We start from the raw sequence: 57,671 nt of genomic DNA on the forward strand, positions 1-57,671 counted from the left end.
GAGTGGGGAGTTTCCCTGTCCGCGGGGAGATTTAGTGTCCGCCAGCGGGCGACTGATCGTGTCCGCCACCGGGGAGTTCAAGAAGTCCGTTGACACGCGTGCTGACGAGCTTCGAGGCAGATTTGAGCCTGTACCGGCTGGAGGAGAACGCCCTGAGTCAGCACGCCGCCGAACTCCACCGGCGCACCAGCGGCTACTTCAAAGCCCTCACCTACGTCATCTCCACCGCCGCCGTCCTCGCAATCCAAAGCGGCAGCGAGAACATCACCATGAAGGAGATCGACGCCGCGACAGCACAGCTCGGCTGAGCCGCACGGCGACGCTCCTGCAGACGCTGAGGGCCTGCCACCGGTCGGGTACCACTGCCGCTTGGCTTTTGCGGTACGAGTAGGTTTCCGGCTGGTCACCGCCATGAGCCGCCTGGCGGTTCTTGGCGGCCACCGCTTTGTGGGGGTATCGATACCGCGCTGGCCGGAGGGGTTGAGACAATCTCGCTCTGTCCCCCATCTTTGTGAGGCTGCTGCGTGTTTCCCCAGTTCCACCGGCGCAAGGGCGGTGCTGCCGAACTCGGTGCGGCGGCGCCGGGCGAGCGTGGCCCCTTCGGCGTCTTTCCCGGCGCGGACGAGAAGGACGTCGAGGAGACGTACAGGCCTGCTCTGGACCGGTGGCTGAGAGGCGCCAGCGAAAAGCATCCCGTGCGCATGTGGCTTGCCCGGCCGGACGCGCCGATCTTCCCGGTGAACCTTGATGTTCTGGAGGGAATGCTGGACGCTCTGGACTCGGCTGATGGCGGTGACGCCAGGTGGGCAGCGAAGCGCCGGGAGTTCGCCAGCCTCATGTCCATGGGACAGTTCCTGGAGATGCGGAGTGAGTTCGCCGTCGCATGTGCTCTGGCGTCCGCCGGTATCGGGTATGACCTGGGGAAACCAGGCGAGCCCAATCCCGACTTCCTCATCTTGCCGACCAAGGGCGGCGCCAGTCCGGTCGCGGGCGTGGAGGTGACGTCCGCGTCTCCTCCAGGGATCAACGAGCTGTCCGAGCGCATTGAGGAAGAGCTCCAGCCGCACAGCGGCCTTGGCGTCCATATGGTCTTCAGCCACTACCCCAGCAGGCTGAGGCCCGCAGTCGCGGATGAGGTGATCGCCGCAGTCCATGACCAGGCATCGACCGTGGCTGCCAGCGGAAGCCCGGAACCGGTGGTGATTAATGTCGGTGACGTCGTGATCAACGCCGGACCGCTGACCGTCACTGTTCACGTACGGGAGAGCGAGGAGTGGCTGGGGTGGGAAGTCGCAGGCGCTGAACTCACCGGCCCTATGTCCTCCGCCCTCTACGCCGCGGTCGCAGCCGGGCGCAACCCGGCCAAGGCCGCGCAGGGAAGGTCCCTCGACGGCGTGCCCGTACTCCTGTTGGTCGACCTCTCCCGCTACGGAGCGGCGTGGATGCGGTCCGACTGGGTCTGGGCGGGTTCTCTGGCCGCCTCTGAGGAGGTGACGGCCGACTACCCATTTGCCGGCATCGGTGTCTTCCAGCAGAGGCTGGAGAGTCCTGCCGTTATTGGTGTGGGTGTCGGGCTCTCACCACATCTCGGTCCTGAGTCCCGACAGGCGGCTGAGGAACTGTGCGACGCTCTGGGCTGGGCCTGCTCCTGACCGCCCCGAGCCTGGCGGCTGCGTTGCTACACCCGTGAGGCATGCCCCGGGTGCACACGGCTCAGTCAGGTCCCAGGACGATGAGAGCACCGACTACCTGCAAAACCGCAACCACGTGGGAGGGACCTATGAGCAGTCGTGGTGACATGCATTTCCCGGTCATCATCAACGGGCTCGACTACCTGCACAGCTCGGTCAGTTCGCTGGCGGACGAGCCGGAGGGCCGCGCATTGAAGTACACCGTGCTGCACCTGCAGTTCGCGGCCGAGACTCTGTTCAAGGCACGTCTGGAGCAGCACGATCCGGCCCTCGTGTGGGTGAAGCCGGAGAAGTTCGACGAACGGCTGCACCGTCAAGGCGACTTCAAGAGCGTCGGGACGAAGGATGCGCTTGAACGACTACGTGACAGAGCGAAGATCGCGGACCCGATCGACCCGGACCATGCGGCCTTGAAGGCCTTGGTCGATCTGCGTAACCGTCTCACCCACTTCGGGGCCACCGACACCGCCGTTGCCGTGGAGGCGCGAGCCATCCCTGTCCTTGACCTGCTGCTGACGTTCATCAACGAGGAGCTGCTGCCCCACGACAACAGCGATGCGGCCGCAGAGGCCTGGGAGCTGATGGAGAGCATCAGACCGCTCGTCGGCCGGATCCACGGGCTGGTGAACCACCGCCTGGGCCCTCTGGGCGAGAAACTCGGGCCCGCCGGCGGTCATACGCTGCGGTGCCTGTCCTGCGGCCACTTCGCGGCGCTCGTGACCGGCGACGATGAGCGTCCTGTGGGATGCCTGCTGTGCGGGAAGGCTTATGACGACATTCCGGACGCAGTCGAGGCTTATGGCGTCGGGAGCTTCTACGAAGCCATCACACAAGGCGGGGAGCCGCCGGCTTACGAGTGCTCCGAATGCTCCACTGGGCAGGCATGCGTCGTGCCAGTACCGACAGCCGATGAGCCTGACGGGCAGGTGCTGATATGCCTGTGGGGCGTGCACCCCGTCGAGGGAGTGTGCGGCGACTGTCAGCGTGGGGCTGATTTTGCACTCGACATCGGATTGTGCAGCGACTGCACCGGCAACGCCTACGCACGGTTCTGAGGGGCACCGGGGCGGTTCTGGCTACAAGGCAGTTCGTCGAATCGGGCCTATCAGCCAGTTTCGGCCCCGACGGTCCCGCTGACAAGGCGGACATCTCACGGCCGCCCCTCGGCGTCATCGCGTTGCAAAGACCTCGCAGTCCCGCCCTCCTGGCTCGAAGTCCCGCCCACGGCGTCGCATCGCACCCTCTCCAGCCGCCATACAGGGCTGCGGTACACCGTCGGACCGACTTCGGCGCTCACCGTCACACCGGCTCCGACCAGGGGAAATCGATCCGCACGCCTCCGCAGCACAAAGAAAATCCCGTACTGATCACTACATTCCGAGGCAGCTACTAAACCAGTACTTCAGAGCCCATCAACACTTCTCGTAGGCCATCCCAGAAGTACCTGAATCAGTCCCGAAACGATCACTAGAACACCAGCTCAGACAACCCACCAATCTAGTGATCGTCGGCAGATTCATCACACGGCGGGCGGCGACACCGTCGGCGGTGCAGACGACAAGGTCGCTTTCCTGGAGCAGCGGTCTGATGCGGTCGGCGTCGTCGATGACATCGAGGACCAGAGGGACGACTGTGGTGTCGGGGCGCAGGGAGGCGAGTTCTTCGGCGAGGGCGGTGGCTTTGGGGCGGCCGACGTGACGGCGGCCGGTGGTGTGGCGTACGAGGTTGTGCCAGGAAAGGCGGTCGGGGTCGACCAGGGTGAGGTGTCCGATGCCGTAGCCGGCGAGAGCGTGCGCGGCGGCGGATCCGATGCTGCCGGTGCCGACGAGCATGACGCGTGTGGTGTGAAGGTCCCGGACGGGCCAGTGGTCCTGGAGTTGACCGATGCCGGTGATCGGCGGCTCGACGAGGGAACCGCGCGGGTACGCGCCGTCGCGTCCGATGCGCCAGGCGACGATGTCGGACACCTCGTGCTCGGGAAAGGATTCCTTCGCATCCGGTGCGTAGGTCAGGGCGATGTACGGATTGACGCCGGGGTTCTTGTAGCCGCCGGTGAGGTGCTCCTGGAACACCGACAGGGGTATGCCCGTGCCGAGTCTGCCGCTCAGCTGGCGCCAGTAGAGATGGAGCACGGGAGCCACGCGGTACCAGCAGCCGGACAGGCTGACATCGCCGCCGGCTGCGAGCAGGGTCGGGCCCGGTGAGGCGTCGACGGGGAGGATCACGCCGTCGGAAGCGGAGATGCCTCGGATGACGGCCAGGTCCTCGTGGTTGCCGCGCAGGGTCATCAGACCCCAGGGGCCTGCCTGGCGGATGGTGGCTGCGGCGCGATGGGGAACGAGGATCAGCACGAGGGCTCACTCCCGGGGTCTTGATGATCCCGTGCCGTGTCAGGCGGAGTCGCCGGGCTGCTGGGCGTGGGCTTCTTGACGGGCGGGTGGGTGAGGAAGTGGTCGAAGCGGTCGTCCTCGACAATGCCGCGGTCGGACATCTGTGTGATGGCCTCGTGCTTCATCAGCGCGTACTCCACTTTCCATGCCGCGGCCTTCAGGAGCAGATCGACCACGGACTCCCGGCCGGTCCACAACGAGTCGGCGCGCAGGAGACACAGGGTGCGGTCGCCGTTGACATGCCAGCGTGACTGCGTCCACTCGGCCGGCTCGGGAACCGGGTCGAGAGGGAAGATGTGCGGCGGCACCATGGGATAGGCCTGCCGGTAGACCATCAGGACGTGGAGCCCCGTGGTTCCTGTCCAGTCCGTGAGGTGTGCGGGCTGGGGCCGGTCGAACGGCCACAGCGGCAGGATGCCGTGCCAGCTCCCGGCGCCTTCCGCGTCGTAGACGAGGTCGGGGAAGGCGCCGGTGATCTCGCGCTGGTCCCGTTCGAAACGGCGTGGCTCGGCGGCCCACCATGTGAGGGGGGCCGGCTGCGCCGCGGACCTGTGAGGATCGGTGGTGGCCGTCATCCCTGAGGTGCGTCCTTGATCGGCCGGGGGGTGATGAGGGCGGGCGCACCGGTGATCAGGGCCGGTGCTCCGACGGGGTTTGCGGGCTTCGGCGGGGCGGGGAAGGAGTTGCCCAGGATCTCCTGCCACAGGCGCAGGGCCTGGTCGGTGTGACCGGCCGCGGCCGCGGCGCAGGCCCGGTCGGCAAGCTCGGCGGCTTCGGCGAGCGCGATCTGCAGACCATCGTAGTCAAGGTCGGGCTGGATCTCACCGCACAGGCCTGCCGGGTCCCTCACGCCCTCGTTGACGCGTGCTGCCGCGGCGGTGAAGAAGGTGCGCAGTCCGTTGGGGCGGTTACCGGACGTGGGCATGCAGTCGAGAGCGAGGACCTCGATGACAAGCGACTTGATCCGTCCTGTGACCGCGGCGTCGTGACGCCACTGCTTCAGGACGCGGACCAGGGGGCGGAAGTGCTCCCAGTCTCGCTGGCCGTCGGCCACGAGGTTGATCAGGTGCTCGGGGTCGGCGGGCACCCAGGTCTGGGTGAGCTTCTCGGGGATGAGGAGAGTGTCGTCGGCCTGCCGCAGGGCCGGCATCACGTCGACGGTGAACGCGTTCTCGTCGTCGGGGTCGTCCAGGAAGCACTTGACCGCGTGGTTCCTCGGCAGTGCCAGCCGGACTTCGTTGCCGTGGCTGCCGTTGGTCTTGCCCAGCAGCCGGTTGACCTGGCTGCGGGCGTGGTCCAGGGCATGCTCGGAGCTGAGGCCGGCGCTGCCCCAGTCGGGGTGCTGGGAAGCGTCGTAGACGGCGATGATGTCGACGTCGTTGATGGGCTTGAGCTGGGTACTGCGGCGCAGCGAGCCCGAGCCGAACGCCTCGGTGACATCGGGCTCGCTGATCAGCGCCCTTTTGAACAGATCACGCCGGTCCCGGGCGAGCCTGGTCTGGCCCACGTCCTCGTTGACGCTTCTCTGGAAGTCATCGAACGCCTCGTCGATCCGCACGATGCCTCCTCGATCTCGCGTGTCCAGCCCTGGTTCCACACCGAATTCGGCCGCCTGGTGGGGCAGGCTTCGTCCGTGTCCGGGAGGCATCGGGCAGCTGCCAGCCAGCGTAGACACCGCCACTGACAACGCCCCCTGAGAAGGGGTAAACCACCCCCGTCAACAGGCAGCGAGGAACCTGAAGCCGGTGGGGAGCGGTACCGAAACCTGCGGAGATCACAACGCGATACGATCCCTGTGGCCCCAAACTCACCGCTCCCGCAAGAGCGTCTCAATGAGATTGAAGCGGAGCCTCAGACTTTCAAGCTTCGCAGGTCAGAGCCTTGGAAGCCGCCATAGAGCGGCCATCAACGATCAAGATCAGCTTCTCAGTCAGTGAAGGCCTGCAGGCCAGCGAATTGAAAGCTCGGCCCAAACTTCAACCCGACTGAGACGACATAACCGGGCAGTTGCGGGTGCTGGGCAAGGAGAAGAACGCGCCCGGCTCGGGAAGGATGTGGCGCGCGACGGTGCCCGCCGAACAGCGTGCGCTGATCACCAGCACCATCGAGAGCGCCGAGGAACAGCTGCTCCAGTTGCGCGGGGTGCAGACTGGACCGACCGCCGACATCGCCCAACAGCTTCTGCGCAACCTCCGCCACAGCGCCGCCCTGATCGACAACGCCTGGAAGCGGACCGCCCTGGCCGCGGTGAACGCCGGGATGCCCCTGGAAGAAGTCGCCCAATGTCTCCCGACGCCTTGATGACCATGCTCGCGGCCGGCTAGGAAGACGGCGGCTGAGAATCGTGTTCGTAGCGGGCGCGTTGGCTGTTGGCCGATAACAACACTCGTCGGTGGCAGAAATACTGAAAACGCGGGCGCGCGGCCGGGCAGGAGTTGGCTGGCGCGAGTGATCAGCGCAGCAGAAACCCGGCCCGGAGGCCGGCCAGAGCGGGCCGCACCGTGCGGAAGCGGCTTCGAGGCGGTCTTCCTCGACCCTCTCGGGCAGATGGTCCAGCAGCGATGGGCGGACGCGACCCTGGCAGTGGCCTTCGAGGACCTGCCGCCCGTCTCCGCGTTCCCGGCGATCCCGGGGCGGCGGTGGGGACCGGGCCTGTGGTGGTCGGCCACGACCGGACGGCACGTGGCGGCCGGGTCGAACGCGATGCGCCTGCAGCTGATGGTCCTGGACCGCGCCCCGGAGGTGACCGCCCTGGCGGGCCGGCCGGTGCGGCTGCTGTGGCGCAACCACCGCGGACAGGTCCGCTCCTGGGTTCCGCAGCTGTTCGCCCGCTATACCGACGGCACCGCCCTGCTCGCCGACTGCCCCAGCCACCCCGACTCCGGCGGCGAACGCGCCCTGAACGCCGCGGAGGCAGTAGCGGAAGCCTGCGCGCACCTCGGCTGGACCTACCGGCGCCTCGCCCCGCTCGACGACATCCTCGCCGCCAATCTGAAATGGCTGGCCGGGTACCGTCACCCCCGCAACGCCGGCCGCCCCGGCCTCATGCGCGCCGTCCTCGACGCATTCGCCCAGCCCCGGCCCCTGCTCCAAGGCGCACAAGCGGCCGGCGACCCGATCGAGGTTCTCCCTGCCCTCTTCCATGCCCTGTGGCGCAGACAGCTGACAACCGACCTGGACCGCCCCCTGCACAAGCAGGTCCTGGTCGGCCCGGCCCAGAGCCGAAACAGCCTGGACAGGACGGGAGGCCGCAGGTGAGCGCCCGGCGCAACGCCCGGCCGGCGCTCAGGGTCGGGGCTCACGTCCGCTTCCGCGGCGTGAAGTGGCAGGTGGTCGCCCTGGCCGGGCAGGACATCCACCTCATCGGCCCGGACGGGGGCGGTCAAGCGGTGCTCGCCGGGCACCTGTTCGCCGACCCCGGTTTCACGTCATCGGGGCCGACGTGCCCCAGGCGGCCCCGCAGTGGGGGCTGTTCGAGACCGCCCCCGCCGCGGCGCGCGAGAAGGCACTGGCCTGGCAGCGGCACGTCAGGGAAGTCGAATGCGGCCTTGCCGGCGGGCTGGGCAGTGACGGGCTAGTGCGGCCGCAGTACGACCCCGCCCAGCACACGCTGGCCCAGCGGGAGCAGGCCAAGGCTATGGAGCTGACCGCGCTCGGCTTCGGCCGCGTCTCACGCACCACGGTCCAGCGCATGCGCCTCGCCTACCGCAAACACGGCCTGTGGGGGCTCCTGGACCACCGCAGCACTCGCGCCGCGAGCCCGACCGGGCGGGCCGACGAACGGGTCGTCGCCGCCGTCCGCAAGGCGCTGCGTCGGCGGCGCGGCCGCTCCAAGGGCACCATCAACGGCCTGTTCCCCCTGATCAACAACATCCTGGAAGACCGGCACGGCCCCGGCACGGTGCCCACGCCGTCCCAGGCCACGCTGTACCGGCTCGTCACTTCTCTCGCCCGTCCCGGCGAACTGCCCACCGGGCCTGTCCGGGCCATTCCCGCCAGCTTCGACGGACGGGCCTTGTCCCGCAGCAGGTCGTGGACCTGCTCGGTCGTCCCGTCCGTCTCCCACTTCGCGTAGTAGTCGCACACCGTCTTGTACGGCGGGAAGCCGTGCGGCAGGTACTCCCACGTGATGCCGGTGGGGTTGACGTACAGGATCGCGTTGACGATCTCCCGCAGACCGTGTACCCAGGCCACCGTGCCAGGACCCGTCCGCCCGGCCCGCCAGACGGCGAAGACCGGCTCGAGCAAGGCTCAGCGGGCATCGGACACATCACTTCGGTACGGACAAACGCTCAGCCGCACACCCAGCAACGACCACCAACGCGGCCTCGATGGAGGAGCGGCGCCCGGCCGCGATGACGAGGGCCGTCCGTCCGGGCGGGGAGCGCACCCAGACGGACGGCGGATGAGCGGGTTCCGGTGCCTTGGCTGCCGGTCAGGTGATGGCGAACCCGGGGTAGCCGCTGGTGGCGACCTCGTCGCACTTCTGCCGGTAGGCCCCCACACCACCGGTGTAGGAGAGGAAACGTCGTGGCTTGCCGGACACGTTGGATCCGGTGTACCAGCTGTCGGTGCCGGGGAGCAGTGTTGCGGCGACGGTCTGCTCGTGATGCTCGACCCAGGCGTCCTCGGCTTCCCTGGTGGCCTCGATCGTGGTGGCGCCCTGGGCTCTGACGTACGTGATGGCGCCGCTGATCCATTCGGCCTGCTGCTGTGCACAGGTGGTCATGTTGCACAGCGCGGCTGACGGTGCCAGGGGGGCTCCGATGGTGAACAGGTTGGGGTAGCCGTGTATGCCGAGGCCCATCAGTGTGCGGATGTCACGGCTCCACTCCTCGGCGAGACTGCGGTTGCCGCGCCCCCGCACATCGACGCGGGCCAGCGAGCCGGTACCGGCGTCGAAGCCCGTTGCCAGCACGATGACGTCGAGTTCGTGGACGGTGCCGTCACTGAGGACGATGCCCTCCGGGACGATACGCGCGATCGGGTTGTCCCGGACACCGACCAACTCGACGTCCGGGCGGCGGTAGACCTCGAGGTAGTTGTCGTCGAGAGGGACCCGGCGGGTACCGAAGCCGTAATCGGAGGGCACCAGGATGCCGGCGAGCCGATTGTCTCCGAGGCGGGCGCGCATCTTGCTCCGGACGAACTCCGAGATCTCGTCGTTGACCTCGCGCTCGAAGAAGAGGTCGGCGAATCCGCCCACCCAGAGCCTGAGCGAGCCGTCCGCGTAGAGCTCCTCCATCACCTCACGGCGCCGCTGCGGGGTGTACTCGGCCCAGACGTGCGCGAAGTCGAAATCGAATCCGGCGAAGGTGTGCGGCACGGCCGAGCTGACTTCACCGAAGCGGGCCTTGTAGGCGGACTGCTCCACCTCGCCGTAGACGCGGTTCCTCATCGGGAGTACGTACTGCGGCGTACGTGCGAAGACGGTGAGGTGCCGGCCCCTTCCGGCGATCGTCTGGATCACCTGGATACCGGTGGCACCGATGCCGACGACTCCGATGCGTTTGCCGGTCATGTCGGCGTCCCCGGCCGGCCATTTCGCGGTGTGCAGGATGTCGCCGGAGAAGCTGTCCTGCCCCTCGAAGACATTCTCCAGGGGTGCGGAGAGCGGTCCGGCGCAGCTGACGAAGAACTGCGCGTCGACCGTGTCACCGCGGTCCGTGCGCACCGTCCAGCGGCCGCGGTCCTCGTCGAACACCGCGCTGGTGATCGTCGTCGAGAACCGTATGTCGCCCCGGAGGTCCAGCCGGTCCGCGACGTACCGGGTCCAGCGCTGGATCTCGGGCTGACCGGGGAACCTCTCGGTCCAGCTCCAGCCCTTGTAGAGCTCCTCGTCGAACATGTACTGGTAGACGTGGGACTCGCTGTCGAAGCGCGCACCGGGATAGCGGTTCCACCACCATGTCCCGCCCACGTCACCGGCCTTGTCGAAAACCAGCACACGCAGTCCCAGCCGGCGCAGAAGGTGCAGCTGGTGGAGCCCGGCGATGCCGGCGCCGAGAACGACGGCGTCCACCTCGACACGCTCCTCGTCTGTCGCGCGGTACGCCGCCGGTAAGGACGTTTCCCCTGCGGTGGTCATCCTGACTCCTTCACTTCGGGCGCGTACGGAGAGTTCAGGAACCGGGCGCTGCCGGCCCGTCGGGTGCCGCCGGGCAACGCGTGGTCCCCCCTTAGCTTCCTGAGAGCGGGAGCAGAGTTGCCGGCCGCTCGGCATCAGGTATCTCGACCAGTCCTTCCCGGAGCCGGGCCGGGTGATGCGCGGCATCGGCCCGGAGCCCGGCGGCGACTCCTTCACCCCGGAGGCTCTCGGGCGGGTGTTCGAGGACACCCTGCGCGCCGGGGCGGACCCGGTGGAGGGCGTCACCCACACGGTCCATGACCGTTGCGCTCACTTCCGTTGCACTCAGCTCGAGACGCTTTGCCTGCTTTTCAAAATATTTGACAGCTTTTCATGTATTCCGCCATACCTTGTCCGCCACTTCCAGTGAACGAGCGAAAGGTAATGTCATGCGACGAACTGAGTACGCTGCGCGACAGGTCGCCAAGCGCCTGAAGGTGCCCGCAGTCGTCTTCCGGTGGGCCCTGCACACCGGCCTGATCCCAACCCCGGACGCGTCGCGCTGCCGGTGGTCCCGGGCCGCCGTGGAGGCGCTGGACGCCGACGCCATCCGGGCTGCGATGCCCTTCCCCGCCGATCTCCGGCGAAGCGGCGGCCGACCGGATCTCCGAGCGCTCGCCACCCCGAATCCGACCGCGTACGGCGAGCGGGCGAGCCTTCGTGGTGCGCCGGTTCGTCGACCGCGGCCTGCTGGCCGACCCGAGCGCGAACCCGGACGGAACGCAGCACCACCCCGGCCAGGTAGCGGAGGTCTGCCTCCGAGAGGATCTGGCGGACATGGTCGCCGCCGACATCCCGCTCGGGCCTGAGCAGGCAGCCGTCCGGTTGGGGGTGCGCCGTGCCGACCGCGACCAGATGGTCCGGCTCGGCTGGGTCCGCTCCCCGCAGTCGATCGAGGTCCGCTTCGGCACCAGCCGGGGCCTGAGCTCGAGGCCTGGCTGGAAGCAGTTGCGCGGTGGAGAACGACCGGCGCTCTCCGCCCGCGGTGCTGCGTCCGGCACCCGCGCCTACACTCGCTTGAGTCTGCGGGCGCCCTTACAACGCTACGCCGGTACTCCCCCGGACGGCCGCGCCACCGTCACGCCCGGGACCGACCCCCAACTCCCCAAACCCCCCAGCTCTGCAGACCCCCGGACGGACACACCAGTCGGCCCACCCGGACAGACGTCAGAGTCAGGCCAGGCCCCCGTTGCTGCCGGACCGCGCCCTTGACCCGTGCCCGGCCGGGGGAACGATCGAACCAGACACGGCGAACGGGCGGGGAAGAGGGTCTTACCTGTGTCACCCACCTCTAGGTCAGGCATGAGCCCACCGCCGGAACAGTGCCCACCCACAGCGCTACGAAGGTCCGTCTCCGCCCACCGCAACGACGGCGGCGAGGCTCAGGCGCACGGTTCAGCCGGGTCCAGGGCCTCCACTCACTGCACCGGGCCGTGCGAGGTCAGAGCCGTAACGGCCGGCCAAGCCGGGCCACCGCAATCGCCCTGCTCGCCACGGCGGCCGACAACTCGTAGGCGCGCACCTGCTCGAAGGTCAGCTGGACCCCGCTCCGTCCGGACCCAGCACCGTACGAACAACCCAATCCCACCTCGATGTTCCCCCGTCCGGGGCCGCACCCTCAACCAGACAACCGGGACGCGCCCACTCGGGAGATCAAAACCGTAACCCTTCCTCGGGTAATGGTCACGTCGGGTAGCTGGTCGGTGGTTTGGCGAGGTCAGATCTGCTTCCCGGGAGCGGCTCCCGGCTGGCGGTGGGCTCCGTCCATGACTAGCCTGCTCCCGTCCGGTGGGTGCCGCCAGATCCTCTGGATCCTCCGGAGTGGCGTGCACAGTTCCTGGACATCTTAGAACTCCTATCAAAGTGTGAGTGCCCTCAGCCTCGTCGGCAGGTGATGCTGCAGGCGAGGCTGAGGCAGGCTTCGTGGATGTCATCGCGGATCTCCCAGCCGATGCCGGGTCGGCGGAACCAGTGCAGCAACGCGAAGCTCTGCTCGATGACCCACCCGGTGCACTCCCAGTCCTGATCCGTGTTCGGTGCCGCACCGCGCAATGACCGGGTAATCCCGGCGGCCCGGACCTGGTTGCGGAACTTGTCGTGGTCGTAGTCCCGGTCGGCGTAGATCGTGTCCGGCTGCTGTCGGGGGCCGTCCGCGCCGTCGCGCACCAGCGGACCTGCCTGGATCAAGGGCATGAGCCGACTGACGTCGTTGCGGTTGCCGCCGGCCAGTGATACCGCGAGGGGATTGCGTGCACTTCGGTGATCAGATGGTGCTCGGAGCCTATTCCGGGTACGGAGGACCGGGCCCGGTCCAGTTCGGGCCGCCTTTCACGGGCCCGCACGCGGGAGCCGACGATCACCGCCCGCGAGCAGTCCAGACCACCGGCGCCATGCAGTTCCGCCACAGTGATTCATTCAGGCACTGCCAGACACTCGCGTCGTTCCAGGGCCGCAGACGCCTCCAGCAGGTCATACCCGAACCGAAGCCAGCCCAGTTCACGGGACAGGAACTCCCACGGGGTACCGGTGTAAAGCACGAACAGGATGCCCGACAGCACTCTACTGCCGTCCAGACGCCTGCGCCTGGGGTGACCGCCCGGAACAGCACCATCGCAAGCAACGACTCGACCCGCGCCCACAACTCATCCGACGCAACCCACGGATGCCCCTCACCCTTCCTCGCACACCGGCCAAAAGGCCGCCAGACTCACGCATTCCAAGGATATAGGCGCTATTCAGCAAGGAGTTCTTAGTGCCCGCGATCGGCGCGGGCTGGCCCGGTCAGGTCTTGTGCGATTGGTGCGGCCGGCACAGTCAGGGGTGCGGACAGGTCGGTCGCCCGCCCGGCGCATCGGCACACAGAGGTTGTTGGCTGGTCCGGTGCAATGCTCCGGCTCACGGGGCGAAGCCGGTCGGCAGGCACCGTGAGCCGACCTGCTCGTCGTCGTGGTTGTAGATGCCCGCCCGGAACACCCCCGCAGCACGGGGCCTGCGGCTTGGTGAGCTGGGCTCTTGTCGGCGATCGTCAGGGTTTTCGTTCAGCGCACCATCACGCCGACCGTTGCACCGTCGAGGCCCCTGGCCCGAGGTCCTCGCCGACCGTTCGCCGCGGGCCCTGCGCAGTGCGGCGGACCTCGGTCGCCGCAGCCTGCTGGTGTGCCTCGATTACGCGACGGTGACTGTCCGGCGGGGTGCGGTGCTGTTCCGGGCGTGGGCGACTGGGGGGCGAGATCGGTGGCCACGACGAGCCGTTCGGCTAGACCTTCTGGTGAAGAACGCCTGAACCGTCCCCGCTGGAGGTTCCTGCCCGGCGGGCGAGGGGGGGTGCTGTCGGCCGGGGGTGGTTGCGGCAGGGCCAGGGGAGGGTGGCGGTGAGGAGCCATTCGACCTGCTCGGCGAAGTGGGGTTCGGGGACGGGGATCTCGACGCCGGGGTGGCGGGCGTAGTGCCGGGTGGCGTTCTCGGCGACGTAGTGGGTCAGGGCGTTGATGCTGTGCCGCATCGGGCGGGATCCGAAGGCAGTGGTGAGGCGGCTGAGGGTGCGCAGCACGGTGGGGAGGCTGGCGTCGAAGGAGACGCATTCGGGTGGGCTGGTGCCGACGACGGTGAGGGCGTCGGTGCCGGGCTCGGTGGCCTCGGTGTTCTGTCGGGCCTGGCGGTGGTAGAAATCGGCGGCGTGTGTCTCGCCGCGGGAGCTGTGGTAGAGGGAGAGGGTGTGGCAGGCGGGCGGGTGGCCGTCGCCGGCGGCGTACTGCCACCAGAAGCGGGCGCCGTCCTCGATGCCGGCGATGTGCAGGGCACAGCCCAGGAGCCAGGCGGAGTGCAGGTCGGGCATCTGGTCGGTGAGGAAGTCCAGGGTGTCGCTGCGGACGGTGTCGAGGGCGGTGGTGCACAGGACCAGCAGTTCCTGGGAGCGGCTGGTGTCGCCGGTCGGGGCGGTCCGGCGGCGCGGGGTTTCGGCGGTTCTGCCGTGGCCGGGACCGGGACCGGCGTTGGAGGGGGGGTGGGTTACGGGGACGGGGCGGACGGGCGGGGCCAGGTCGTCGTCGGGGTAGGGGGCGGTGTCGTAGGGGTGGGGGTCGTCGGGGATCTGGGGGCGTGGGCGCAGGCGGGCGCGGGCGAGGAGCTGGTCGATGGCAGTCATGGGGGTGAGGGTCACTCCGGGGTCGGTGGGGTCAGGAAGGTCTCCACGACGAAGCGGGCATGGTGGTCGACGGAGTGCGTGTAGGCGGGGGTGCGGCCGAGGACCTGGGCGATCCTCTCCTGGGGCAGGCCGCACAGGTGGTGCAGGACAGCGACGTCCATGTGGCTGTCGGACAGCCTGGTGATCGCGTCGAACAGGTCGATGAGTTCGGTCAGGTCGACGAGATGGCCGGGGGTGGCGGCGTGATCGTGGAGTTCGCGGGTGGAGAAGACCGCGGCTCTGAGGTCGAGCCGGCCGTCGTGGTGGCGGGGGGCGCGGGTCATGACACGGGAGCGGAACAGTTCCCAGGCGTAGCGGTGGAGGTTCTCGTTCGTGGTGGCGTCGTCCCACAGGACCCAGAGCATGTCGAAGCTCTCGCTGACGACGTAGTTCGTCCTGCTGTCGGTCAGCAGGAAGGCGCGCGCGTAGTCGGCGTAGGCGGCTTCGACCTGGAGGGTGAACCCCGCATGGGCCGGCGGGGGCGGCTCGCCGGGGTGGGCGACCTGGTCCAGGCCGTTGCGGATCCAGTGCTCTGCCCTGCCCGCCTCGCGGGCGGCTGCGATCCACAGTCGGCGCAGGGGTGGGATGGGCAGTTGAAGGGAGCGTACGACGCTGAAGACCATCTCCCAGGCCGGGAAATAGCCGACGCCTCGCAGGAGTTCGCTGATCCGGGTTCGCGAGTAGCCGGAACGCTCCACGACGTCGTCGAGGGTGGTGCCCTGGGAGAAGAGGACGGTGCGTACGGGTTCGAGCAGGGCCCGGTGTGCGGGCCCTGCGTTCCGGTCGATCGGGGCCGGCGGCCGGCCGCGTTTCGGCCCGGTCACGGGCGGGGGCTTGGCCGGCCCCGGGGAGGGCATCACTGTGGCGCCTCCTGACCCTCACCCGGACAGGATCTGGAATGCCCGGCCAGCGGGGAGGGGTCGGGGGTGGTCAGGGAGGGGACGAACTGCTGGACGAGCAGGACCAGCGGGGGCAACAGGATCGCGGCTGCGGCCGCATGCCCGAGCACGACCATCAACGTGCTCCACAGGAAGACCGCCACCAGGACGGAGACGGCCCACAATCTCTTACGCGACATCGCACTCGGTTTCTGTGAGCGAAGAAGCAACAGCCCTTCCCGGCACCGGTGCTGAAGCGGCACCGGGAAGGGATCGCCAGAATGACCCCCATCCCCCTCGCCACGCCACGTGATCGCCGAATCACGGAAAAATCAACGCCCGTGCCACCCCGGCGCTGCCTCCCCCGCACCGCACCGGGCCGTACGGGCCACAGGTTCAGCACTTTGGGGTAGAAACAGCACTTCTGCCCACCATCGGTTGGGGTTCCTGCATCATGAAGGGGACTGGCGCCGTTCGACGCCGCACTCCGTGCGGCCCCCTGTGCTGAAGCAACATCCAAGAGGGGGCCGCACGATCAGTCCCTCCCCAGCCACCTCCTCCCTCGCGACCCGCCTGGCTGCGGCGGAGAGGTCCGCTCGGAGCAAGGTCCTGGGCTTGTACCGACGCGCCCGGTGGACGCAGGGCGCGGGGACCCAAGGGGCAGGTGACGGCGTACCGGCCGGGATCTCGCCGTGCTGAGGCGGGTACCCGACTCCCGCGCGGAATGAGGCTCCGCGCGGGAGGGGGACGCGGGCGCGGTGTGCTGGGTGGGGTCAGCTGTGCGGCTTCTTCGAGGGTGTGTGGTTGAGGACTCCGACGCCGGCCGGTGTAGTTGCCGACGTGGGTCCGGCGTTCCTGGCAGTTGGACCGCCGTTGGTCGCCGCTCGCCCTGGGAGCAGACGGTGGGCAGGTGTGGCATCGTCCGGCCAGTGGGGTCCGGTCGGGATGGGGCGGCCACGGGTGCGCCGACTGTCCGGAGCCGAGAGAGTCACGCAGGAACGCCGCTGGAACATCCGGCGGCCGGATCGATCCGTGGTCGGGGGCGAAACCGGCCTGGGCCGCGCTCTGCTCGACGGCCCCGGAGCCGGACCGCGGGGCCGTCGGCGACGCGACGCGGTTGCGAGGAACGGGCGCAGGGAGAGGCAGCCGACCGCAGGTCCGGGAAGTGGCCGGTCGGTCGCCTCCCCTGCGGGGGTCTCGGCTCCGGCTTCCAGCCGAACGGCGGTGCCAGGGGCCTGGTTTGTCCGACTTCAGCATCTGCGTGGCGTCCCGATGCGCGGACGGTGACTCGGGTTCGCTGAAGTGCGGGTCGGGTCGTCCTGCTGCCCCAGGGCTGCCGGTGGATGACTGATCTCCGACAAGCGAAGAACGGGGTGGCTGGCATGGACGGGGGAATGCTGGAGCCGCGTGACTTCAGGGATTTCGCCGGGTTCGTGGCGGTGATGCGTCAGTTACGGCAGTGGGCGGACCTGAGCTAGCGGGAGCTGGTGCGCCGCGCGGGTGCGGTGGGGGACGTGCTGCCTCGTGCCACGCTCTCCGCGGCGCTGAGCGGGCAGGAGCTGCCCCGGGAGGAGTTACTGGCCGTCTTCGTCCGGGCCTGCGGCGGCGACGAGGCCACGATCGAGGTCTGGGTCACGGCACGAAGGCGTCTGGCCGTGGAGGCAGAACGGCTGCCCCGCGAACTCCGCCCCGGAAACCACACCGTCGGCGGGACTGGAGCCTCAGCCAGACGGGTACGGCGGGGCGGTGGAGGAGACCCCGGGCGGTGCCTGCCACGGCGGGGCGGACGATACCGGCACCAGGACCGGTACCGGGATCTGGATCGGGACCATTGGAACGGCCGGGAACGCCTGGAGGGTGGGTCACGACGAGTGGGCCCAGGACGCTGCGGGAGCGTATCGGTCTCGGCCGAGGAGCCGGTGCCTGGAGGAGCCGACCGGGACGTTCTCACCGGCGACGAGGCCGCGGAGGGCTCCCCTGCCGTGCCTGCTGGGGCGGACTCCCTTCCGGTGGGGACGACGGCAGAGCCGCGCCGTGTCCGGCTGCGGCGGGCGGCCGTGGTCATCACGGTTGCTGCCGTTGTCGTGTTCGTGACGGCCACGGCAGCAGGCATCCTCGATCCCGGCCACGACGCCGCAGAGCCGGCGGACACCCGGACCGGTCGCCCCACGGCCACGGTCTGCCGGACACCGTCCGCAAAGTCGCCCGGCAGCACCGGCCCCGATCCCACCGGCACCGGACCGGAATCCGAACCCGCCCGAACACGGGACGCAGCGCAGCCGACCCCGGCCGGCAGCAAGGCCCAGCCGAAGGAACCGCCCCCGACACCGAGTTCCTCGCCATCGCCGACCCCCGGTTCTGCGCGGCCATCGTCTACAGGCTCCCCTTCGACGCCACCATCATCGAAACCGGCACGGAGATCTGACGGCTTGCCCGGACGAGGGCCAGACGGCAAGAGCCGGGCAAGCAGTCATGGCGAGCGAGTACAGGCCGAGCACACAGAAGCTATGGTCAGAGTGTGTGGTGGAGGGGAGCCGCACCTACCCATCGGTGGTAGGTGTCTACGTCGACATTGCTGCCGCACACGATGGTGACGACGTGCCGGCCGACGAAGCGGTCGCGGTCTTCGAGCATCGCCGCGATGCCGAGGGCGGCGGACGGTTCGACGACGAGGCCGGCGTGGTCGAGGAGCAGCCGCATCCCTGCGACGATCGACTCCTCACGGACGAGGACGGCGTCGTCGGCGACCAGAAGGAGGTCGTCCAGGACGGCCGGGATGGGATACCGGCCCGCGACGCCGTCGGCGATGGTGTCGGCCGAGTCGGTGGTGACGACACGGCGCTGCCGCCACGAGAGCGTCAACGCCGGGGCCCCCAGGGGCTGGACGCAGATCACCTCGACTCCGGGCACCAGGGACTTCATCACATGACCCACACCGGTGGCCAGCGCCCCTCCGCCGAGAGCGATCAGGACGGTGTCAAAAGACGGCACGGTGTCCACCAACTCCAGGCCGATGGTCGCCGCTCCCTCGCAGGTCTCGATGTCCAGACTGTCCTCGACCAGCCGGATGCCGTCGTACCGTGCAATGGCCGCCGCGCGCTCGCGCGCCATCTCGTGGTCGCCGTCCACCAGTTCCAACCGGGCGCCCAGTGCGCGGATGCGATCAAGCTTGACCCGAGTCGCAAAGCGGGATGCCACGACGGTGACGTCGAGACCCCGGCCTCGACCGGACCATGCGAGAGCCTGCCCAAGGTTGCCCGCGCTCGCACACACCACGGCTCGCGAAGCACTGTCGGCGAGCCGGCTCGCGACCAGTTCGGTGCCACGGGCTTTGAAGCTGCGGATCGGGTTCGCCGTTTCGAGCTTGATGCTCACGGTGCACCCGAGGCCCGGCTCCAGTGCCTCGCAGCGGTACAGCGGAGTGTCGAGGAAGACCGGGTCGATTACCCGGCGAGCCGCCCGGATTCGAGCAGTGTCGAGACGCGTCTCCGGCATGGCACAGGAGCATAGCGCCGCCCGCACAGTTCCCTTCGGGTGAACGCCCGGTGATTGGTGTCGGCATTGGGAGGCTTTCAGCCGGAGCTGCCCACTCTGGTGGTGGTGGTGGCGCTGCGTGCGGCGTGGTCCGCCGAGGAGGAGAGCTGCGCGCTTTCGGGCAGGTGTACGCGGGCAGGAGAAGGCGGCCCACCGAGGGCGGGTTCTTTCGGAGGGCCTGGGCCTCGCGGCCGGTCGTGGAGGGGTATGCGGCCGAGGTCTGCCAGTAGGACATCGCTGTCCTGGAGCCGGTGGTCCCGTCCCATGTGCGAGTCGTCGTCGATCCGGACGCCGTGATGGGCCCGCAGTCCGGCCGCCGCTGTCGCAGTTCTGGTGCTGAAGCGAGTCCAACGAATGGAGCCCCACGGACGAGTTCTACTGGGCGGCTCACCCATCTGTACACGGCACCCCGACCAGCCACCACCCGACGAACGACCGCCGGTCTGCGCGGTGCCGGCCGCCCGCCCTCGTACCGGGTACGGTCCGCCTCGGAGCCAGGACGCCGGTGCCGGGCGGCTGCCGGGGTGGCCACTGAGACCGCCGTGCGCAGGCGGACCACCACCCCGCCCGTAACCGGGTGGTGAACCTGGACCGGAACGCCCTCGCCAACAACCCCAAGCACGCCGCGCACGAGCACCAGACCACGACCCCGACATGTCCGGCGAAGCTCAGCCTCGGAGTGCACCCGCCTCGATCCCACCACGGAACGCGGACCACCCGACCTCCGAGAAGCGAAGCGGGGTGAGACGCGGATCCTTGGAATCGCGGATCGCGACCGCGATGCCCGGCAACTGCGCCACTTCGACGCAGTCCCCGTGCACCAGGCTGTAGGACGACCTACGCCAGACCGCGTGAGCGGTGTCCCAGGCGCGGAGTTCGGAATTCCGCACGATCTCCTCCTTGTTCGATGCGATTACAGGCCATTGGTACCCGCCTCAGTCGGCCTCTACCAGTCCAGCCGATCGCACCCGCCCTCCTCAGCGGGCCTGACCTGGCCTATCCTTCCGATCCCGGCGGCGCGCCGAGCTGTTCGAGCGCCCCTTGCATGTCCCAGTTGAACCAGGCTTCCGCGATCCTCCCGTCCTCGAACCTCAGGGTGGTCTGACCGCCCACCTCGAAGGTTCTGCCGGTGGGAGGGAATCCCTCGTACTCCCCGATATGACGCCCCCGGACCGTGAACCGCGCCGCCACGAGCGTGTCCTCGGCGACCATGCTCTCCGCCGTGTGCCGGAGCCCGAAGGCCACGAAGAGCCGCTGGTAGATGTCCCGGGCCTCGGGCAGTCCCACGGTCTCCTGTGGCATGGCGGGATCATGTTCGCGATACCCCGGCGTGCATAGTTGGTCGTAGGCGGGCAGACGGTTGCGCTCGTTCGTCTCCTCCAGAAACCGGCTGGCCACGGCCTTGTTCTCTCGGTGTCCCATAGGGCCCTCCCTACCCGCGCCGCCGACCGGTGATGGCGACTGTCGCACCTGCGGGGCAGCGCGCGCGGAACCGAGTTGACCCCCTCCCGGCCGCTGTACCGCGCCCCTTCGTACGCGGCCCCGCTGCCGGTGCGCCCCCGGCGGGCGCGAGGACGCGTCGCCACACTCGGCTTGCCCGACATCACCCACGCCCCCGCGGACCTCGCCGAGATCGCGACGACCGGCCACACCCAGCAGGGAACCCGCCCCTGAATTGGGGCATCGCCCCAGCGAGAACGAGCATCGGACCCAACCCGGACGGTGCCACCCACGCTCTCCTCGACGCCAGAGGCATCAACCCACACCACTCTGCCGCCGAGACCGTCAAGCGCCCGCCCTGGCCGCCCTCGGCAGCACCAGCCGGTCCCCCACCGGGGCTTCCTTCCGTCCCTGCCCGGCGCCGCGCACGCCCCGCACCGCGGCGTGCGGGGCCGTGGCGGGTCTGTCTGACTGGCCGCGGGTGATCCCTCGTACAGGGAGGTGAGCGGGGTCGATGCGTCTGGTCAGTGGAGGAAGCCGTGCCGCCCTCCCTCTCGGCTGCCGCGACGCCGAGGGGTGACGCCGCGCACGCGCGGACCCGGGCCGCGATGGAGCGGGCGGTACGGGACGGTGCGCCCGGAGTCCTGGTCACCGTGGCCGCAGGCGAGGACCGCTGGGCGGGAACGGCGGGGCTCGCGCACCGCGCGACGGGACGACGCCTGCGCTCTGCGGCGGACCATTTCCGGGTGGGCAGCATCACCAAGACGTTCACCGCCACCCTCGTGCTCCGACTGGAGGCGGAAGGCCGACTCAGCATCGACGACACCGTGGAGACGTGCCTGCCCGGGGTGGTCCGCGGCAACGGCCACGACGGCCGCCGCATCACCGTCCGGCAGCTCCTGAACCACACCAGCGGCGTCTACAACCACCTCAACGACCCGGCCCTGCACCAGATCGGCCCGACCTGGCTGGAGCACCGGCACCAGACCTGGACACCGGCCGAACTCCCGGCCGTCGCGATGTCGAACCCGCCCCCGGCGGCCCCCAGCGTGCGGTTCGTGTACTCCAACACCACTCCCAACTACCTGCTGGCCGCGCTGATCGTGGAGAAGATCACCGGCAGCACGTACGAGCGCGAGCTGCGCCGACGCATCATCGCCACCCTCCAGCTGCGCGGCACCCGCGAGACGCTGCCCCGCCCGTCCGGACGGGCCTACTCCACCGACCAGATCCAGGCACCCCTGCCGGGCGTCAACGTCACCGAGTTCAACCCCTCGCCCCTCCGCGCCAGCGGCGAGATGATCAGCACGGCCTACGACCTCGACCGCTTCTACGAGGCTCTCCTCGCCGGCCGGCTGCTGCCCAGGGCACAGCTGCGGAGGGTGACCACCACCCTCCCCGTCGGCACCGACGCCCACGGCCTGGGTCTCTTCCGCATGACCACCTCGTGCGGGACCGAGCTGTGGGGCCACCAGCGCGGCGCCGGTTACGGATTCGAGGCCCTCTCGGTCGCCCACCCGCGACACCCTCCACCGGACGACCCTGTACTTCAACACCGACCATCTGGCGCTCCAGGGCGCGGCGGCCCGCGCGGTCGCGGACGCGGGGTTCTGCCCGCACTCCTGACCCGGCCCAGACGGGTGACGCAATACCCAGCCCGGACGGGTGAGGCAATCGGTCACCCGCGTCCCGGCGCGCAGACACGGCGATCCGAGACGCGACGGCCGCTCCTGACAGCACCCCGGGGCGTCAGCGCCCTCCGCGGCACTGAGAGACCAGACCCCGGGCCGGAACCGACGTACCGAAGAAGCCGGGGGAGGCGGCGCACCGCTCGCGGCGTATGAGTGAGTGATCCGCGCGTGCGCGCCACCCGGCGGGCAGGCCGCATCCGGTAGTTCCAGGGGAACGGGAACCGACTGGAGTGCGGGCCGGACGCTCACCGGAGGTGAGGTGCTGGTGGGCCGGGTGGTGGAGATTCGCGGGCCGGGCGGGTGACCGCCCCGCAGGTCGGACGGCCTGTGGAACGGCGCTGCGGGGAGCATGGCGGCGTCGGTTCGCGTTGCCGAGGGACGGTGGAGAGCTGTCATGGCGGAGTCAGGGGCGCGGGCGGCCCTGGTGCGCAGGGTGTGGGTGGTGAACCCGCCGATGGTCGCTACGTTGGTCGTCGCGGGCGCGTTCCTGCTGTGGGCCCTGGTGGGGCTGGTGGTGGACGGGCGGGTGATCACCGGGCAGCCGGCGTGGGCGAAGCCCGCCCGGTTCGCGTTCTCCTTCGGCCTGTTCGGCGTCACCCTGATCTGGCTGATGTCCTTCGTCCGGCGCCATGACCGCCTGGTACGGGTGATGTCCTGGACGACGGTGGCCTGTGTGGCCGTCGAAGGCGCGGGGGGCACCTGGGCGACGGTGGAGGGGACGACGACCCACTTCAACTTCACCACCGTCGTCAGCGGCGCGAGGATCATCGCCATGCTGCTGGCCTCGCTGGTGCTGCTGGTGATCGGTCTGGTGACCGTGGCGCTGCTGCTGCGCGAGGGGGTCGAGCCGCCGGTGCTGGCCTGGGCCCTGCGGCTGGGGGTGCTGGTGACCACCGTGAGCATGGTCGTCGTCTACCTCATGGTGCAGTCCACGCCCGCGCAGGAGGCCGCGGCCGATCTGGGGTACGGGATGCCGTACATCGGCGCGCACACCGTGGGCCCGCCGGATGGCGGCCCGGGGATGGCGGTCACCAACTTCAGTACGGTCGGCGGCGACTGGCGCGTGCCGCACTTCGTCGGCGTCCACTCCCTCCAGGCCCTCGCCCTGCTGGGCCTGCTCCTCACCCTCGGCCCCCGGATGCTCGGACCCCGCCACCGCACCGCCCTGGTCTGGATCGCCGCCGTCCTCTGCCTGGGCCTCACCGGCGTCCTCGCCTGGCAGACCCACCGCGGACAGCCCCTCACCGCCCCCGACGGCGCCACCGTTCTCGCACTCACCGTGCTGGGCGTGGCGGTTGCCGCCGCCACCGCCGCCGTGTTCCTGCACGCCCGTACGACCCGGCGTCCGCCGACACCCCAGCACCCCGGGTGACCCGATGGCGAGGCCCGCCACCCCCCATCCCCACGCCCGTCACGGCCGGATTCGACGCCCGGCCCGCACACCTCCCGCCTCCCCGGCGGAGCGCCATGTGGCCCAGGGCTACTCCCTGGGCCCCGCCGCACCACACTTCCAGGTTCTTTTCATCACCGTGGCGGTCCACGCCGCCCCCCCCTGACCCCCGTTCGGCCCATGCTCCATGCTCACCCCCGGAGCAGCCCCGCAACCGGCCGGGCCAGGATCGTGTACGGATCGGATTCCTCGGCACGGGCGACGCGACACAACGGTGAACACGGCCTTCTGGCCGGGGAGATGGGCGAAGAGCCAGCGGCGGCGGTGGCCGGGGTTGTCGCCGTGGTGGAAACGCGCAGGATGCCCGGCCGGCGTGCCGGGGAACACCCCTCCCGATTGTGGCCATCACCCCCTGGCCCCCGCCATACCCCCGGCTCGTGCGCCTGCGGGGCGCTCCCACGGGGGGAGACCATGGCGGCGGACCCGCGCCGAACCTGCCCGCCCGGGGGTCGGTTCCATCTCATCGCGGCATCCGCGCCGGGGACCGGGCCGTGTTCTGTCGGCGTTCACTCCCAGTCCCATTCGATGCCCAGGATGCCCGGCCTGACGCCCTGTTCCACGAGGTGGACGGTGCGGTGTCGGCCGCTGAGGGTGAGATCGGTGCGGGCTCCCCTGGGCGCTCCCGTGGTCGCCTGGGCGAACCGGCGGCACCGCACCGGGAGGGCGTGGTCGTCGAAGCGCACCTGGAGGACGTACTGTCCGCCCGCGTAGGGGAAGCCCCGTACGTACTCGCCGCTCGCGCCGCCCGTGCCGTCCTCGAATCCGTAGCCGAAGACATAGGTCTCACCGGCGCGCAGCCGGGCGTCGAAGAGCAGTTCGGCGATGACCAGCCCGGATTCCTGGTGCCGGCGTATCCGCCCGGTGCGGCAGTTGTCCCGTGCCGTGACCCGCACCCGGGTGGGGTCGCAGTCCGGGTCGCCGTGATGGATGGCGAGGTAGCGGTCGATGCCGTCGCGGTGGGCCCGTACGACGTGCCGGGAGTCACGTCCGAGCAGTTCCCGGGTCGGGCCGATGCCCACCCGCTCGTGGTGACCGACCGTGTGCAGTCCGCCGTCCAGCGGGCTCTCCAGCTCGGCCAGCAGTTCCTCGACCGCGGCGGACACCTCCAGCAGGGCACGGTAGGAGCGGGCGGCGGGCCGCTCGGCCGTGGAACGGGCGCTCTCCTCGCCGAGCAGCCTGATCAATGAGTTCCCGGGGAGTTCCAGCACCTCTTCCAGCGCGCGAACGGCCCGCAGCGACTCGGGGCGCCGGGGGCGGCGCGCTCCTTGCTGCCAGTAACTGAGGCTGGTGACACCGACTTTGATGCCGCGGTGCGCGAGATGGTGCTGCACCCGCTGGAGCGGCAGTCCGCGCACCGACAGCGCCGCGCGCAGCGCCAGATGGAACGGCCCGGTGTGCAGCATCTGCACCAGATCGGCCTCGGTGTGACCCATACGTACCTCCAGCGGCTTCGGGCGCGTCCGCGCGGGTTCCGGCACGGCGCCCAGTGAACGTTCACGACGGCGCCGGGCCGCGCGGACGGGCGTTCACCGCCGTCCAGGTGACACGGAGGAACTGTGTTCACCACAGGGCCGATGCGTTCACAGCGCCGTGTCCACCGCATTGAAGCGCGTTGACCTGCTCTCGACAAGGACGGATGCTCAGACCGCAGCGTCCGGACGCGCTCCTCCGCCCCCATCGATCCCCTCAGGGAGGAACGCCATGCGCAAGAACAGGAGACGGCTCAGGGCCGTCTCGGCGGAACTCGCCGCACTCGCCGCACTCATGACCGTGCCCCTGTCGTCGGCCGTCGCGGCCCCGGCCGGTGACTCCGCCACCCCCCACGCGGCCGGTGCCGCGAACGCGGCTCCCGCCCTCGCGGCGAAGCGTCTGGACATCACCATGCAGGCGCAGCTCCAGACGAACTGGTGCTGGGCCGCGGGCGGCAACACCATCGCCGCCTACTTCGGCCGGAACTACAGCCAGAACCAGTTCTGCAACGCCGCGTTCAACCGCAATCAGAACACCCAGTGCCCCAACAACCAGGCGACCCTGGGCAATGTGCAGACCGGGCTGAGCTGGGCGGGCGTACGGCCAGGGTCGTACATCGGCAACTGGCTCCGCTACCCGGCCGTCCAGACCGACATCGACCAGAATCGCCCCATCGAGACCAGGATCCAGTGGTCCAGCGGCGGTGGCCACATGCATGTGATCTACGGCTACGACACCGCGAACAGCTGGGTCTACTGGGCCGACCCCTGGCCGTCCAGCAGCCGCTACAACTGGGGCTCCCACGCCTGGTACGTGAACAACAACTCCTTCTCCTGGACCCACTCGCTCTACCGGATCGGGGCGTGAACGCGATGAGGCGGACCTCGGCCATGCCAGGGAAGTCATGGAAGTCGGTCAGCGCCGCGTTCGCGGCCTCGCTCGCCCTCGGCGCGGCCGGCACCCTCGTCGGCGCGTCCACGGCCGCCGCCGACGGCGGCGGTACGGCGGTGCTCCCGGACAGTCGGCCGTCGGGTGCCGATCTGGCGGCAGCCCGGGACGCCGCCACCGCTCCCGCCACGCTGGAGACCCTCTCCCGCTTCTTCGCCCGGGACGGGGCGGTCGCCCGGTCCGCGGCCGAACCCCGCGCCGAGGGCGCCACGGTGCCCGTCCTGACGCTGTCACCGGAGTTCGTGGCCGGGAAGGCGGGCGCACCCGTGGCCCGTACGGAGTTCCTGGCCACCCAGGCGGTCTCGTCGGACGGCCAGAAGGCGTCCGTGTGGGCGGCGCCCCTGGACGACGGGTGGCAGGTGGTGAACATCGCCACCGGCGACGACGAGTTCCGTTACGCGCGGCGCGGCGCGGACCTGCTCCCCGGCGGGACGGTGTTCCGCGAGCCCCAGATCGACGCCTGGTTCGTGAGCAAGGGGGCGAAGGTGCTCCCGCTGGACGAGGACGCGATCCGCGCGGTCGGCGACAACGGCACCACCCTCGACGCCTACCGCACCCGGGTCCGGGCCGCGTACGGCGACAAGCTCCCCGGCTCCGGGTACGCGAAGAAGGGCTACGCCGGCGGCTACTCCCCCTCGGCCGGGCAGGGCAGCACCACCGGAGCGGCCGAGGCACGGGAGGAGGACAGCGGCCCGGTGGGCATCGTCTCGGTGACCGCGGGCGCGGGGGCGGTCCTCGCACTCGCCCTCTGCGGAGCCGGAGCCACGGCGGCCGGGCGGCGCCGCCACGCCTGAGTCAGCGCACCGCGGCTGCCCCGTGCGACAGATCCGAGCCAGCGTGAAGCCCGTTTCACCTGGGTCCTCGTGCGCCCGTCTCCTCCCCCGGCGGCGGGCGCACCGGGTCGGCCATGTGTCGGATGTGAATCCCGCGCACAGGGTTTCGGTATGCCGCTGAGCCAAGGGGCTGCCTGTCGTGGCCTGGCGGCGCCCTTCGTTGAGCGGCGGCGGTCGCCGTTGCGCCGACGCCGACCAGGGCCGGGGAGTACCGCCGTCCCGGTCCGGGTCCGGGAGCTACCCCTCAGTACGGCCGGATGTTATGGGGCGCTGACATTGGTGGACCCACCCGGCGCCCTCGCATACTCCTGAGCACGGGCCGATTGACGGACCACGAACAGTCTCCGCCGGGCATTTCTCGGGCCCCCCACACACACATATGGAAATTTCCATGCGCCTCGCCCGGCCCCTGGTCGCCGCGGGCATCGCCCTCGGCCTGGCCGTCACCGTTCCGGCTCTCGGCGGTACCGCAGCCGCCGCCCCGACCCCCTTCGTCGGAGGCGAACAAGCCGCCTCCACCTACTCGTTCATGGGGTCGATCCAGGTCAACGGCAGTCACTACTGCGGTGCCTCGCTCATCTCGCCGGAGTGGATGGTCACCGCCATGCACTGTACGTACGGCAACGGCGCACTTCCTCCCTCCGCCCTGCGGGTGCGGATCGGCTCCAACGACCGTCTCAGCGGCGGGAGTCTGGTCGGGGTCTCGCAGATCGTCCGGCCCTCCAGCAGCCAGAGCATGCCCGGCCAGGACATAGCCCTGCTCCGCCTCAGCACCCAGGTCGGCAACATGCCCGCGCCGATCAGCACCAGCACACCGGCCGACAACTCAGCCGTCCGCCTGCTCGGCTGGGGACAGACCTGCCCGCAGCGCGGCTGCTCCACCGCGGCGCCCCGCTACCTCAAGCAGCTCGACACCAGGGTGCTGCCCGACAGTTCCTGCACCGGCATGGTGAACAGCCGTGAGCTGTGCATCGCGGGCGCCACCTCCAGCACCGCCTGTTACGGCGACTCGGGCGGGCCGGCCCTGGTCAACCGCAACGGCCGTCTCGAACTCGCGGGCGCCACCAGCCGCAGCGGCGCGAACAGCAGCACCTGCGGGGTCGGCGGCGCGGTCTACACCGACGTGGCCACCTGGCGGTCCTGGATCCAGCAGCACACCGGGGTGCTCTGAGCCGTGGACTCCCCCGGTCTGAGTCGGGTCGGGGCGGGTTGGGGCGCGTCAGGCCGGGTTGTGGAGTGGGCGGCGGGGGGAAGCGGCAGCCGTGGCGCGGGGGCCAGTGCCGAGCGGATCCGCGGCTACCGGCTCCGGCCGCCCGAGGGGGTGGTGCCGGTGACCGTCTGGACGGCTTCGGCGCCGTACCGGCGACGGGGTCGTCGTGGATGTCATCGGGCTCGAACCGGTCGTGGTGATCCTCCCCGCGGGTACCCCTTCGCCGGACAGGAGCGCATCGACCTGGCGGATCTCGCCGCCGAGACCTGGCTGCTGCCGCCGAGCGACGCGCCCGCACGCTGCTGCTCGACCTCGTCCGGGAGGCGTTCCGGGCCCGGTGCGGCACGGGCGGCCGGGCGCGGGGGGAACTGGGCGGCCAGGCGGTCATCAGTGCGGGGCATCGACGCCCCCATGGGTCAGGCGCCCTCGTCCGTCGCCGCCCGCCCCTCCCTCAGCTCCGTGTTGATGATCGCCTCCACCAGTGTCTCCCCCACCGGGGTCAGTGTGATCGTGCCCGACTGCTCGTCGGTGAGGAGCAGGCCCCGGCGCTGGAGGGAGTCGAAGGCGGCGCGGCGGTGGGGGGAGAAGAGGGACGCGGCGGGGAAGCGGCGGCGGTGGATGTCCTCGCGCAGGGGCCGCAGCGTGGACAGGGCCATGTTCACCGCGCGCGTCTCCTGGGCCTGCGCCGTGAACGCCGTGGCGGAGCCCAGGGGAATCCGGCCGGCGTCGACGGCGGTGCCGTAGCGCCGCCAGTCGACATCGGTCATGGCCTCGGAGCGGCGGCAGCTGGAGCTGCCGCCGAGGCCGATGGCGACCTCGGCGTGCTGCTGGTCCTGGTCGGCCATGATGGCCTTCCACTTCTCCGGACCGGCGCCGGGGCGGGCGAAGTACATGGTCGGATGCTCCGTCCAGCCCGCCCCCCGCAGGCCGTCGGTGAGGATCTCCCGCATCTGGTACTGCTCGCCCAGGGTGGGCCAGTGATGGCCGCGGGACTCCAGACGGGCGCGGTAGTCGGGGAGTTGCCAGGCGGCGGGGCGTACACCCGCGACACCGGTGCGGGTGTCGCTGTAGTCACGCAGGTGGAGCTTGGTGCAGACGACCGCGGTGGGTTCCTGCTCCAGTACGGTGTCCAGGTCCCGGCGGACGGTGTCCAGGGTCTGGTCGAGCAGGCCGTACATCAGGTCGACGCTGATCCAGTCGAAACCGGTGGCCCTGGCCCGGCGGATGAACTCGGTGCAGGTGTCGCCGGTGTGCTCACGGCCGCTGAGCCGCAGCACATGGTCGTCGAACGACTGCACCCCGCTGGAGACCTTGGTGCAGCCCAGTTCCGCCAGCAGTTCCAGTTTGGGCGGGGTGAACGTGGTGGGGTCGCCCTCGAAGCGGATGGTGGTGTCGGGGCCGAAGGCGAAGTGCTCCCGGTAGAAGTCCAGCAGGCGGCGGATCTCCCCGGCGGGCAGGAGGGACGGGGTGCCGCCGAAGACGTTGAACTCACCCACCGGTGCCGTGGCCAGGTGCGGCAGCCTGCGCAGCCACAGTCGGGCCTCGCGGATGTTCCAGTCCACCCACTGCGCCGATCGCCGCGCCACTGTCTCCTGCGGGCCCTTGGTGATGACGACCGGGTACTGGCAGAAGCGGCAGCGGTAGGCGCAGGTGGGGATGTAGGCCCAGAGGTGGATGGGCGGGGTGGTGGCGAGCTGGCGGTCCAGGTCGTCCAGGAAGGACTCCGGGTCGTAGTCCTCGATGTTGCCGGGGAAGACATGGGCGCCGAAGGGGTCCTCGCGCACATAGTCCAGCAGGTGCCGGTTCTCGGGGGCGGACAGGGCGTGGACGGCGGCGGGGACGGGGGCGGTCGGGTCCAGGGCCAGCAGGGAGTTCAGGGCGGGGTCGGTGGAACCCGGGCTGGTGGGTGTCGGGGCGCGGTGCACAGGGCTGCTGGTCAGAGGGTCGACGGCCATCAGAAGACACCGCCGTTCCCGAAGTAGTCGTGGGCCTCTCCTGATTCGCGGTCCTCGCAGTAGTAGGCGACGAACTCCCTGAAACGGGCGCGGGGGACGTCCTCCAGGCAGGGCGGCAGTGGCGGTGGATGGCCGATGTCGTCGCCGACCGTCGCGCGCAGCCGCTCGAAGAGTTCGGCGGCGAATTCGAAGTACAGCCGGAACGACGGGGTCTTGTAGGAGTGGATCGGGGTGAAGTCCCTCAGCCGGGTCTCCTCGGTGATCTCCTCGACGCGTCGGCGCAGCGCGTCGGCGAGCGGGGCGCCGAAGAACTCCCTTACCGGCGCGGTCTCCAGTAGCGCGGGGTCGAGCAGGAGGGGCAGCAGCAGGTTCTTGGGGGTGAAGTCCTTGATGGAGAACTCCCAGGCCCGGCGGGCCTCCTCCTCGGTGAGATCCGGGTGGTCCTTGTCCTGGTCGTGGCCGCCGTCCTGGTCGTGATCCAGGCCGCCGTCCCGGTCGTGGTCGGCGGCCTCGTCGTGGTCGGCGGCCTCGTCGTGGTCGGCGGGCGGTGCGGTGGTGGTGCCTCCGTTCTCCGGCTCGGGGCGGATGTCCCGCATGACGATCGTGCCGTGGGAGCCGTACGCCTTGCCCTCGATCACCTCCTCCAGCGCGTGGTCCACGCGGCGCGGGTTGATCTCCACCCGGGACTGCGGGACGTAGACCCGGCTGCCGCCGAGCGCCGAGACCTTGATACCGAAGTCCCAGTCGTCGGAGAGATGGCTGACGAACCGGCCGTCCTGGAGCTGGTAGAAGATCTCGATGCCGCCCGCCTTGTCGTGCGCCTCGCGTTCGACGGCGAAGCCCTTGCCGTCGGGGAAGCCGCCGAAGAGGGAGAAGGCGACCCGGCGGCAGCGCAGCGTGCGGGAGATCGCGTCCCAGAGACGGGGGCGGCTCGTGAAATGTTCCTCGCGGTAGTAGTAGTCGCATACGCCGATGGCGGCGCCGGTGGTGTCCATCGCCTCCACCAGGGTGGCCAGCCAGGCCGGGTCCACCTGGCAGTCGGCGTCGGCGGAGACCAGGTAGAAGCGGTCGTCGTCGGCCGGGGACGCCGGGCCCGTCGCGGCGGAGGTACCGCCGGTGGTGCCGGACGGGCCGCGGCCCGTGGCGCGTTCGGCGGCGAAGAGCATGCCGGTGCGGCGGGCGCAGGACGCGCCCTGCTCGGGTTCGTGGACGATGTGCAGGGCGGGGCCGGGGCGCTCCTTGGCGAAGCGCCGGGCCAGTTCCACCGTCGCGTCCGTGGAGTTGTTGTCGACCAGGACGATCTCGTACAGCTCCGGGTCGAGCGGGGTGCCGGACCGGTCGCGCTGCTCGTACAGGGAGGTGAGGACGGTGGGGAGGCTGGCCGCCTCGTTGTAGACGGGGATGATGACGCTCATCCGGGTCCGGGGGCCCATCGGGGTCAGGACCAGCCGGTCGAGGAGTCCGGCGGCGGTGGAGCGGCCGAAGTGCCGCTCCCCGAGCCGGTGGTTGTGATCGGCCGTGGCGGACCTCAGGCGGTCGTCGTTCAGCAACTGTGCCACCTCGTTCACGAATGCGGGGGTCGGCAGATCGTCGTGCAGGACGGGCGCCCGGAAGCCCTTGTCGCCGTACACCGTGGGGTACAGCTCGTAGGCGCTGGTGATGTAGGGGACATGGGCGGCGATGGCCTCGCCGATGGGGTTTCCGTAGCTCTCGTAGTCGTAGGAGGTGAGGAACGACAGCAGGTCGGCGTGTGCCAGCAGATCGCGGACCGAACGGCCGCCGCCCGCGGGTGCCCCGGTGGCCTCCGGGTCCGGAGCGAGCCAGCCGCCGAACACGACCCGGCCGGTCACGCCGAGCCGTTCGGCCAGCGCGGTCAGCCGCCGGTACTCGCGCGGGTCCTCGGTGGTGTCGCCCGCCACGAACAGCCGGGCGTCCGTGGTCGGGGCGAGCGCGGCGATCAGATGGATGTCCCGGTCTATCCGCTTCTGCGGGATGATCCGGGTGGTGCGGGCGATCAGCCGGGCGGTGGCGGGGATCGCGTGGTCCTCGCGGAAGCGGGCGTTCGCGGAGGTGACGGTGGCCGGGCGGTGGGAGAACGCGTTGGGAAGCACGTCGATCCGGCGGATGTGCGGCGCCCAGGCGCGGGTCAGGGTCCTCGCCCGCTCGTGCAGGGCCAGATAGCGGATGTGGGGGGAGTCGAGCAGGGGCGGGGTGCCGAGCCAGGGCGGGGCGCCGTACTTGCCGCTGCCCGGCTCGCTCTGCCACATCAGGTCGTGATCGCGCCACAGCACGAAGCGCCCGAGGCGGTGCCGGGCGCCGTACACGGTGATCGCCCGCTGGAGGGCCTGGGTGACCATGATGTTCTCCGGCAGGGTGCCGTTCTCCACCAGCACCCGGGTGACACCCAGTGACTCCCACTGCGCGAGCAGCCGTCGGCCCAGGGCGCCGGTGATCCGCTCCACCTCGGGCAGCAGACGCGGATCGCCCTTCTCCACCATCTCCTGGAGCACCTCCGTGACCAGCGTGGTGCCGTATCCGTCGACGGTGTCCAGGGCGGGCAGCCGCGACAGCCGCACCCAGCGCGGCAGCAGCCGGGACTCGTCGCGGTACGGGACGAAGAATCTGTTCTTGTCCGCCTTGATGTCGTAGCCGAGGTCGAGATGCACCTCGTAGCCCCGGTCGTGAAAGTGCCGGGCGGTCTTCACGAACTCGACGACCACCCCGGACAACGGGGTCGCGTCGAAGGACACTCCCCACAGCACCGCCATGGCTCCCGCCTCCCTGCCTCGCCCCTCGCGCCCCTCGCTCCTCCGTACGGACCCTGCCCGCGCGGGCCGCCGTGGCCGCCGTGTCCGCCGGGGACTGCACGGCCGTACGAAGGGTGTACCCGTCCGGGTAGGGAGGGGAGTTCGCAGAGTGCGATCGGGAAGAGTTGACGCAAAGCCGACGGTGTTCCTGCCGCATATCCGGCACTTCCCGCCGGTGCCGGGCGGCGCCTGCCCGTGTGTGGTGCGGAGGTTCGTCATGCTGTTCGCCCGTTTCGCGGTCTGCGCCGTCTTTCTGCTCGACGGCATGATCTACGGATCGTGGGCGGCCCAGGTCCCGGCGCTGGCCCGGCAGACGGGCAGCGGCAACGCCGTCCTCGGGCTGGTGCTCCTCGGACCGGCCGCGGCGATGGTCCTGACGGCCGTACCGGCGGGCCGGGCCTGTGCCCGCTTCGGCGCGCGACGGGTCGCGGCGGTCTGCCTCGGCGCGGGGTTCGCGGTGCTCGCCCTGGTCGGTACGGCGGACACCCCGCTGCGTCTCGGGCTCACCCTCGCGGTGCTGGGCGGTCTGATGGGGATGGTCGACGTGGCCGCGAACGTGGCCGCCGTCGACGTCGTCCGCGCTCTCGACCGTCCGCTGATGCCCCTCTTCCACGCCAACTTCAGCCTCGGCGGCCTCCTCGGTGCCGGGGGTGCGGCCCTCGCGTCCCTCGCGGGCGCCGGACCGACGACGCAGCTCGCGGTCGTGGCCGTCATGGGGGCGGGGGCGACGGGGGTGGTGGTGAGGGGGGTGCCGGAGGGGCGGCGGGTGCGGAGGGAAAGGGGGCGGGAGAGGTCTGTGCGACGCGCACGGGGAGCGTGGCGGGAGGGGTGGTGGCGGAGGGGGCGGTGGCGGGAGGGGTGGGTGCCTGGGGAGCGGGGAGCTGAGGGGCGGGCGGGGGCGGTCGAGGAGTTGGCCCGGGGCGGCATGGGCGTCCGTCCGGGGGCGTCGGCGCGGGTCGGTTCCGGCGGTCGGCGGGTTCTGGTGATCGCGTGCGGGGCCGTGCTCGTCGCCGTCGCCGAAGGGGCCTGTTCGGAGTGGTCGGGGCTGTTCCTGGTCCGCCGGCACCAGGTGCCGGACGCCGTTGGCGCGGGCGGCTACGCGCTGTTCACCGCGGTCGTCGCCGTGACCCGGCTCTGCGGTGAGCGTCTGGAACGGCTCCTCGGCCCCTACGGTCTGGTCGGGGGCGGCGCGCTGCTCGCCGCGGTGGGGTTGCTGGTGACGGCGACCGCGCCGGTCACCGGTGCCGCGCTCGCGGGGCTCGGGCTGGCGGGGGCGGGACTGGCCTGTGCCTTCCCCGTGCTGATCGGGCTCGCGGGCGGGGCGGGCGAGGGGGGCGGTGAGCGGGAGATCGCCTGGGTCACGACCGTCGCCTACGCCGGGATGCTCGGCGGTCCGCCGGTGATCGGCTGGACGGCCGGGGTCGCCGGACTGCCCGTCGCGATGGCCGTGGTCGCCCTGGCCTGTCTGGCGGTCGTTCCGGTCGCCTGGTCCGCGCGGAGGGCGGCACGGAGGACGGCAGGGGGGACGGCAGGGGGGACGGCGTCGCCGGTTCGGTCCGGTGCGTCGGTGCAGGTGGACCGCTGAGGAAGGCCGGGCGGGCAACGCGCCGTTCTTCGCGGTCCCTTCCGGACCGGCGGTCAGCACGCCGCCGACCGGGCGGCCTTGTCGCCCCGGCCCAGGACGCCGGGGGACGCCGGGGGACGCCGGGGGGCTCCGGTAGTCGACGCCACCGACGGCATCGTCCCCCGGATCGACGTACATCCCCGTCACGCCACCCGTACAGGGCCCTCCCTCGTCCTCCACGCCCATATCTCGCCGCCCTCACCCGACAGGCGGCCCCACGGCACCGATGGCGCGCGCCTCAGAGGGGTCCCAGTGCCCTTGCCTGCCGTTGAACCGCGGTGGCTGCCCCGCGCAGGACATCGTGCTCGTGGCGGGTCAGCGGGAACTCGCGCACCCTGGGCAGACCCGCCGCCTCCAGCGACACCGGGAGGCCCAGGCTGACGCCCCGCAGGCCGTACTCGCCCTGGAGGGAGACGGAGACGGCGCAATCGGCCGGACCCCCCTGTTCGGCCTCCCGGATCATCCGTGAGACTCCCGCCGCCGTGGACCAGACCGTCGTCCGGGCGAGTCCCAGTGCCACCCAGCGCGGATACCACTCCCGTACAAGGGTCAGCACGGCGGCGCGTTCGTCCGGTCCCAGGCGTACCTGGCGGCCCGCCACCCGTACATGGTCGAGCAGCGGAACGCACAGGTCGCCGTGTTCGCCGATGATCCACGCCTCCACATGCCGGGGGTCGATGCCCAGTACCCGGGCCACGGCGACGCGAAGGCGCAGACTGTCGTTCCATGAGTAGCCGACAATGCGCCGGGGATCGATCCGGGCACTGTTCTGGAGCCAGGTGGCCAGCACATCCACCGGATTGGACACGACGACGACCCGGCCGGGCCAGTGTTCCGGGAGGCGCGCTATCGCACGGAAGTAGGGCCGCAGGATCTCGGCATTGTCATGGAGGAAGCCGATGCGCTTCTTCTGCGGTGAGAAGGGGACCGAAGCGGCGATGACGATCACATCGGAGTCGGGGAGGCCGCCGATGTCGCCGCGGCGGACGAGGGACGCGTGCCCGAAGGGTTCGAGTGCCTCCAGGTCCATCAGCTGGCAGGTGACGGATTCGCTGCGGCGCCCCAGCAGGCTGATCTCGTAGCCCGAGCGGGAGGCGATGAGGTCACGTGTCAGCGCGGAGCCCACGCCGCCCGCGCCGCCGACGATCGACACCCTGGTCCTGCCGCCCGGCAGACCGGCCCGGGTGCGTGGGTGCGGCGCCGCCTCACGGTCGGCGCGGCGGGGCGGGGCACCGGATCCGGCACTCATCTCCGCGCACTCGGAGTAGGCGCTCATCTCCGCGCACCCGGGAACGCGGTCCTCCGGCCCGGGACGCCCCGAGGCCCGCCGCGGCTGCGCACGGTGCGCCGGGCCACGACCACGGTCCAGCCCAGGGAGGTCATCCACCGGCTGGGGTCGGCGCTGGCGGCCGTGAACGCCACGATCAGTTCGGGGTCGATGGACGTACCGAGACGTGGCCCGGCGGCTCGCAGAGTGCGCAGATACAGGTCGGCCCAAGGTGATCCGCCCCGGTAGTACGGCAGCTCCATGCGCACGTCGGTGGCCTCCAGACCGGCCCGGGGAAGGCTGTTGGGCAACTTGCCGCCGAGGGTGAAGTCCACGCCGACGGAGGTCCCCCACCGGCACCAGGCCGACCAGTAGCGGCGCTGCACCTCGTCGTCGTTGGCGATCCCGACACTCGCGTCCGGCTCGACCAGGACGAGCGTCCCGGTGGGCTTGAGGGCGGCGGCCAGCCGGGCGAGGGCGTTCTCCCAGGCCGGAAGGTGGTGCAACAGGGCGCGGGCGGTGATGAGGTCGAACGCGGCATCGGGGAGGGGGGTGTCGAGGACATCGAGCTTGCGGACCGTCACATGCGGATGGTCCGCGAGTCCGCCGAGGAAGGAGACGTTGAGGTCGGCCGCGACGACGTGGCCGTCCGGCACGACCTGGTCGGCCATCCACGCGGAGAGGGTCCCGGCCCCGGCGCCCACCTCCAGACAGGACTGCCCGGGTCCGATCCCGGCCCTGCGGAGCGCCGATCGGTGCATGGGGTCGAGCAGTCCGGCGAGCAGGCGCAGACGGTCGTGCTCCTCGGAACCGGAGTCGTTGAACACATAGGCGTCCGCGGGGGACGCCGCGTGCCGGTCCGGCTCCGGGTGCGCACGCGGCGGCGATACCGCGGACGTCGCGGAGTTCAGCTCAACCGAGGAAGGCATACGAACTCACCTGTCCTGGACGATGTCGTCCGGTTGTTGACGCGGAATCAACTGACGTGAGTCATTCATATGATATTGGCGTGATCGGGTCAAGATCCAGGCGCTGAAAGCCGTTGTGGGGCCGCTGTGGGGGTTCGTCAACCAGCCGGGTGGGGAGGTCGGTTCGGAGCGTCGGTCGGCATTTCCCGAGCCCTGCTCGTTTTGCCGCAGCTGACGGTGGGTTCGGCGGCCGGCAGCCGACGGGGTCGGTGGTGTCGTTCCGCTGCCTGGATCGTCTTCGCCACGGTGATTTTCGGCCATGCGGGTATGGGTGGCGCCGGTGGTGGCGGCCCTTTCCGGTTTCATGCCGTTGCCCTGCCGGGCCGGTGGTCCGGGCGGGCGGAGGTGTGGAGTCCGGATCTGCCGGGCGGGGCGTGTCGGCGCGGTACTCGGGATCGGCGGAGGTCGATCTCGCCCCTTCGGGCGCCGGACTCCGGGCGCCGGACTCCGGGCTGGGGGTTCGGGGTTCCGGGTTCCGGGCTCGGGACTTGGGGCTCGGGACTTGGGGCTCGGGACTTGGGGCTCGGGACTTGGGGCTCGGGACTTGGGGTTCCGGGCTCGGGGCTCCGGGCTCCCCGCCTACGGTCGTGAACGTCGGCGGCGCGTCCCGGTCAGGAGGCGGATCCTGCGGGGAAGAGGGCGTCGAGCCGGGGGGTCTGCGTTCTCACCGTGGCGTCGTCTGCGGCGTCGGCCTCCTCCTCGGGCTCCGCCCCTGCCTCCTGAACGGCTTCCAGGGCCTCGTAGAACGCCTCGCCGCTGTCGCTCTCCTGGCCCGTCAGCTCGTCGAACACCTCCCGGGCCACGTAGTCCAGTTCCTCCCACTCCGGCCACTCGTCGTCACACCATTCCCGCGTGTGCCGTCCCACCAGCGCCCGCACCTCGGCTGCGTCAGCGAGGGCATCCGGATCGGCAAGCACCGCCTCGTACGTCTCCTGCCCCTGGGCCACCAGCCAGAGCGCGAAGTAGCCGAAGCCGTCGTCGGAGCACAGGCCACCCTCGATCCGGTCCACCGCCCGCCAGAGCCCGTCCGTGGCGACCGCCGCGCACGCGGTCTCCAGAAGGGCCTGGAACTCCGCCGTCTCCGGGGCGGGTCGGCGCCGCAACTCCCCGCGCAGCCACTCCAGCCGTGCGTGCCGGTCACCGGGGCGACGGCTCAGCTCGTCCATGAGTGCCCAGAAGGTCATTTCGTCCATGGCGCACAGGATCGCAGCCACCACTGACATGCCCGCGAGATCCCTTGCGTCAAGCGCGGTGGCGGCCTGGTTGAGCGGTCCGCTTCGGGACGCGGAGATCCACTTCGGGACGCCTCCGAGGCAGGCCGTCCTGGCGTTTCCGGCGCCTCGCGGCTCGGGCGGGGTCCGTCGTCGTCCCGGCCCGCTCGTCCTGCCCCTGCCGTAGGACGCGGGCCCCTGGCAGTCGTCTCGTCCCGCCCCCTATCGCGGAGCGCCCGGCAGTATCGGCAGCGCCGTCAGGCGGCGGTGCAGGTAGCCGCCGCTCCAGGTCAGTTCGGCCAGGGGTACGGCGGGGGTCAGCCGGTGCCAGTGGGCGAGGAGCGCGGTCAGGGCCACCGTCAGTTCCAGGCGGGCCAGCGCCGACCCGGGGCAGTAGTGGGGGCCCAGTCCGAAGGTCAGATGGCGGCCCGCGGTGCGGCGGCCCGGGTCCAGGGTCTCGGGGTCGGCGTGGCAGCGGGGGTCGTGGTTGGCCGCGGCCACCGAGAGGAGGACGCCGCTGCCCGCCGGGACGAGGGTGTCGCCGATGCGGATGTCGTCCAGCGCGACCCGCTTGGTGGCGAAGGGGCCCGGGGTGTCCCAGCGCAGCAGTTCGTCGACGGCGCGCGGGATGCGGGCCGGTTCCTCGCGCAACCGCTGCTGGACGCGGGGGTGTTCCAGCAGGGCGACGGTGCTCATGCCGATCGCCTGCACCGTGCTGTCGAAGCCCGCCAGCAGCAGCATCGCCAGCAGCGACGCCACCTCGTCCTCGGTGGCACCGCCCTGGGTGCGCCACTCGGCCAGGGTGCGGGAGATCAGATCCTCGCCGGGCGCGGCGGTGCGGCGGGTCATCTCGGCGCGGACGAAGGCGTCGATGCGGGCGACGCTGTCCTCGACGGCGCGCGGCGTGCAGGCCGCCTTGTCGGCGAGGCGGGCCACCGGCTCGTACAGCGCGGCGCGTTCCTCCTCGCGGACGCCGAAGACCTCGCACAGGGAGAGGAAGGCGAGGGGGCGGGCGAAGGCGTCCATCAACTCGACCGGGCCGCCGTCCCGGGACGCGTCGGCGGCGTCGAGGAGGTCGGCGGCGGCCTGCTCGATGCGCCGCCGGTGGGCCGCCATCCGGGCCGGGGTCAGGGCGGGGGTCGCCAGGCGGCGGATCCGGGTGTGGTCGGGCGGGTCGTAGTTGACCAGGGTGACATCGAGGGCCCGCCGGCGCCGGGTGGGGTCGGGTACCCGGCCGCCGCTGAGGGAGAGGCGGGCGTCGAGGAAGCCCGCGCGCACATCCTCCGCGCGGGTCACCAGCCAGGCGGGCCGCCCCGCGGGGGTCCTGACCCGGGCCACCGGGCAGCTCTCGCGGAAGCGGGCCAGCGTCTCGCCGGGCCGGGCCAGGAACTCCTCCCCCAGCGGCTCCGGCAGCCTCTGCGGGCCGACCCGGGCGGCTGCGGCCCCGGCCGGTGCGGTGGGTTCGGTGTCCATGCGCGGGCGTCCTCTCGCGGGGGCGGGGCGGGCGGCGGTCACCGTAGACGGGGCCGGTTGCGGGGCAGTTCGGCGGCGGTGCGTTTCCGGTATGCGGCTGCCGGGGTCCCCCGGCGGGGGGCGGCGGCGCGTGGGGCGGGGTGGCGGCGGGGGCCAGTCCAGTGCCGTGGAATCCGGCCGGGGCCCGCCCTGTGCCGTGGAACCCGGCCGGAACCCCGCCTCGTGCCCTGGAATCCGGCCGGGGCCCACCCCGTGCCGTGGATTCCCCGTCCGGGGCCCGCCCCGTGCCGCGGAACCCGGCCGTGCCCGCCGCGCCCACCAGCGGGGTTCACCGGAGGACAACCGGCGGCGAACCGGCGGACAACCGGTGCCGAACCCGCTGCTTCTAGCGTCCTGCCGGTCGGCGCAGTGCCGTCGCCCGTCGTCCCGATCGCCCGTCTCTTGGAGGACCAGCATGGCCGAGAACATCGAGCCCAACGAGGAGACCACCGAGACCCCCGCGGAGGAGACCCCCGAGGTCGTCGCGCACTCCGCGTCGAACGTCGCCTGGTGCGGCGTGCACCAGGAGTCGGTCGACGAGCCCGAGGTGGTCGCCCACTCCGAGGAGGGCGAGGACACCCCGTGGTGCGGTGTCCACCAGGAGCACAGCCTCTGACCGGCACCCCCACGCCTGGTCCGGTCAGCGGGCCGGTGCTCCCCGGTCGCGGTGCACGGATCCATCCACCGCGGCCGGGGCGCCCGCCGTCCGGCAGCCTCCTCCCGATCCCCGCCTCGCCCCCACCTTCGCCCTCACTCTGACCCTCACCCCTCACCCCTCACCCTCGCCCCGACCCGGAGGTTGCCGTGTCCGGTACGCAGTCCGTCAGCATCCCCGCCGCCGGGGCCCGACTGATCCGCGCCGAGCGGGGGTGGTGGTTCCTGGGCGGCGGCGGATACGCGCTGATGCGGCCCGGCCAGGTCGGCCCGGACGGCACCCTGCGACCGTCGGCGGAACGCTATCTGCGGGAGGCGGGACTGTACGACGTACGGCCCTACACCTCCTACTCCCTCACCGTGCTGACCAGTACCGACTGCAATCTGGGGTGCGGTTACTGCTTCCAGAACACCGCGCAGGACCCGCGCGGCGGGAACCGGCCGCCGCGCATCCGGCACGCCCGGCTGACACCGGAGGCCGTCGGGCAGGTGGTGGACTTCACCCGGACGCGGATGGAGGCGGCGGGGATGGACCGGCTGTCGCTGCTGCTGTTCGGCGGTGAGCCGCTGCTCAACCCGCGCGGCTGCCGCGATCTGCTCACCCGGGCCGGGGAACTGGGCGCGCTCACCGCGTCGATGACCTCCAACGGCACCCTGCTCACCCCCCTGATCGCCAAGGAACTCAACGCGGCGGGACTCGGCTCGGTCCAGGTCACCTTCGACGGCGACCGCGCCGAGCACGACACCATCCGCATCCGGCGCTCCGGCGGCGGCACCTTCGATGTCATCGTGGCCAACATCGCGCGGGCCATCGAGACCACGTCCCTGCGCTGGATGCTGCGGGTCAATGTCTCGCACCTGAACCGGCACGGCATGGACGAGTTGGTCGAGCGGCTCGGGGACCGGCTCGATCCGGCGCGCTGCGGTATCCACTTCGCCCGGGTCGGCGATGTCGGTGTCGGCTACGCCAACCATCTGCTGCACGAGGACGGTCTCGTCGCGGACTTCGTCCGCTGGCACGCCCGCGCCCTGGAACTGGGCTTCTCGGTGTCCCGCCCGCGCGCCCACGTCCCCTGCCAGGCGTGCTCGTTCGCCGACGGCCGCTACGGGGCCGTCGTCAACGCCGACGGTGTCCTGGCCAGTTGCTGGGAGACGGCCGGAAAGCCCGGCATGGAGGTCGGCACGGTCACCGACGGCTATCTCCCGGCGGAGCGGACCGAAGGCCGCTGGGTGAGCTGCCACGACCACTACCGCTACGACGAGGAGGCGGCGGTGCGCGCCTCGTTCCAGGACCGGGTGGACGCCGGGGTGCTGGACTGCCTGGCCACCGCCGGACGGCTGGGATGACGAGCCCGGACGCACCGCGCGCCGCGAAGGGTTCCGGCGTGCCGCGCGCCGCCAAGGGCTCCGGTGTGCCGCGGACTCCCAAGGGCTCCGGCGTCCTGCGGAGCAACGCCGACTTCCGCCGCTACTGGCTCAGCACGACGCTGTCGACCTTCGGCAGCCAGTTGTCGCTGCTGGCCTTCCCGCTGCTGGTGCTGTCGATCGGCGGGAGCGCGGCGCAGGCGGGCACGGTCGCCACCTGCTCACTGGTGACCCGGACGCTGCTGCGACTGCCCGCGGGGCAGCTGGCCGACCGGCTGGACCGGCGCCTGATCATGGTCGGCTGCGATCTGGTGCGGCTGGTGGCGCTGGCCGGCATCCCGGTCGCGGCGGGGCTCGGGCACCTGGGGCAGACCCAACTGCTGCTGGTGGCGGTGGTGGAGGGCGCGGCGAGCGCGCTGTTCGCACCCGCGGCCACGATCGCGGTGCGGGACGTGGTACCGGAGCGGGATCTGACCGAGGCGCTGAGCCGCAGCCAGGCCGCGGTGGCGTCGAGTTCGCTGATCGGCCCCTTCGTCGGCGGCTGGCTGTTCACGGTGGACCCGATCCTGCCGTTCGCGGTCGACGCGGCCTCCTACGCGGTGTCCGCGCTGTTGCTGCTGCGGATCGCGAGCCGCCCCGCGCCGGAGGGCGCCGGTGCCGGGCGCGACAACCGGCTCACCGCCGGGCTGCGGTGGCTCACCCGGCAGCGTGCGCTGCTGGCGGCGCTGTTCTTCGCCGCGGGCATCAATGTCGTGTCCGCCGCGGCCCAGACGACGATGGTGGTCTCCCTGCGCCAGAGCGGGGCGGGCGGGACGGCGATCGGGGCGGTGATGGCGTGCGCGGGGGTCGGCGCGCTCCTCGGCGCGGCGGCGGCGGCCCGGCTGATCAGGGCGATCCCGGCGTCCCGGCTGTTCCTGCTCATCGGGGCCGTGTGGGCGCTGGGGCTGGCCGTGTTCTCCACCACGTCCGATCCCTGGACGATCGGTCCCGTGCTGGTCGTGGTCGTCTTCTTCAGCCCGCCGGCGGGCATCGTGGTCGCCCGCGCGGTGCTGGTGCTGGCACCCCGGGACCTTCTGGGCCGGGTCAGTACCGCGACCGGGCTGCTGATGGCCGGGCTCGCCTCGCTCGGGCCGGTCCTGGCCGGTCTGTTCGTGGACTCGCTGGGCGCCGGGCGCACCTGGCTGGCGCTGGCGGGCACCGCGGCCGTGGTGACGGTGCTGTCGTCGGTGCCGCTGCTGCGGGAGACCGCCCTCGACATGGACACGGACGGCGACGACGACACCGGCGGCCGGGACACGGACGGCGACGACCGTATCGGCGGCCGGGACGCCGACGGCCACGACCGTACCGGCGGCCGGGACACCGACGGCCACGACCACACCGGCCACCCGGACACCGACGGCGGCCCGGATCCGGTCGCCCCCCAGCGCGACACCGGCGGTCCGGCGGGCCTGGTCCGCGCGCCCGGCAAGAAGACGGGCGGTCCCTGACCGGGCCCGGTGACCAGTTGGGCGGCGCCCGGTGACCCGCTGGGCGGCGCCCTCGGGCCCGTAGGCCCACGTCCCGTACGGCTCCCCGTCCTCCCCCGTTCTCCCCCCGACTCCCCGTCCTCGCGGACGCGTCCGTCTCCTGGAGTGAGTGCCGTATGACGATGTCCCCGCCCCGCGATGCCGGGCCGCCCCTCGACGGGCTGCCGTCGGCCCCCCGCAGCGGGCCGGTGGAGAGCATCCACGGTCGGCTGGTGGCGGACCCGTACCGCTGGCTGGAGGACGCGGCGGACCCGGCCACGGTCCGCTGGAGCGAGGCGCAGGATCTGCGCTACGGGCGGGAGCGGGACCGCTGGCCGCACCGGGAGGCGCTGCTGGCGCGGATGACGGAGCTGCTGGCGGGCGGCGGGGCCGCCGTGCCGGTGCCGCGCGGGCGGCGGGAGTTCCATCTGCGCCGGGAGCCGGGGCAGGACCTCGCGGTGCTCGCCGTGCGGGAGGGCGGCCGGGTCAGGGTGCTGCTCGACCCGGGGGCGGACGACCCGTCCGGGGGGACGGTCATCGACGCGTTCGCACCGTCGTGGGAGGGCGATCTGGTCGCCGTACAGGTGTCGTACGGGGGGACCGAGCAGTCCCTGCTGCGGGTCCTCGACGCGGTGACCGGCGAGGTCGTGGACGGCCCGGTGGACCGGGTGCGGCGCTCGCCGGTGGCGTGGCTGCCCGGCGGCCGGAGCTTCTACTACGTCCGCAGACTGCCCGAGGGCCGGCACCGGCGGGTGTATCTGCACCGGGTCGGCGCCCCGGCGGACACGGACGCGGAGATCTTCGGCGCCGGACGGCCGCAGACCCAGTACTACACGGTGGCGACCGCCCGGGACGGCGGGCTGCTGGTCGTCGGTGCCAGCGACGGCACCGCGCCGCGCACCGACCTGTGGACCGCCGACCTCACCACGGAGCCGGTCCGGCTGCGCCCCTTCCAGCAGGATGCCGACGCCCGCACGGTGCCACGGCTGCGGCCGGGCGGCGGGCCGCTGCTGCTCAGGACGACCGCGGGTGCCGAGCGCGGCCGGATCGCCGCCGCCCCGCGCGACGGCGCCACCGCCTCCCCGGACCGGTGGCGGACACTGGTCGCCGAGCAGCCGGACACCGTGCTGGAGGACTTCGCGATCCTGGACGGCCCGGCACTGCCGCGTCCGCTGCTGCTGACCGTGCGGACCCGGCACGCGGTCGCCGAGGTCTCCCTGCACGACGCCGGGACCGGCAACCCGGCGGGACGGGTGCCGCTGCCCGGTCAGGGCACGGTGACCGGTCTGACGGTACGTCCGGAGCCCGGTCACGAGGCATGGTTCGCCTACACCGACCACCTCACCCGCACCGTCGTCCTGCACTACGACGCGGTCACCGGCCGTCTCGGCACCTGGCCGGGCGGGCCGCCCGCCGTGTCGTACGCCGAGGGCGTGACCGTCACCCAGGAGGTGCTGCGGTCGCGGGACGGCACCGAGGTGCGCATGTTCGTGATGTCCCCCACGGGCCGCGCGGACCGGCCCCGTCCCGCTGTGCTCACCGGGTACGGCGGTTTCGGCGCGTCGATGACCCCCGGGTTCACCCCGCAGGCGGTGCCGTGGGTGCGGGCGGGCGGCGTCTACGCGGTGGCCTGTGTGCGCGGCGGCGGGGAGGAGGGCGCGGCATGGCACCGGGCCGGGCGCCGGGAGCACAAGCCCAACACCTTCGACGACTTCGACGCCGCGGCCGACCAGTTGCTCGCCGGGGGATGGACCGGGCCCGGTCTGCTCGGTGTCCTCGGCAGTTCCAACGGCGGGCTGCTGGCCGGTGCCGCGCTGACCCGGCGGCCGGGGACCTACGCGGCGGTGGTGTGCGCCGCGCCGCTGCTGGACATGGTGCGCTACGAGCGGTCGGGGATGGGGCCGAGCTGGCGCGACGAGTACGGCAGCGCGGACGATCCCGCCGAGTTCGCGCGGCTGCTGGCGTACTCCCCCTACCACCGGGTGCGTGCGGGGGTGCGCTACCCGGCCGTGCTGCTGGCCGTGTTCGACGGCGACTCGCGGGTGGATCCGGCGCACGCCCGGAAGATGTGCGCGGCCCTCCAGTGGGCCGATCCCGGCGGCGGGCCGGTGGTGCTGCGCACCGAGCGCGGCGTGGGCCACGGCACCCGGGGGGTGTCGCGCAGCGCGGGCCTGTACGCGGACGTCATGGCGTTCTTCGGCCACCATCTGGGGCTCGATCTGGGGCTGGATCTAGGGCTGGATCTAGGGCCAGATCTGGGGCTCGATCTGAGGAGCGGCCCGGCATGAACGTGCTGTTGTGCCCGCTGAGCGACCCGGGGTACCTGTATCCGGCCCTGGCGCTCGGCCGGGAGCTGCGCCGCCGCGCCCACCGGATCGATGTCCTCGCGGGGGCGAGGGCGGCGGCGGTGGTCAGGGAGGCGGGTCTGGCGATGTCGGCCGTCCCGGACGCGACCGCGCTGTCGGTGGGCCACTGGACGGTACGCGGTCTTGAGCAGTACACCCTGGTGGGGCGGGAGATCCGGCGGCTGCGGCCCGACGTCCTGGTGACGTCCGTACTGTGCCACGGGGCGCTGCTGGCCGCGGAGGCGGCGGATCTGCCGGTGGTGGTGCTCGGGCTGACGGCCCATCTGTGGCCGTACCGCGCCGGGGCGGTCCCGGCCGACGCGCACGACCGGTCGTGGCGGCTGGCCGGCACGCTGGAGCACTACGAGGCGCTGCGCGACGCCGCCGGACTGCCGCCCCGGCGCGACCGGTTCCCCGACGCGCCGCTGCTGGGCACAGCGTTCCTGCTGCGCGGGCATCCCGTCCTGGAGGTACCGGACACCGAACTGCCCGCGCCGGTACGGCATGTGGGCCCTTGCTGGTGGGAGCCCGAGCCGGAGCCCGGCGCCGTGCCGGTGCCGCCGGGCGGGGGGCCGCTGGTGTACGTGCATCTCGGCCGTACCTTCGGCGGCGGCAGCCTGTGGCCCCGGCTGAACACCGCGTTCGCCGGGGGCGGGCACCGGGCCGTGGTGGAGCTGGGCCGGTCGGGTCCGTCCGAGGCCGCCCCGGGCGCCGACATGGTGACCGGACGCCGTCCATGGATGGCGCCGCTGGTCGAACGGGCGGACCTGGTGCTCACCAATGCGACGTCCGCTCCCGTGCTGGGCGCGCTCCTGCACGGCAAGCCGCTGCTGGTCGCCCCGAACGGCTCCGAGCAGCAGGTGCTGGCCGCGGCGTGTCTGCGGGCCGGTGTCGCCCGGCGTCTCCCGGCGCCGGGGGCTCCCGCCGCCGTGCTGCGGGCCGCCGTCGGCGACGCCGCCCGGGACCCGGGGCTGCGGGCCCGCGCGGTGGAGGTGGGCGGTCTGCTGGCGGGGAGCAAGAGCGAGAGCCGTGCCGCTGACGCGGTGGAGGTGGCGGCACGCTGATTCGTTGGTGGTGGGTTGGGGGGTGGGTGGGTTTGTGGGAGGGGGTGGGTTTCGTGGGGTGGGCCGGTGGTGCGATGGCTTGCTGTCAGCAGCCCCGGGAGGAGGTGGGTTCGGGGGGTGGGTTTGTGGGAGGGGGTGAGTTTCGTGGGGTTGGCCGGTGAGGCGCTGGCTTGCTGTCGGCAGCCCCGGGAGGAGGTGGGTTCGGGGGGGTCGTGGAGTCGGCCGGAGGTGCGATGGCTTGCTGTCGGCAGCCCCTGGGGCAGGTGGGGGTTCGCGCCAGCCGTAGCGCCAGGTCCAGCCGCGTGGCGGCGGCTCCGCGTCGGGCAGGACATCGTCGCGAGGCCGCGGCACGCCCCCGTCCCGCCGCGTTCCCCGGGGCGGGGCGTGCCCGTCGCGCAGGGCGTTCCGCCTCTCCGGCGGCCCCTCCCGCCGGTCGGGAGGTGAGGGTGCCGCCGGGGTACTCCGACCCCGCGTCTTCAACTCGCGGGCGGTGTCTCCGCGTCGAGCAGGACATCCCGCAGCGCGGCGACCAGTTCCAGGCTCCGGGCGCGGACCGCCGCCGACGGCTCTTCCCGGCGCCGTTCGGTGACGACGGCGAGCGCGGCGGCGGCCTGGCGGGCGAAGAGCGCGAGCAGATCGAGTTCGGACAGGCTGGAGCGGGACTGCGCCACGGGGTCGAGGACCTCCAGCACCCCCAGGACCCGGTCGCGGTGCGCCAGGGGGGCCGCCATGAGCGCGTCCGGCACATAGCCCGTGGACTCGGCGACATCCCGGGCGAACATGCCCTGCTCCCTCAGATCGTCCGCGACCATCGGCTCGCCGGAGACCAGCACCCAGCCCGCGAGCCCCCGCCCCGCCGGGAACCGGGACCCCACGAGGGACTCCTCGCCCTCGCCCGACACGGCCTGGAAGACCAGTTCACCGGCGTCCTGGTCGTGGAGCAGCACGGAACTCGCCGCGGCGCCGAAGATGGCGCGAGCCGTCTCCACGACGGACTGGAGCAGATCGTGCTCGGCGCTGCCGGCCCGCGTCGCGGGGCCCGTGGCCGTGCCGGGGACGAGGCCGTGGGACTGGGTCATGATGCACCTCGGGTTCCTGTGGCGCCGATACGGACGTTCGCGGCGGAGAGATAGAGCGCGTGCTTGATCTGGAACGGGGTGAGTCTGGGGCGGCTGCCGAGCAGCCGGGCGCACAGCCCGCTGACGAAGGGCGTGGCGAAGCTGTTGCCGGTGGTTCTGATGGTCCTGCCGCCCACCCAGGCCACCTGGACGTTCTGCCCGGGGGCGAAGAACTCCACGGGCGGCTCGGGGTTGTAGAGGAACAGGGCGGGGTCGTCCTCGCGGTGGCTGCCGACGGAGATGACCGACGAGAACCGCCACGGGAAGCTCTCCACGGGCGTGTTGTGCGCCGACGCCACCAGGGTGGTCCCGGTGAAGAACGCCTGGTCGGCCAGGGCGCGCAGGGCGTCGAGGAACTGCGGGCGGGTGGTGGACAGGCTGAGGTTGACCACGTCGAAGCCCTGGTCGACGGCCCAGCGCAGCCCGGTGAGCAGGGCGTCGCCGGTTCCGGTGAAGCCCTCCCCCAGCACCCGCACGCTGTAGAGGGCGCAGCCCGGTGCGACGCGCCGGACGATCCCGGCGCAGGCCGTGCCGTGTCCGCATCCGTCGCCGGTGCCGTCGGACGGCGGGCCGCTGTCGACGACCTGCGGGGTGCCGTCGGGTCCGGGCGCCACTTCGAAGGAGCCCTGGACGGCGCCCACCAGGGGGTGTCCGTGCTCGACTCCGGTGTCGACCACGCAGACCCGGACGCCGGTGCCGTCCGACCACGCCCAGGGGTCGGTGGGCAGGTCCGGCACGGTGTCGGCGTCCAGTACGAGGTCTTCGGGGGTGCGGTCGCGCAGACTCCAGGTGAGTCCCGCCGTCGCGCCTTTCATACGGCCCTGCCTTCCCGCCCGGCCGGGCGTCGCGTGGTCCGGGCGGCGGACGCACTGTCGTCGTCGCCGCCGGACAGGGCCTTCCGGTCGGCGGTTGCGGTGGCTTCTTCGGCGGGCCCGGGTCCGGTGGCGTCACCGACGCCGGTGCCGTCGCCGGGCCCGGCGAAAGGGCCGGATCCGGCAGAGAGTCCCACGGCCCCACCGGCGTCGCCGGATCCGGCAGAGGGCTTCACGGCCCCACCATCGTCACCACCGTCACCGGACGCGGGCGAAAGCCACACGCCCCCACCACCGTCACCGGACCCGGCCATGCGGCTCGCGGACTCCGACTCCTCGGCGAACCGGGCCGCGCGGTCCCTGCCCGGCCGGTGGCCCTTGGTGGTGAACAGCCGCTGGGCCGCCCGCGCCCGGCGGGCCGCCTCGCCGGGCAGGCCGAGCGTGCGCAGCACCTCGGCGAGGTCGAGGGCGGCGGTGCCTCGGACGAGGGGGGAGTCGGTGTCACCGGCGGCGGTGGTGGCCCGGTCGGCGCAGTCGCGGGCGGTGTCCGGCCGTCCGGTCAGGGCGTGGGCCCTGGCCCGCAGGCCGTACGCGTCGGCCGACTCGGCCGGTCCCAGGCCGGCGCCCCGGGGGTCGGGCAGGGCGAGCGCGCCGGACGGATCTCCGCCGTCCAGCAGCAGCCGGGCCCTTTCGCGGGCGATGCCGGGCAGTGCTCCGGTGACGCCGAGTGCGCGGCCCGCGCGTGCGGCCTCGTCCAGGAGCGCGAGGGCGCGGTCGGGTGCCTCGGTGAGGGCGGCGACCTCGGCGGCGAACAGCGGGACGAACAGGGCGCTCTCCGCGTAGCCGAGGCTCCGGGCGAGCCGTCCGGCCTCGTCCAGCCGTTCGCGGGCCTCGGCGTCCCGGCCGTGCAGGGCGAGCAGCACGGCCAGCGGGCAGCCGAGGGTGGCCCGGACGGTGGGCCGTCCGGCTCCGTGCGCGGTGAGCAGTTCCTCGCAGCGGTCGAGGGCCTCGTCCACGGGGGTGGGTCCCCGCCACAGGGTGATGCCCATCGCGCCGAGCGCGAGGGCCCGTTCCGGTTCGGCCCCGGCCCGGTCGGCGTGGCGCAGGGCACGCCCCAGGAGTGTCCCGGCCTCGCCGTGCCTACCGCGCCGCTGGCGGTCCTGGGCGATCCGGACGCAGGCGCGGGCGATGCCCTGGTCGTCGTCCGCCGCCGTGAACAGCGGGAGGGCGGTCTCGGCGACCTCGGCGGCACGGCCGTGCCGGGGGTCGAGGGCGGTCAGGGCGAGTTGGGCGTGGGCGGCGGCGAGGTCGTCGCCCCGGTGGGCCGCGCTGTCGCGGGCACCGGCGAGGAGTTCCCGGCCGCGCTGCGGTTCGCCGCGGGCGACCTTGGTCTCGCCGAGGCGGCGGGCGGCCTCGACGGCGGTGGGCTCGCCGGGTGCGGCGAGGGCGAGGGCCTGGGTGAGGAGGTCGTCGGCCCAGGGCAGGTCGGAGCGGGCGAGGGCGGCGGTTCCGGCCCGGGTGAGGAGGAGGGCGGCGCGGGCGCGCAGCGCGTCGTCGTCCTCGTCGCGCAGGCCGAGTTCCGTGAGGAGGCGGTGGGCCCGTGCGAGGTGGGTGCCGACCGCGGCGTCGCCCGCCGCGTGCCGGGCGAGGACCTCGGCGGCCCGGCGGTGGCGCCGGGCGCGGACCTTCTTCGCCATTCCCTGGTAGGCGATCTCCTGCACCAGGGCGCTGCCGAACCGGAACACGGTGCTCGCGGTGAGGGTACGGCCCCCGGCCTCGATGAGGCGTCGCCGCGCGAGCCCGCGCAGCAGCCCGGCCGCGGCTGCCGTACCGTCCGCGATCGGTGTATGGTCCGCCGTCGCCGTACCGTCCGTGGTTGTCGCGGAGCTCCCCGGTGGCGGGTCGGCGGGGTCGCGGGCAGCGGCCAGTCCGGCGAGGTCTGCGCGGTGGAACTCGCGTCCCAGGACCGCGGCGAGTTGCAGCAGGGTCCGCTCCTCGGCGGGCAGTGCGTCGATGCGGGCGCCGAGCAGGGCGTGCACGGTGGGTGGCAGTGCGTCGCCCTCGGCGGCCATCGCGGCCATCGCGGTCAGGTGCTCCAGGAAGAGCGGATTTCCCTCCGCCCGCTCCAGCACGCCGTCCAGGACGTCCTGCCGGTGGGCGGTGACCTCGACCAGTCCCCCGGCCAGCGCCGTCGCCTCCGCCCGGGAGAGGGGTGCCAGCGTCAGCGACGCGGACCGCATGCGTCCGCTGCCCCAGCCGGGCCGGGTCTCCAGCAGTTCGGGGCGGGCGGCGCACACCAGGGCGACGGGTGAGCGGTCGAGTTCGTCCAGCAGCCGGGCGGTCAGGTCGAGCAGCGGCTCGGCCGCCCAGTGGCAGTCGTCCAGGACGAGGACGAGGGGCCGCTCACGGGACAGCCCGTCCAGGAGTGCGGCCAGGGCCATGACGGTGTCGTCCACCGAGGGGCTGGGGGTGCCGTCGCGGAGCAGGCCCGCCCGCAGCAGGCGCAGCGCCTGGCGTGCCTCGGTCCGCTCGGGCTCCGGCAGCGCGTCGAGCCCGGCGTCCTCCCCGACGGCGGCCAGGAGATGGCGTACGGCCTCGGCGAGCGCGGCGAGGGTACCGCTCTCGCCGTAGGGGCGGCATCGGCCCTCGCCGTAGGCCGGGCAGTCCCGCAGCCATTCGCGCAGCAGGCGGGTCTTGCCGAGTCCGGCCTCGCCGTAGACCGTGACCAGGTGCGAGGCGGGGTCGGCGGCCAGTTTGCGCAGCAGGAGGCGGAGTTCGGCGAGTTCCGGGCCGCGTCCGATGAAGGGGGTGTCGAAGCGGCGTACCCGTTCGGGGTCGTCCTCGTGCAGGGTGAGCAGGCGGTGCGCGGGCAGGGGTGTCCGGACGCCCTTGAGGGAGAGGGCCCCGGCGGGTTCGGTGACGGCGGAGGGGCCGGCGGCGTCCACTGTCGCCGGTCCGGCGAGGATCTCTCCGGCGCCCGCGTGCTGCTCCAGCCGGGCGGCGATGTTGACGACCTCGCCGGAGACCAGGGTCTGGCGGGCGGCCGGGTCGACGGAGGCCACGACCTCGCCGGTGTTCACCCCGATACGGACGGCCAGCCGGACCCCGTGCCGCTGTTCCAGATCGGCGTTGAGGCCGTCGAGGGCGGTGATCATCCCGTGGGCGGCGGCCAGGGCGCGGCGGGCGTCGTCCTCGTGGCGGGCGGGGATGCCGAAGACGGCCATCACGGCGTCGCCGATGAACTTCTCCACCGTGCCGCCGTGCTCCTCGATACGGGCCCGCATCAGGGCGAAGTAGCGCAGGGTGACGGTGCGCAGGGTCTCCGGGTCGAGTCTGCCGGACAGGGCGGTGGAGCCGACCAGGTCGCAGAAGAGGACGGTGACGACGCGGCGCTCCTCGGCCGCCGCGGTGTCGGCGGCGGGCACGCAGGCGGTGCCGCACCGGGGGCAGAAGGCCGAGCCGTCCGGGGGCGGGTCCGGGCACCGGGGGCACCTCACCGGGGCGGGGACGGACATCAGAACAGCGCTCCGCCCGCGATCTCGCTGTGCGCCTGCACCTCCGGCTCGGCGGCGTCCAGCCGCTCCTTCAGCCCGAGCAGCAGGGTCAGCTCCTCCGGGTCGAGGGCGTGGAGCACCTCCCGCTGCTCGGGGGACAGGCTGTGCAGCGGGAACCCGGCGTCCTCCAGCGCGCGGAGGGGGTCGTGGGGGTGCGGGCGGTCATTCATCGGGGCTCTCCTGACGGGCTGTCCGGTGCGGCGGGTGCCTCGGCGATGCGGTCGAACAGTGCGGCGAGGGCGGCGACCGTGTAGAGGGCGCTGACGGAGACCGCCGAGCGCTGTGCCTCGTCCAGCGGCAGTCCGCCCAGCAGCCGGTCGAGGTCGTCGCGGTGCCCGCCGTCGAGACCGGCGTGCAGGCGTACGGTGTCGAAGGCGGTCCGCGGCAGTCCGGTCTCCCGCGCCAGCCGGTCGGCGAGCCCCGGCGCGGGGGCGTTGCCCTCCAGTACGGCGATGTATCCGAGCAGGGCCACCGGATGACCGTGCTCGATCCAGTAGTACTGGGCGCCCACCAGCGCGGCGACATGCGCCGGGGGGCCGGGGCCGGTCAGTTCGCCCGGCGCCATCCCGGTCACCGCGGCGTCGGCGAGGAGCCAGTCGTCGTGGCCGCGTTCCTCCTCGGCGTGGGCGCGCAGATAGCGGGCGAGGGGCGACGCCACGGGGTCCGGGGGCAGCGCCTCGCAGCGTTCGGCGGCGCGTTCCATCAGCGGGACGGAGGCCCGGATCACCTGGTGCATGGTGCGCAGATAGCGCCGGTAGCGGTCGCCCAGTCCGGCGTCCGAGCGCCATATGCCGGCCGCGGCGGTCCGCAGCACGGGCTGGACGAGGGACAGTTCGAGGCGCAGGCCGGTGGCGGCCGAGGGCGTCATGCGCGGGTCTCCGTCCCGGCGTCGGGTGGCTCGCCGAGGAGCACCAGGGGCGCGTACCGCTCGCTCCCGTAGCGCTTGACGAGTGCCTCGGGTCCGGCCTCCCGCTGGAGGCGGGCCGCGAGCGCGTCGACGGCCCCGGCGGCGGGGCGTGCGCCGCCGCGCCGGGCGGCTTCCAGCGCGGCGGGCCGCCGGGCGAGGTCACGGCAGCGGGCGCAGGAACCGACTCCGGCGGTACGGACGGTGCGCAGTACGGGCGAGTCCTGGCAGCGGCGCCGTATCCGCGGCCAGTCGTCCTCGGCGATGTGTCCCAGCCGCAGATGGTCCGGGACCGGGCGGGCGTCCACCACGCGCTGGTTGCAGCAGGCCACCACCGTCCCGTCGAAGGCGACGACCGGCCAGGCGGCCATCGGGCAGGGTGCGGGGCGCTCGTCCGGCGGCCCGGCGGTCCGCGCGTGGGCCCAGCCGGCCGCGCGGCCCACCGGGCGGACATGGTTGACGAGCATCGCCGCCCGGTCGCGGAATTCGGTCCGGATGGCCCCGGTGACGTCCGCGACATAAGGATCGTCGGGCGTGTCACCCACGACGTGGAAGCTCACGTCGATTCCGCTGTCCATGATGCGGTGCACGGCGCGGAACGTGGCGGCGCGTGGGACCTCCCGTTCGTGGAAGGCGTCGATGCTCGCCGAGAAGTGGTCGACGTCGCGCAGCGCGCGCATGATCTGGCGGGGCACTTCTCCCCCTCTGGCGAAGAACATGCCGCTCAGCACCGATACCCGGGTTCCGGCCGTGCGGGCGAGGCCGGCCAGTTCACCGACCAGGGCGGGCCGTAGCAGGGGTTCGCCGCCGGTGAGCATGAGGACCTCGGGACGGTCCCGCGCCGTGAAGCCGCCGACGAAGCCGCGCAGCGCCCGAGCCGGGACGTCCTCGCCGCGCGGTCCCGAGGAGGTGGAGCAGTGGGCGCAGCTGAGGGGGCAGCGTCTGGTGAGGGTGACGAACAGTCCGGCGGCCGGTACCGGCCGCAGCCCGATGATCTCGGCAAGCCTCATCCGGTCACCTCCGCCGCTCCCCTGGACATGCGGTGCCAGCGTGCCGCGCGGGGGTTCGGGAGCGGTTGGGGGGCGGTTGGGGGTGGGTTGGGGAATGGTAGGTGGGCTGCCCTCGCGGGGGGGGCCGGGGGGAGGCGGATCGGTCGGGGCGCTGGCCTCCCCGGGCGCCGGACCGGTAGGTGGGCTGCGCTGTCCTCTTGGGGGCGCCGGATCAGTCGGAGCGATGCGCCTTTGGAGGCGCGGGATCGGCCGGAGGGCTGCCCTCCTGGGGGCACGGGATCGGCCGGAGAGCTGCCCTCCTGGGGGCGCCGGATCAGTCGGCACGCTGCCCTCCTGAGGGCGCCGGATCGACCGGAGGGGGATGCCTTCCTCGGGGCGCCGGATCGGCCGGGGCGGGCCGTACGGCTTCGCCGGGCCGCACCCCCTCCGCACCCGGGAGCCTTCACCCTCCCCGGGGGCATTCGCCACCGGCATACCGTTAGCTCACCTTCACCCATCTCTGCGGCTTTTCTCCCGGCGGGTGCGTTGCTGCATGCATCTTGATCCATCCACGCGGCCATGGCCCCGCCCCTCGCGGCTGGGCATGCTGAGCGAACTCAAAGGAATTCCGCGCGGAATCCCCTCTGGATTTCAAGAAAGCTCGCAGATTCTCCCCGACCCCCCTCACGGAGGCTCTCGTGCACAGAATTCCCGCCCTTTCCCCGAACTCCGACGACACGGGCTGGGGAAAGGGCTGAAGGAAGAATGTCCGACACTCTGACCGAGAGATCCGCGCAAGGATTTCCAGCGAATCCGAACGGCACGGAGGAAAGACGCGCCGCCGCCGAACCGCTGCGCCTCTCCCTCCTCGGCCCGATGCAAGCCCACCGCGACGGTCTGCCGCTGGCTCTCGGCCCGCTGAAGCAGCGGCTCGTCCTCGCCGCGCTGCTCACCCGTCCCAACGCACCGGTGTCCTTCGCCGAACTGACCGACGCCGTCTGGCCGGACGCCCCGCCGAGGACCGCCCGCAAGAACCTCCAGGTCTACGTCTCGGCTCTGCGACGCGTGCTCGACCCCGGTGATCCCGGCAGGCTGCACCACGGCCCCGGTGGCTACGTCCTGCACCTCACCTCGGCCGAGTGCGACACCCTGCGCTTCGAGGAGCTCGCCCGCGCCGGCGACACCGAGTCACGCGGCGGCGCCCCGAGCCGCGCCGCCCGGCTGTACCGACAGGCGCTCGACCTGTGGCGGCACGACCCGCTCAGCGACCTCGCCGCCGATGCCGGAATGCTGCGCGCCGCCGTCGACCGGCTGCACACCCGGCGGCTGACGGTGTACGAGGCGTGGGCGGAGGCCCAGTTGGAGTCGGGCGAACCGGCACCGGTGGCCGACACGGTCGGCGAGATGGTGAGCCGGCATCCGCTGCGCGAACGGCTGCGTGCCGCCCAGCTCACCGCGCTGCACCGGGTGGGCCGCAGATCGGAGGCGCTGGCCGTCTACGACGACTGCCGCCAGCAGCTCTCCCGCGAGCTGGGCATGGAACCCGGCGCGGCCCTCCAGCGCCTGTACCGCTCCCTGCTGGACGAGGTGACACCAGCTCGGACGGCCCGACGCCCCGCGGCGACGCGCCTGCTCCCGCCGGACCTGGCCGACTTCACCGGACGCGCGCGGGAACGGGACGCCCTCGGGTCCCGGCTCGCCCAGGAGGGCGGCCCACCGGTGCTCCTCAGCGGCCCCGCCGGGTCCGGCAAGACAGCACTCGCCGTGCACCTCGCCCACCGGTACGCCGCGCGCCACCCCGACGGAGTGGTCCTCACCCGGCTGCGCGCCGAGGACGGCTCCCCCCGCCCCTGGTCGTCGGTGCTGGCGGAACTGGCCCGCTCCCTGGGCTGCGGCGAGCGGCTCCCCGCCGACCGGGAGGAGGCCGCCGCCGTCTGGCGCTCCTGGCTGTCGGGACGCCGGGTCCTGCTGCTCCTGGACGACGCCACCGACGCGGCAACCCTGGGCCCGCTGCTACCGCCCGCGGGCCCCGCCGCCGTCCTGGTGACCTCCCGCAGCCGCCTGTCCTGGCTGGATCCGGCGCACCGCACCGAACTCCCGCCGCTGTCGCCCGAGGAGGCCCTGCGTCTGCTGGGCGCCATCATCGGGCCGGGCCGGGTCGCGGTGGACCGCTCCGCGGCCCTGCGCGTCGCCGCCGCGACCGGATCACTGCCGTTCGCGCTGCGCGCGGCCGGGAACCGGCTGTCGGTGCTGCGTCACATGCCGCTCGGCCAGTACGCGGACCGGCTCGAAGACCCCGGTCAGGCGCTGGACGAACTCGCCTCCGGCGGTCACGGGGTGCGTACCCGCCTGCGCGACACCTGGACCCGGCTCCCCTCCCCCGCCCGCACCGCCCTGCGCGGCCTGGCGACGCTGCCGGACCCGTCGTTCGGCCTCGCCGATGCCGCCCGCGCGCTGGGCGTGGGCCACCGCGACGCCCAGCGGGCCGTGGAGCATCTCATCGACACAGGCGTCCTGGCCCCGCCGCTCCCACCCCCCTCGCCGCTTTCGTCGCCCTCGTCGCCCTCGTCGCCCTCACCCGAGGTGACGGCCCACAGCGCGGCCGACGAGGAGACCACACGCTACGAACTCCCCTGGCTGACCCTGCTGTTCGCCCGCGAGCAGCAGGCGGGGCGGACAGTGCGGCGGCCGTCGTCCGTAACGGAGCCGCCGTGCTGAGGCCTCCGGCCGAGGTCCCGTCGTCTCCCCGGAGGGCGGCGGCAGCACGGGCAGCGGCCCGCGATCGCGCTGGGCGGGCTGGGCGGGCTGGGCGGGCTGGGGGGAGGCTCGGGTACTGGGGGTACTCGGGGCGGTGCCAGGTGCGGCGGGAGTCCGTCCCGGAGACCGCCCGGCAGTTGAGGTCCTCGCCCTACTCCCAGACAACCCCCTCCGCACCGGACAGCACCCGGCAGGCGCGACCGTCACCCCACTCCCCGGCAGCCCATCCCTCAGGTCCCGCCGGAGACGGGCGCGGCCGGTCCGGAGGACTGGACCCGGGCCAGATACCCGGCCTGAAAGCGGCTGGCCGCGCCCAGTTGCTCCATGATCTCGGCGATGTGCTTGCGGCACGTCCGCAGCGACATGCCCAGCCGCCGGGCCACCATCTCGTCCTTCATTCCCTCCGCGAGCAGCCGCACGATGGCCTGCTTGACCTCCTCACGGGCCGAACTCTCCGTCCAGGCGGGCTGGTAGGGCTCGGCGAGCGACCAGGCGTGGTCGAACGCCGCGCACAGATACGCCACCGTGGACGGCTCGTGGATGACGATGGCCGCGTCGGGGTCGCCCTGGTGCGGGATGAACACGGTCTCCGCGTCGAAGGCGATCATCCGCCCGAACAGTTCGCTCAATGTCCGGATCTCGGCGCCCTCGCCGGTCATACGCCGGGCGTACTCCTGCGTGGGCAGGTGATAGCGGGCGGTGTGCTGGTACAGCGTGCGCATCCGCACCCCCCGGCGCAGCATGTCCCGGTCACGGACGTACGCCTGCTCCAGCAGACTCGGGGACCGTCCCCCGCCCGGGTGACACGTGCGCACATCGTGGCGGCAGTGGACCGTCGCGTCGGTGATCATTCCGACGACGGTGTCCAGATCCGTCACCTCGGTGAGCGGGAGACGTCCCTGCCGACGGCGCTGCGCCTCGGTGTAGAACGGCGTCAGGAGCGCGAGTTCACCGCGCAGTTGCTCGATCTCGGCGAGCTGGCGGCGCAGCCCCGCCTCGGTCGGCGCGACCAGGGCGGCGATGGCGGCTTCCGGCGCCACGGCGACGATGAGATCGGGGTCCTCGGGCAGCGGCCGGACCAGCAGCAGTTCGGTCAGCCGGGCCAGCGCCGCCGCCGTCCGCTGCTCGGGGAGGTCCAGGATGGCGCCCAGGGTCCGCGCGTCGCAGGGGCCCCGGTCGCTCACCCAGCGGAACAGCCGTACGGCTTCCTCCGACAGCCGGGTCACCGGCACGGTCCGCCCCGGCGTCCCCTGGGCTCCCAGCAGTTGGCCGCCCTCACCCGTGCCGCCCACCCGGCTCCCCCCATCACCTGGATGACCCCGCCCGCACCCGGACGCTCGTGCATTGTGCAGTCACATGCCGGAGATGCCCAGCCCGCCTCGGACGGGAGATCGATTTTCGGCATGGGTGAT

43 protein-coding genes and 2 pseudogenes are annotated in these 57,671 nt (G+C 72.2%); 19 read left to right on the forward strand and 26 right to left on the reverse strand.

The window, feature by feature from the left end; all coding sequences use genetic code 11:
- The first annotated feature begins 98 nt into the window (after positions 1-98).
- The 3 genes from ABZX40_RS30015 (at position 99) to ABZX40_RS30025 (ending at position 2,746) form a co-directional block, all read left to right on the forward strand.
- Positions 99-308, forward strand: coding sequence for a hypothetical protein (locus ABZX40_RS30015; RefSeq protein ID WP_355735758.1), 210 nt, complete (start codon positions 99-101; stop codon positions 306-308).
- A 216-nt stretch (positions 309-524) separates the two neighbouring features.
- The gene (locus tag ABZX40_RS30020; protein ID WP_355735755.1) at positions 525-1,652 is read left to right on the forward strand and encodes a hypothetical protein; all 1,128 of its coding nucleotides are present in this window, start codon (positions 525-527) and stop codon (positions 1,650-1,652) included.
- Between the two features lie 128 nt (positions 1,653-1,780).
- On the forward strand, positions 1,781-2,746 hold the full coding sequence (locus ABZX40_RS30025; protein WP_355735753.1) for a hypothetical protein: 966 nt from the start codon (positions 1,781-1,783) through the stop codon (positions 2,744-2,746).
- Positions 2,747-3,103: 357 nt separating this feature from the next.
- Here the strand turns inward: ABZX40_RS30025 and ABZX40_RS30030 are convergent, their stop codons facing one another.
- The 3 genes from ABZX40_RS30030 to ABZX40_RS30040 are packed head-to-tail and all read right to left on the reverse strand — an operon-like array spanning position 3,104 to position 5,639.
- Positions 3,104-4,042 (reverse strand): ThiF family adenylyltransferase, encoded by a 939-nt coding sequence (locus tag ABZX40_RS30030; protein ID WP_355735750.1) that lies wholly within the window; start codon positions 4,040-4,042, stop codon positions 3,104-3,106.
- Positions 4,036-4,656, reverse strand: a complete 621-nt coding sequence (locus ABZX40_RS30035) for a hypothetical protein (RefSeq protein ID WP_355735747.1) — start codon at positions 4,654-4,656, stop codon at positions 4,036-4,038. The genes ABZX40_RS30030 and ABZX40_RS30035 overlap by 7 nt, the downstream gene beginning before the upstream one ends.
- Positions 4,653-5,639, reverse strand: a complete 987-nt coding sequence (locus ABZX40_RS30040) for a hypothetical protein (RefSeq protein WP_355735744.1) — start codon at positions 5,637-5,639, stop codon at positions 4,653-4,655. The genes ABZX40_RS30035 and ABZX40_RS30040 overlap by 4 nt, the downstream gene beginning before the upstream one ends.
- Positions 5,640-6,094: 455 nt before the next feature.
- On the opposite strand from ABZX40_RS30040, the gene ABZX40_RS30045 reads away from it, so the two are divergent.
- The 3 genes from ABZX40_RS30045 to ABZX40_RS30055 all read left to right on the forward strand — a co-directional run bounded on the left by ABZX40_RS30045 (position 6,095) and on the right by ABZX40_RS30055 (position 8,156).
- Complete coding sequence (locus ABZX40_RS30045) at positions 6,095-6,382, forward strand: hypothetical protein (RefSeq protein WP_355735742.1); 288 nt, start codon at positions 6,095-6,097, stop codon at positions 6,380-6,382.
- A 246-nt stretch (positions 6,383-6,628) separates the two neighbouring features.
- Entirely contained in the window at positions 6,629-7,339 is a 711-nt protein-coding gene (locus tag ABZX40_RS30050; RefSeq protein WP_355735739.1) for a TnsA-like heteromeric transposase endonuclease subunit, read from the forward strand.
- Between the two features lie 184 nt (positions 7,340-7,523).
- Positions 7,524-8,156, forward strand: coding sequence for a hypothetical protein (locus ABZX40_RS30055; RefSeq protein ID WP_355735781.1), 633 nt, complete (start codon positions 7,524-7,526; stop codon positions 8,154-8,156).
- 17 nt (positions 8,157-8,173) lie between these two features.
- Here the strand turns inward: ABZX40_RS30055 and ABZX40_RS30060 are convergent.
- The 9 genes and pseudogenes from ABZX40_RS30060 to ABZX40_RS30100 all read right to left on the reverse strand — a co-directional run.
- Positions 8,174-8,275 (reverse strand): annotated as a pseudogene (locus ABZX40_RS30060) (transposase); the annotation flags it as partial.
- 241 nt (positions 8,276-8,516) lie between these two features.
- Positions 8,517-10,169, reverse strand: coding sequence for an NAD(P)/FAD-dependent oxidoreductase (locus tag ABZX40_RS30065; protein WP_355735736.1), 1,653 nt, complete (start codon positions 10,167-10,169; stop codon positions 8,517-8,519).
- A 1,914-nt stretch (positions 10,170-12,083) separates the two neighbouring features.
- Positions 12,084-12,849, reverse strand: a pseudogene (locus tag ABZX40_RS30070) (IS5 family transposase).
- Between the two features lie 615 nt (positions 12,850-13,464).
- Positions 13,465-14,352, reverse strand: coding sequence for a hypothetical protein (locus tag ABZX40_RS30075; protein ID WP_355735733.1), 888 nt, complete (start codon positions 14,350-14,352; stop codon positions 13,465-13,467).
- Between the two features lie 11 nt (positions 14,353-14,363).
- Positions 14,364-15,248 carry an XRE family transcriptional regulator gene (locus ABZX40_RS30080; protein WP_355735730.1) on the reverse strand — a complete coding sequence of 295 codons (885 nt, stop codon included), beginning with the start codon at positions 15,246-15,248 and terminating at the stop codon, positions 14,364-14,366.
- Positions 15,248-15,469 (reverse strand): hypothetical protein, encoded by a 222-nt coding sequence (locus ABZX40_RS30085; protein ID WP_355735728.1) that lies wholly within the window; start codon positions 15,467-15,469, stop codon positions 15,248-15,250. The genes ABZX40_RS30080 and ABZX40_RS30085 overlap by 1 nt, the downstream gene beginning before the upstream one ends.
- Positions 15,470-17,780: 2,311 nt before the next feature.
- On the reverse strand, positions 17,781-18,764 hold the full coding sequence (locus tag ABZX40_RS30090) for a pyridoxal-phosphate dependent enzyme (RefSeq protein WP_355735726.1): 984 nt from the start codon (positions 18,762-18,764) through the stop codon (positions 17,781-17,783).
- Between the two features lie 707 nt (positions 18,765-19,471).
- Positions 19,472-19,693 carry a DUF397 domain-containing protein gene (locus tag ABZX40_RS30095; RefSeq protein ID WP_355735723.1) on the reverse strand — a complete coding sequence of 74 codons (222 nt, stop codon included), beginning with the start codon at positions 19,691-19,693 and terminating at the stop codon, positions 19,472-19,474.
- A gap of 106 nt (positions 19,694-19,799) precedes the next feature.
- Positions 19,800-20,225 (reverse strand): ester cyclase, encoded by a 426-nt coding sequence (locus tag ABZX40_RS30100; protein ID WP_355735720.1) that lies wholly within the window; start codon positions 20,223-20,225, stop codon positions 19,800-19,802.
- 75 nt (positions 20,226-20,300) lie between these two features.
- Here ABZX40_RS30100 and ABZX40_RS30105 point away from each other — a divergent pair, with 75 nt between their 5' ends.
- The 3 genes from ABZX40_RS30105 (at position 20,301) to ABZX40_RS30115 (ending at position 23,306) form a co-directional block, all read left to right on the forward strand.
- The gene (locus ABZX40_RS30105) at positions 20,301-20,477 is read left to right on the forward strand and encodes a hypothetical protein (protein WP_355735718.1); all 177 of its coding nucleotides are present in this window, start codon (positions 20,301-20,303) and stop codon (positions 20,475-20,477) included.
- 305 nt (positions 20,478-20,782) lie between these two features.
- Positions 20,783-22,087, forward strand: coding sequence for a serine hydrolase domain-containing protein (locus ABZX40_RS30110; RefSeq protein WP_355735716.1), 1,305 nt, complete (start codon positions 20,783-20,785; stop codon positions 22,085-22,087).
- 241 nt (positions 22,088-22,328) lie between these two features.
- The gene (locus ABZX40_RS30115) at positions 22,329-23,306 is read left to right on the forward strand and encodes a hypothetical protein (protein WP_355735713.1); all 978 of its coding nucleotides are present in this window, start codon (positions 22,329-22,331) and stop codon (positions 23,304-23,306) included.
- A gap of 584 nt (positions 23,307-23,890) precedes the next feature.
- Here the strand turns inward: ABZX40_RS30115 and ABZX40_RS30120 are convergent.
- Positions 23,891-24,817: a hypothetical protein gene (locus tag ABZX40_RS30120; protein ID WP_355735710.1), complete on the reverse strand. Its 927-nt coding sequence runs from the start codon at positions 24,815-24,817 to the stop codon at positions 23,891-23,893.
- A 268-nt stretch (positions 24,818-25,085) separates the two neighbouring features.
- Here ABZX40_RS30120 and ABZX40_RS30125 point away from each other — a divergent pair, with 268 nt between their 5' ends.
- The 3 genes from ABZX40_RS30125 to ABZX40_RS30135 all read left to right on the forward strand — a co-directional run bounded on the left by ABZX40_RS30125 (position 25,086) and on the right by ABZX40_RS30135 (position 27,806).
- On the forward strand, positions 25,086-25,721 hold the full coding sequence (locus ABZX40_RS30125) for a papain-like cysteine protease family protein (RefSeq protein WP_355735707.1): 636 nt from the start codon (positions 25,086-25,088) through the stop codon (positions 25,719-25,721).
- A gap of 23 nt (positions 25,722-25,744) precedes the next feature.
- Positions 25,745-26,596 carry a hypothetical protein gene (locus ABZX40_RS30130; protein WP_355735704.1) on the forward strand — a complete coding sequence of 284 codons (852 nt, stop codon included), beginning with the start codon at positions 25,745-25,747 and terminating at the stop codon, positions 26,594-26,596.
- 430 nt (positions 26,597-27,026) lie between these two features.
- Positions 27,027-27,806 (forward strand): serine protease, encoded by a 780-nt coding sequence (locus tag ABZX40_RS30135; protein ID WP_355735702.1) that lies wholly within the window; start codon positions 27,027-27,029, stop codon positions 27,804-27,806.
- Between the two features lie 455 nt (positions 27,807-28,261).
- Here ABZX40_RS30135 and ABZX40_RS30140 read toward each other — a convergent pair whose 3' ends face one another.
- Both ABZX40_RS30140 and ABZX40_RS30145 read right to left on the reverse strand, forming a co-directional pair.
- Complete coding sequence (locus ABZX40_RS30140) at positions 28,262-29,800, reverse strand: radical SAM protein (protein ID WP_355735699.1); 1,539 nt, start codon at positions 29,798-29,800, stop codon at positions 28,262-28,264.
- Entirely contained in the window at positions 29,800-32,568 is a 2,769-nt protein-coding gene (locus ABZX40_RS30145; RefSeq protein ID WP_355735697.1) for a glycosyltransferase, read from the reverse strand. The genes ABZX40_RS30140 and ABZX40_RS30145 overlap by 1 nt, the downstream gene beginning before the upstream one ends.
- 256 nt (positions 32,569-32,824) lie before the next feature.
- Between ABZX40_RS30145 and ABZX40_RS30150 the strand changes: the two genes are divergently transcribed.
- Positions 32,825-34,192, forward strand: a complete 1,368-nt coding sequence (locus tag ABZX40_RS30150) for an MFS transporter (RefSeq protein ID WP_355735694.1) — start codon at positions 32,825-32,827, stop codon at positions 34,190-34,192.
- Between the two features lie 277 nt (positions 34,193-34,469).
- Here ABZX40_RS30150 and ABZX40_RS30155 read toward each other — a convergent pair whose 3' ends face one another.
- The 4 genes from ABZX40_RS30155 to ABZX40_RS30170 all read right to left on the reverse strand — a co-directional run bounded on the left by ABZX40_RS30155 (position 34,470) and on the right by ABZX40_RS30170 (position 39,150).
- Positions 34,470-35,507 (reverse strand): hypothetical protein, encoded by a 1,038-nt coding sequence (locus tag ABZX40_RS30155; RefSeq protein ID WP_355735692.1) that lies wholly within the window; start codon positions 35,505-35,507, stop codon positions 34,470-34,472.
- On the reverse strand, positions 35,504-36,427 hold the full coding sequence (locus ABZX40_RS30160; RefSeq protein ID WP_355735690.1) for a methyltransferase domain-containing protein: 924 nt from the start codon (positions 36,425-36,427) through the stop codon (positions 35,504-35,506). The genes ABZX40_RS30155 and ABZX40_RS30160 overlap by 4 nt, the downstream gene beginning before the upstream one ends.
- Before the next feature lie 650 nt (positions 36,428-37,077).
- On the reverse strand, positions 37,078-37,659 hold the full coding sequence (locus tag ABZX40_RS30165; protein ID WP_355735687.1) for a DUF4240 domain-containing protein: 582 nt from the start codon (positions 37,657-37,659) through the stop codon (positions 37,078-37,080).
- A gap of 240 nt (positions 37,660-37,899) precedes the next feature.
- Positions 37,900-39,150 (reverse strand): cytochrome P450, encoded by a 1,251-nt coding sequence (locus ABZX40_RS30170; protein WP_355735685.1) that lies wholly within the window; start codon positions 39,148-39,150, stop codon positions 37,900-37,902.
- Positions 39,151-39,604: 454 nt separating this feature from the next.
- On the opposite strand from ABZX40_RS30170, the gene ABZX40_RS30175 reads away from it, so the two are divergent.
- The 5 genes from ABZX40_RS30175 (at position 39,605) to ABZX40_RS30195 (ending at position 46,125) form a co-directional block, all read left to right on the forward strand.
- Positions 39,605-39,805, forward strand: coding sequence for a hypothetical protein (locus ABZX40_RS30175; RefSeq protein WP_355735682.1), 201 nt, complete (start codon positions 39,605-39,607; stop codon positions 39,803-39,805).
- 188 nt (positions 39,806-39,993) lie between these two features.
- On the forward strand, positions 39,994-41,190 hold the full coding sequence (locus ABZX40_RS30180; RefSeq protein WP_355735680.1) for a radical SAM protein: 1,197 nt from the start codon (positions 39,994-39,996) through the stop codon (positions 41,188-41,190).
- Positions 41,187-42,698, forward strand: coding sequence for an MFS transporter (locus tag ABZX40_RS30185; protein WP_355735677.1), 1,512 nt, complete (start codon positions 41,187-41,189; stop codon positions 42,696-42,698). Before ABZX40_RS30180 ends, ABZX40_RS30185 begins: the two co-directional genes overlap by 4 nt.
- A 155-nt stretch (positions 42,699-42,853) precedes the next feature.
- Positions 42,854-45,004, forward strand: a complete 2,151-nt coding sequence (locus ABZX40_RS30190; protein WP_355735675.1) for a prolyl oligopeptidase family serine peptidase — start codon at positions 42,854-42,856, stop codon at positions 45,002-45,004.
- The gene (locus ABZX40_RS30195) at positions 45,001-46,125 is read left to right on the forward strand and encodes a glycosyltransferase (RefSeq protein WP_355735673.1); all 1,125 of its coding nucleotides are present in this window, start codon (positions 45,001-45,003) and stop codon (positions 46,123-46,125) included. The genes ABZX40_RS30190 and ABZX40_RS30195 overlap by 4 nt, the downstream gene beginning before the upstream one ends.
- Before the next feature lie 476 nt (positions 46,126-46,601).
- Here ABZX40_RS30195 and ABZX40_RS30200 read toward each other — a convergent pair whose 3' ends face one another.
- The 6 genes from ABZX40_RS30200 to ABZX40_RS30225 all read right to left on the reverse strand — a co-directional run bounded on the left by ABZX40_RS30200 (position 46,602) and on the right by ABZX40_RS30225 (position 53,523).
- On the reverse strand, positions 46,602-47,204 hold the full coding sequence (locus tag ABZX40_RS30200) for a GAF domain-containing protein (protein WP_355735670.1): 603 nt from the start codon (positions 47,202-47,204) through the stop codon (positions 46,602-46,604).
- Entirely contained in the window at positions 47,201-48,058 is an 858-nt protein-coding gene (locus ABZX40_RS30205) for a S8 family serine peptidase (protein WP_355735667.1), read from the reverse strand. Before ABZX40_RS30205 ends, ABZX40_RS30200 begins: the two co-directional genes overlap by 4 nt.
- Positions 48,055-51,480 (reverse strand): adenylate/guanylate cyclase domain-containing protein, encoded by a 3,426-nt coding sequence (locus ABZX40_RS30210; RefSeq protein WP_355735664.1) that lies wholly within the window; start codon positions 51,478-51,480, stop codon positions 48,055-48,057. Before ABZX40_RS30210 ends, ABZX40_RS30205 begins: the two co-directional genes overlap by 4 nt.
- An 89-nt stretch (positions 51,481-51,569) precedes the next feature.
- On the reverse strand, positions 51,570-51,779 hold the full coding sequence (locus ABZX40_RS30215) for an aroma-sacti cluster domain-containing protein (RefSeq protein ID WP_355735661.1): 210 nt from the start codon (positions 51,777-51,779) through the stop codon (positions 51,570-51,572).
- Positions 51,776-52,477 (reverse strand): iron-containing redox enzyme family protein, encoded by a 702-nt coding sequence (locus ABZX40_RS30220; protein WP_355735658.1) that lies wholly within the window; start codon positions 52,475-52,477, stop codon positions 51,776-51,778. Before ABZX40_RS30220 ends, ABZX40_RS30215 begins: the two co-directional genes overlap by 4 nt.
- On the reverse strand, positions 52,474-53,523 hold the full coding sequence (locus ABZX40_RS30225; RefSeq protein WP_355735655.1) for a radical SAM/SPASM domain-containing protein: 1,050 nt from the start codon (positions 53,521-53,523) through the stop codon (positions 52,474-52,476). Before ABZX40_RS30225 ends, ABZX40_RS30220 begins: the two co-directional genes overlap by 4 nt.
- 744 nt (positions 53,524-54,267) lie before the next feature.
- On the opposite strand from ABZX40_RS30225, the gene ABZX40_RS30230 reads away from it, so the two are divergent.
- A complete protein-coding gene (locus ABZX40_RS30230; RefSeq protein ID WP_355735652.1) occupies positions 54,268-56,220 on the forward strand; it encodes a BTAD domain-containing putative transcriptional regulator in 1,953 nt (650 codons plus the stop codon).
- A gap of 269 nt (positions 56,221-56,489) precedes the next feature.
- Here the strand turns inward: ABZX40_RS30230 and ABZX40_RS30235 are convergent, their stop codons facing one another.
- Complete coding sequence (locus tag ABZX40_RS30235; RefSeq protein WP_355735649.1) at positions 56,490-57,551, reverse strand: LuxR C-terminal-related transcriptional regulator; 1,062 nt, start codon at positions 57,549-57,551, stop codon at positions 56,490-56,492.
- Positions 57,552-57,671 lie beyond the last annotated feature (120 nt).

Source organism: Streptomyces sp. NPDC004610 (assembly GCF_040609715.1).
Classification (GTDB): Bacteria; Actinomycetota; Actinomycetes; order Streptomycetales; family Streptomycetaceae; genus Streptomyces.

Coding starts and splice junctions, on each gene's coding strand:
- ABZX40_RS30025 (WP_355735753.1), top strand. CDS start 1,781: ATGAGCAGTCGTGGTGACATGCATTTCCCGGTCATCATCAACGGGCTC.
- ABZX40_RS30035 (WP_355735747.1), bottom strand. CDS start 4,656: ATGACGGCCACCACCGATCCTCACAGGTCCGCGGCGCAGCCGGCCCCC.
- ABZX40_RS30050 (WP_355735739.1), top strand. CDS start 6,629: ATGGTCCAGCAGCGATGGGCGGACGCGACCCTGGCAGTGGCCTTCGAG.
- ABZX40_RS30065 (WP_355735736.1), bottom strand. CDS start 10,169: ATGACCACCGCAGGGGAAACGTCCTTACCGGCGGCGTACCGCGCGACA.
- ABZX40_RS30075 (WP_355735733.1), bottom strand. CDS start 14,352: ATGACTGCCATCGACCAGCTCCTCGCCCGCGCCCGCCTGCGCCCACGC.
- ABZX40_RS30080 (WP_355735730.1), bottom strand. CDS start 15,248: ATGCCCTCCCCGGGGCCGGCCAAGCCCCCGCCCGTGACCGGGCCGAAA.
- ABZX40_RS30085 (WP_355735728.1), bottom strand. CDS start 15,469: ATGTCGCGTAAGAGATTGTGGGCCGTCTCCGTCCTGGTGGCGGTCTTC.
- ABZX40_RS30090 (WP_355735726.1), bottom strand. CDS start 18,764: ATGCCGGAGACGCGTCTCGACACTGCTCGAATCCGGGCGGCTCGCCGG.
- ABZX40_RS30100 (WP_355735720.1), bottom strand. CDS start 20,225: ATGGGACACCGAGAGAACAAGGCCGTGGCCAGCCGGTTTCTGGAGGAG.
- ABZX40_RS30115 (WP_355735713.1), top strand. CDS start 22,329: ATGGCGGAGTCAGGGGCGCGGGCGGCCCTGGTGCGCAGGGTGTGGGTG.
- ABZX40_RS30120 (WP_355735710.1), bottom strand. CDS start 24,817: ATGGGTCACACCGAGGCCGATCTGGTGCAGATGCTGCACACCGGGCCG.
- ABZX40_RS30125 (WP_355735707.1), top strand. CDS start 25,086: ATGCGCAAGAACAGGAGACGGCTCAGGGCCGTCTCGGCGGAACTCGCC.
- ABZX40_RS30130 (WP_355735704.1), top strand. CDS start 25,745: ATGCCAGGGAAGTCATGGAAGTCGGTCAGCGCCGCGTTCGCGGCCTCG.
- ABZX40_RS30135 (WP_355735702.1), top strand. CDS start 27,027: ATGCGCCTCGCCCGGCCCCTGGTCGCCGCGGGCATCGCCCTCGGCCTG.
- ABZX40_RS30140 (WP_355735699.1), bottom strand. CDS start 29,800: ATGGCCGTCGACCCTCTGACCAGCAGCCCTGTGCACCGCGCCCCGACA.
- ABZX40_RS30145 (WP_355735697.1), bottom strand. CDS start 32,568: ATGGCGGTGCTGTGGGGAGTGTCCTTCGACGCGACCCCGTTGTCCGGG.
- ABZX40_RS30150 (WP_355735694.1), top strand. CDS start 32,825: ATGCTGTTCGCCCGTTTCGCGGTCTGCGCCGTCTTTCTGCTCGACGGC.
- ABZX40_RS30155 (WP_355735692.1), bottom strand. CDS start 35,507: ATGAGCGCCTACTCCGAGTGCGCGGAGATGAGTGCCGGATCCGGTGCC.
- ABZX40_RS30160 (WP_355735690.1), bottom strand. CDS start 36,427: ATGCCTTCCTCGGTTGAGCTGAACTCCGCGACGTCCGCGGTATCGCCG.
- ABZX40_RS30165 (WP_355735687.1), bottom strand. CDS start 37,659: ATGGACGAAATGACCTTCTGGGCACTCATGGACGAGCTGAGCCGTCGC.
- ABZX40_RS30170 (WP_355735685.1), bottom strand. CDS start 39,150: ATGGACACCGAACCCACCGCACCGGCCGGGGCCGCAGCCGCCCGGGTC.
- ABZX40_RS30175 (WP_355735682.1), top strand. CDS start 39,605: ATGGCCGAGAACATCGAGCCCAACGAGGAGACCACCGAGACCCCCGCG.
- ABZX40_RS30185 (WP_355735677.1), top strand. CDS start 41,187: ATGACGAGCCCGGACGCACCGCGCGCCGCGAAGGGTTCCGGCGTGCCG.
- ABZX40_RS30190 (WP_355735675.1), top strand. CDS start 42,854: ATGACGATGTCCCCGCCCCGCGATGCCGGGCCGCCCCTCGACGGGCTG.
- ABZX40_RS30195 (WP_355735673.1), top strand. CDS start 45,001: ATGAACGTGCTGTTGTGCCCGCTGAGCGACCCGGGGTACCTGTATCCG.
- ABZX40_RS30200 (WP_355735670.1), bottom strand. CDS start 47,204: ATGACCCAGTCCCACGGCCTCGTCCCCGGCACGGCCACGGGCCCCGCG.
- ABZX40_RS30205 (WP_355735667.1), bottom strand. CDS start 48,058: ATGAAAGGCGCGACGGCGGGACTCACCTGGAGTCTGCGCGACCGCACC.
- ABZX40_RS30215 (WP_355735661.1), bottom strand. CDS start 51,779: ATGAATGACCGCCCGCACCCCCACGACCCCCTCCGCGCGCTGGAGGAC.
- ABZX40_RS30220 (WP_355735658.1), bottom strand. CDS start 52,477: ATGACGCCCTCGGCCGCCACCGGCCTGCGCCTCGAACTGTCCCTCGTC.
- ABZX40_RS30225 (WP_355735655.1), bottom strand. CDS start 53,523: ATGAGGCTTGCCGAGATCATCGGGCTGCGGCCGGTACCGGCCGCCGGA.
- ABZX40_RS30230 (WP_355735652.1), top strand. CDS start 54,268: ATGTCCGACACTCTGACCGAGAGATCCGCGCAAGGATTTCCAGCGAAT.